General features: G+C 43.3%; 54 protein-coding genes, 1 other RNA gene and 1 riboswitch (2 of these 56 running past the window's edge). Of the genes, 46 read left to right on the forward strand and 9 right to left on the reverse strand.

What is annotated here, in order from left to right; all coding sequences use genetic code 11:
• The 14 genes from ACNA6I_RS17530 to ACNA6I_RS17595 all read left to right on the forward strand — a co-directional run.
• Positions 1–234, forward strand: the 3' end of a protein-coding gene (locus ACNA6I_RS17530) for a hypothetical protein (RefSeq protein WP_416313869.1). 750 nt of this gene lie to the left of the window's left edge; only the last 234 of its 984 coding nucleotides appear in the window; its start codon lies beyond the left edge, outside the window; the stop codon is at positions 232–234.
• A gap of 306 nt (positions 235–540) precedes the next feature.
• Positions 541–2,292, forward strand: a complete 1,752-nt coding sequence (locus ACNA6I_RS17535) for a hypothetical protein (RefSeq protein ID WP_416313870.1) — start codon at positions 541–543, stop codon at positions 2,290–2,292.
• Between the two features lie 726 nt (positions 2,293–3,018).
• On the forward strand, positions 3,019–3,966 hold the full coding sequence (locus tag ACNA6I_RS17540; protein ID WP_416313871.1) for an HNH endonuclease: 948 nt from the start codon (positions 3,019–3,021) through the stop codon (positions 3,964–3,966).
• A gap of 129 nt (positions 3,967–4,095) precedes the next feature.
• Positions 4,096–4,521, forward strand: coding sequence for a hypothetical protein (locus ACNA6I_RS17545; protein ID WP_416313872.1), 426 nt, complete (start codon positions 4,096–4,098; stop codon positions 4,519–4,521).
• 212 nt (positions 4,522–4,733) lie between these two features.
• Positions 4,734–5,822, forward strand: coding sequence for a hypothetical protein (locus ACNA6I_RS17550; protein WP_416313873.1), 1,089 nt, complete (start codon positions 4,734–4,736; stop codon positions 5,820–5,822).
• Positions 5,823–5,980: 158 nt separating this feature from the next.
• Positions 5,981–6,220: a hypothetical protein gene (locus ACNA6I_RS17555; RefSeq protein WP_416313874.1), complete on the forward strand. Its 240-nt coding sequence runs from the start codon at positions 5,981–5,983 to the stop codon at positions 6,218–6,220.
• Entirely contained in the window at positions 6,186–7,121 is a 936-nt protein-coding gene (locus tag ACNA6I_RS17560) for a hypothetical protein (RefSeq protein WP_416313875.1), read from the forward strand. Before ACNA6I_RS17555 ends, ACNA6I_RS17560 begins: the two co-directional genes overlap by 35 nt.
• A gap of 1,358 nt (positions 7,122–8,479) precedes the next feature.
• Positions 8,480–9,583: a putative phage abortive infection protein gene (locus ACNA6I_RS17565; protein ID WP_416313876.1), complete on the forward strand. Its 1,104-nt coding sequence runs from the start codon at positions 8,480–8,482 to the stop codon at positions 9,581–9,583.
• Between the two features lie 609 nt (positions 9,584–10,192).
• Positions 10,193–10,873, forward strand: coding sequence for a hypothetical protein (locus tag ACNA6I_RS17570; RefSeq protein ID WP_416313877.1), 681 nt, complete (start codon positions 10,193–10,195; stop codon positions 10,871–10,873).
• A gap of 199 nt (positions 10,874–11,072) precedes the next feature.
• A complete protein-coding gene (locus tag ACNA6I_RS17575; RefSeq protein WP_416313878.1) occupies positions 11,073–11,675 on the forward strand; it encodes a recombinase family protein in 603 nt (200 codons plus the stop codon).
• A 319-nt stretch (positions 11,676–11,994) separates the two neighbouring features.
• Positions 11,995–13,437 (forward strand): competence protein CoiA, encoded by a 1,443-nt coding sequence (locus ACNA6I_RS17580; RefSeq protein ID WP_416313879.1) that lies wholly within the window; start codon positions 11,995–11,997, stop codon positions 13,435–13,437.
• Positions 13,438–13,691: 254 nt separating this feature from the next.
• Positions 13,692–13,796, forward strand: coding sequence for a hypothetical protein (locus tag ACNA6I_RS17585; RefSeq protein WP_416313973.1), 105 nt, complete (start codon positions 13,692–13,694; stop codon positions 13,794–13,796).
• 441 nt (positions 13,797–14,237) lie between these two features.
• On the forward strand, positions 14,238–15,041 hold the full coding sequence (locus ACNA6I_RS17590) for a sce7726 family protein (protein ID WP_416313880.1): 804 nt from the start codon (positions 14,238–14,240) through the stop codon (positions 15,039–15,041).
• Positions 15,042–15,986, forward strand: a complete 945-nt coding sequence (locus tag ACNA6I_RS17595) for a sce7725 family protein (RefSeq protein ID WP_416313881.1) — start codon at positions 15,042–15,044, stop codon at positions 15,984–15,986.
• 696 nt (positions 15,987–16,682) lie between these two features.
• Here ACNA6I_RS17595 and ACNA6I_RS17600 read toward each other — a convergent pair.
• Positions 16,683–17,567 (reverse strand): LysR family transcriptional regulator, encoded by an 885-nt coding sequence (locus ACNA6I_RS17600; protein ID WP_367080491.1) that lies wholly within the window; start codon positions 17,565–17,567, stop codon positions 16,683–16,685.
• Positions 17,568–17,688: 121 nt separating this feature from the next.
• Here ACNA6I_RS17600 and ACNA6I_RS17605 point away from each other — a divergent pair, with 121 nt between their 5' ends.
• A complete protein-coding gene (locus tag ACNA6I_RS17605; RefSeq protein WP_053429153.1) occupies positions 17,689–18,312 on the forward strand; it encodes a class I SAM-dependent methyltransferase in 624 nt (207 codons plus the stop codon).
• A 169-nt stretch (positions 18,313–18,481) separates the two neighbouring features.
• Positions 18,482–19,255 carry a PAS domain-containing protein gene (locus tag ACNA6I_RS17610; RefSeq protein ID WP_053429154.1) on the forward strand — a complete coding sequence of 258 codons (774 nt, stop codon included), beginning with the start codon at positions 18,482–18,484 and terminating at the stop codon, positions 19,253–19,255.
• A 51-nt stretch (positions 19,256–19,306) separates the two neighbouring features.
• On the opposite strand, the gene ACNA6I_RS17615 is transcribed toward ACNA6I_RS17610, so the two are convergent.
• The 3 genes from ACNA6I_RS17615 to ACNA6I_RS17625 all read right to left on the reverse strand — a co-directional run bounded on the left by ACNA6I_RS17615 (position 19,307) and on the right by ACNA6I_RS17625 (position 22,517).
• Positions 19,307–20,512, reverse strand: a complete 1,206-nt coding sequence (locus ACNA6I_RS17615) for an AGE family epimerase/isomerase (protein WP_416313882.1) — start codon at positions 20,510–20,512, stop codon at positions 19,307–19,309.
• 85 nt (positions 20,513–20,597) lie between these two features.
• On the reverse strand, positions 20,598–21,476 hold the full coding sequence (locus ACNA6I_RS17620; protein ID WP_053429156.1) for an SDR family oxidoreductase: 879 nt from the start codon (positions 21,474–21,476) through the stop codon (positions 20,598–20,600).
• Positions 21,477–21,911: 435 nt separating this feature from the next.
• Positions 21,912–22,517, reverse strand: coding sequence for a TetR/AcrR family transcriptional regulator (locus ACNA6I_RS17625; protein WP_053429157.1), 606 nt, complete (start codon positions 22,515–22,517; stop codon positions 21,912–21,914).
• 154 nt (positions 22,518–22,671) lie between these two features.
• Here ACNA6I_RS17625 and ACNA6I_RS17630 point away from each other — a divergent pair, with 154 nt between their 5' ends.
• From ACNA6I_RS17630 to ACNA6I_RS17650, 5 genes are all read left to right on the forward strand, one after another.
• Positions 22,672–23,868, forward strand: a complete 1,197-nt coding sequence (locus ACNA6I_RS17630; RefSeq protein ID WP_416313883.1) for a YhgE/Pip domain-containing protein — start codon at positions 22,672–22,674, stop codon at positions 23,866–23,868.
• A gap of 181 nt (positions 23,869–24,049) precedes the next feature.
• A complete protein-coding gene (locus ACNA6I_RS17635) occupies positions 24,050–24,661 on the forward strand; it encodes a DedA family protein (RefSeq protein WP_416313884.1) in 612 nt (203 codons plus the stop codon).
• 135 nt (positions 24,662–24,796) lie between these two features.
• Positions 24,797–25,969 carry an MGDG synthase family glycosyltransferase gene (locus ACNA6I_RS17640; protein WP_048006732.1) on the forward strand — a complete coding sequence of 391 codons (1,173 nt, stop codon included), beginning with the start codon at positions 24,797–24,799 and terminating at the stop codon, positions 25,967–25,969.
• 39 nt (positions 25,970–26,008) lie between these two features.
• Positions 26,009–26,698 (forward strand): polysaccharide deacetylase family protein, encoded by a 690-nt coding sequence (locus tag ACNA6I_RS17645; protein ID WP_048006733.1) that lies wholly within the window; start codon positions 26,009–26,011, stop codon positions 26,696–26,698.
• A gap of 84 nt (positions 26,699–26,782) precedes the next feature.
• Positions 26,783–27,421, forward strand: a complete 639-nt coding sequence (locus ACNA6I_RS17650; RefSeq protein ID WP_416313885.1) for a DedA family protein — start codon at positions 26,783–26,785, stop codon at positions 27,419–27,421.
• Between the two features lie 55 nt (positions 27,422–27,476).
• Here ACNA6I_RS17650 and ACNA6I_RS17655 read toward each other — a convergent pair whose 3' ends face one another.
• A complete protein-coding gene (locus tag ACNA6I_RS17655) occupies positions 27,477–28,067 on the reverse strand; it encodes an undecaprenyl-diphosphatase (RefSeq protein ID WP_416313886.1) in 591 nt (196 codons plus the stop codon).
• A 327-nt stretch (positions 28,068–28,394) separates the two neighbouring features.
• On the opposite strand from ACNA6I_RS17655, the gene ACNA6I_RS17660 reads away from it, so the two are divergent.
• Positions 28,395–29,105 carry a response regulator transcription factor gene (locus ACNA6I_RS17660; RefSeq protein ID WP_082139372.1) on the forward strand — a complete coding sequence of 237 codons (711 nt, stop codon included), beginning with the start codon at positions 28,395–28,397 and terminating at the stop codon, positions 29,103–29,105.
• The gene (locus ACNA6I_RS17665) at positions 29,083–30,432 is read left to right on the forward strand and encodes a sensor histidine kinase (protein ID WP_048006736.1); all 1,350 of its coding nucleotides are present in this window, start codon (positions 29,083–29,085) and stop codon (positions 30,430–30,432) included. The genes ACNA6I_RS17660 and ACNA6I_RS17665 overlap by 23 nt, the downstream gene beginning before the upstream one ends.
• A 293-nt stretch (positions 30,433–30,725) precedes the next feature.
• Here the strand turns inward: ACNA6I_RS17665 and ACNA6I_RS17670 are convergent, their stop codons facing one another.
• The 3 genes from ACNA6I_RS17670 to ACNA6I_RS17680 all read right to left on the reverse strand — a co-directional run bounded on the left by ACNA6I_RS17670 (position 30,726) and on the right by ACNA6I_RS17680 (position 32,595).
• Positions 30,726–31,319, reverse strand: a complete 594-nt coding sequence (locus tag ACNA6I_RS17670) for an NDxxF motif lipoprotein (protein ID WP_252265100.1) — start codon at positions 31,317–31,319, stop codon at positions 30,726–30,728.
• Between the two features lie 234 nt (positions 31,320–31,553).
• Positions 31,554–32,006: a hypothetical protein gene (locus tag ACNA6I_RS17675; protein ID WP_063190487.1), complete on the reverse strand. Its 453-nt coding sequence runs from the start codon at positions 32,004–32,006 to the stop codon at positions 31,554–31,556.
• Between the two features lie 52 nt (positions 32,007–32,058).
• Positions 32,059–32,595 (reverse strand): GNAT family protein, encoded by a 537-nt coding sequence (locus tag ACNA6I_RS17680; protein ID WP_331458305.1) that lies wholly within the window; start codon positions 32,593–32,595, stop codon positions 32,059–32,061.
• 238 nt (positions 32,596–32,833) lie between these two features.
• On the opposite strand from ACNA6I_RS17680, the gene rpoN reads away from it, so the two are divergent.
• From rpoN to ssrA, 13 genes are all read left to right on the forward strand, one after another.
• Complete coding sequence (rpoN, locus tag ACNA6I_RS17685; RefSeq protein WP_048006742.1) at positions 32,834–34,111, forward strand: RNA polymerase factor sigma-54; 1,278 nt, start codon at positions 32,834–32,836, stop codon at positions 34,109–34,111.
• Positions 34,112–34,121: 10 nt separating this feature from the next.
• Positions 34,122–34,367, forward strand: a complete 246-nt coding sequence (locus ACNA6I_RS17690) for a glutaredoxin family protein (RefSeq protein WP_416313887.1) — start codon at positions 34,122–34,124, stop codon at positions 34,365–34,367.
• Positions 34,368–34,526: 159 nt separating this feature from the next.
• Entirely contained in the window at positions 34,527–35,549 is a 1,023-nt protein-coding gene (locus ACNA6I_RS17695) for a sugar-binding transcriptional regulator (protein WP_251529141.1), read from the forward strand.
• Positions 35,550–35,602: 53 nt separating this feature from the next.
• Complete coding sequence (gap, locus tag ACNA6I_RS17700) at positions 35,603–36,610, forward strand: type I glyceraldehyde-3-phosphate dehydrogenase (protein ID WP_048006745.1); 1,008 nt, start codon at positions 35,603–35,605, stop codon at positions 36,608–36,610.
• A 176-nt stretch (positions 36,611–36,786) separates the two neighbouring features.
• On the forward strand, positions 36,787–37,971 hold the full coding sequence (locus tag ACNA6I_RS17705) for a phosphoglycerate kinase (protein WP_048015739.1): 1,185 nt from the start codon (positions 36,787–36,789) through the stop codon (positions 37,969–37,971).
• A gap of 47 nt (positions 37,972–38,018) precedes the next feature.
• Positions 38,019–38,783 (forward strand): triose-phosphate isomerase, encoded by a 765-nt coding sequence (tpiA, locus tag ACNA6I_RS17710; protein ID WP_048006747.1) that lies wholly within the window; start codon positions 38,019–38,021, stop codon positions 38,781–38,783.
• On the forward strand, positions 38,776–40,311 hold the full coding sequence (gene gpmI, locus ACNA6I_RS17715) for a 2,3-bisphosphoglycerate-independent phosphoglycerate mutase (RefSeq protein ID WP_416313888.1): 1,536 nt from the start codon (positions 38,776–38,778) through the stop codon (positions 40,309–40,311). The genes tpiA and gpmI overlap by 8 nt, the downstream gene beginning before the upstream one ends.
• A gap of 84 nt (positions 40,312–40,395) precedes the next feature.
• Positions 40,396–41,688: a phosphopyruvate hydratase gene (gene eno / locus ACNA6I_RS17720; RefSeq protein ID WP_048006749.1), complete on the forward strand. Its 1,293-nt coding sequence runs from the start codon at positions 40,396–40,398 to the stop codon at positions 41,686–41,688.
• A gap of 145 nt (positions 41,689–41,833) precedes the next feature.
• Entirely contained in the window at positions 41,834–42,061 is a 228-nt protein-coding gene (secG, locus tag ACNA6I_RS17725) for a preprotein translocase subunit SecG (protein ID WP_048006750.1), read from the forward strand.
• Between the two features lie 875 nt (positions 42,062–42,936).
• Positions 42,937–43,683 (forward strand): alpha/beta hydrolase, encoded by a 747-nt coding sequence (locus ACNA6I_RS17730; RefSeq protein ID WP_048006751.1) that lies wholly within the window; start codon positions 42,937–42,939, stop codon positions 43,681–43,683.
• Positions 43,684–43,704: 21 nt separating this feature from the next.
• A complete protein-coding gene (gene rnr, locus ACNA6I_RS17735; RefSeq protein WP_416313889.1) occupies positions 43,705–46,053 on the forward strand; it encodes a ribonuclease R in 2,349 nt (782 codons plus the stop codon).
• Between the two features lie 101 nt (positions 46,054–46,154).
• Complete coding sequence (smpB, locus tag ACNA6I_RS17740; RefSeq protein ID WP_048006753.1) at positions 46,155–46,628, forward strand: SsrA-binding protein SmpB; 474 nt, start codon at positions 46,155–46,157, stop codon at positions 46,626–46,628.
• 125 nt (positions 46,629–46,753) lie between these two features.
• Positions 46,754–47,117, forward strand: a transfer-messenger RNA (tmRNA) gene (gene ssrA, locus ACNA6I_RS17745).
• A gap of 84 nt (positions 47,118–47,201) precedes the next feature.
• On the opposite strand, the gene ACNA6I_RS17750 is transcribed toward ssrA, so the two are convergent.
• The gene (locus ACNA6I_RS17750) at positions 47,202–47,345 is read right to left on the reverse strand and encodes a hypothetical protein (RefSeq protein ID WP_159130029.1); all 144 of its coding nucleotides are present in this window, start codon (positions 47,343–47,345) and stop codon (positions 47,202–47,204) included.
• A gap of 226 nt (positions 47,346–47,571) precedes the next feature.
• On the opposite strand from ACNA6I_RS17750, the gene ACNA6I_RS17755 reads away from it, so the two are divergent.
• From ACNA6I_RS17755 to ACNA6I_RS17800, 10 genes are all read left to right on the forward strand, one after another.
• A complete protein-coding gene (locus ACNA6I_RS17755; protein WP_416313890.1) occupies positions 47,572–48,102 on the forward strand; it encodes a nucleoside-triphosphatase in 531 nt (176 codons plus the stop codon).
• Positions 48,103–48,197: 95 nt separating this feature from the next.
• A complete protein-coding gene (locus tag ACNA6I_RS17760) occupies positions 48,198–49,445 on the forward strand; it encodes an aminopeptidase (RefSeq protein ID WP_416313891.1) in 1,248 nt (415 codons plus the stop codon).
• A 224-nt stretch (positions 49,446–49,669) separates the two neighbouring features.
• On the forward strand, positions 49,670–49,936 hold the full coding sequence (locus ACNA6I_RS17765; RefSeq protein ID WP_416313892.1) for a CD3324 family protein: 267 nt from the start codon (positions 49,670–49,672) through the stop codon (positions 49,934–49,936).
• A 134-nt stretch (positions 49,937–50,070) separates the two neighbouring features.
• Positions 50,071–50,541, forward strand: a complete 471-nt coding sequence (locus ACNA6I_RS17770; protein WP_048014535.1) for a GNAT family N-acetyltransferase — start codon at positions 50,071–50,073, stop codon at positions 50,539–50,541.
• A gap of 131 nt (positions 50,542–50,672) precedes the next feature.
• Positions 50,673–50,867, forward strand: a riboswitch (cobalamin riboswitch).
• A gap of 160 nt (positions 50,868–51,027) precedes the next feature.
• Positions 51,028–53,121, forward strand: a complete 2,094-nt coding sequence (locus tag ACNA6I_RS17775; RefSeq protein ID WP_416313893.1) for an LPXTG cell wall anchor domain-containing protein — start codon at positions 51,028–51,030, stop codon at positions 53,119–53,121.
• A gap of 10 nt (positions 53,122–53,131) precedes the next feature.
• On the forward strand, positions 53,132–54,058 hold the full coding sequence (locus ACNA6I_RS17780) for a DUF4430 domain-containing protein (protein WP_416313894.1): 927 nt from the start codon (positions 53,132–53,134) through the stop codon (positions 54,056–54,058).
• Between the two features lie 18 nt (positions 54,059–54,076).
• A complete protein-coding gene (locus tag ACNA6I_RS17785) occupies positions 54,077–54,964 on the forward strand; it encodes an energy-coupling factor transporter transmembrane component T (protein WP_416313895.1) in 888 nt (295 codons plus the stop codon).
• Positions 54,937–56,559 carry an ABC transporter ATP-binding protein gene (locus ACNA6I_RS17790; RefSeq protein ID WP_416313896.1) on the forward strand — a complete coding sequence of 541 codons (1,623 nt, stop codon included), beginning with the start codon at positions 54,937–54,939 and terminating at the stop codon, positions 56,557–56,559. Before ACNA6I_RS17785 ends, ACNA6I_RS17790 begins: the two co-directional genes overlap by 28 nt.
• Before the next feature lie 68 nt (positions 56,560–56,627).
• Positions 56,628–57,251 (forward strand): ECF transporter S component, encoded by a 624-nt coding sequence (locus ACNA6I_RS17795; protein WP_416313974.1) that lies wholly within the window; start codon positions 56,628–56,630, stop codon positions 57,249–57,251.
• Positions 57,248–57,671: the 5' portion of a class D sortase gene (locus tag ACNA6I_RS17800; RefSeq protein WP_048007188.1), read on the forward strand. The gene runs 170 nt beyond the window's last position; 424 of the gene's 594 nt are visible here — the first part of the coding sequence; the start codon lies at positions 57,248–57,250; the stop codon falls past the right edge of the window. Before ACNA6I_RS17795 ends, ACNA6I_RS17800 begins: the two co-directional genes overlap by 4 nt.

Consider the following 57,671-nt stretch of genomic DNA (forward strand, 5'->3'; position numbering starts at 1 on the left):
AATAAAAATCCATTTCATTGGTTCAGGGAAATGCAAATAAAAGACCCCAGTTTGTCCCTTAAACGTTGGAACAACCTTATAGAATATTTAGCAGCAAAAAACGATTTAAGTGTAGAAGAATACTTTGAATTTGTAAACTGGTGTTTTACTAATCCAAGAACTGCAGCGCAATTAGAATTAATAAATTCCCCGTCAATTGAACTTTGGAGAGATTCTAAGACTATAATTAAATAGTAGTGAAAATAAGACACTGTTTTGCTCCCCATATAATTAAAGGTTGCCGTCTTGTTATAAATGTTTTCAGGAGGAGAGTTGAATGTTAAAGTTCGACTTTCCCATTCTTAAGATTAAGAGCCAACACTAATTATCTAAATTGTTGGCTGTAAAACGTGAAATGAATAAGCGTTTAGCTGACATTTAACGTTTGATAACTTAATTAAGGTAAGTCTTGTTATACAGTTCAGGTAACAGAGCTTCATTATTTAGAATTGTGGTTTAAACTTAATTATTATGGGACTAAATAGAAAAGGATGTACACACTTGGATATAACATTATTAGATGAAATGAAAGAACGACTTGGGAATGCGGTGAAAAATGGAACAAATGATGCTGATAGATTTCATGTCTTTGCATGGGAAGCGGGTCTAGGCAAGAGTACACATGTAAATGATTCCGTTGTTGCGTACTTTAATGAATTAGCATTTAAAGGTAATCCCAAGAAGTTTCTTATTGTTAAGAAATTTAAAACTGATGTTTACGAGACGGTTGAGCAACTGAATCAAGGTGGAGTTTTGGAGATGTATGGGGATTACTCTGTCATAGGCTTAACTTCGGAAAATGTAGCGAAATACAGTGTTGATAAAATTAAAAACTGTATGGTCTTGGTGATAACACATCAAAGATACATAGAAGCCTGTGATAGAGAATTATTTCATGCATTTGGTGATAGAGACACATTAATAATTGATGAACAAGTACAGTTTCCTATAACGAAGTTTGGGCGTTCAGAATACAATGGTATGAGAAAAGATATTCATTTATATGAAGGGCAAGTATTATTTGATAAGTGTTTCTTACCGTTGTTAAAGAGATTAGATGAAATTTATAAAGAAAGAGGCTACAACAATATAGTTACATTTCAAGATGCCTTTGATAAGGATGCATTAAAGGAGTTCAAGAATTGGGTGAAAGATAATTGCAAGGGCGAGAAAAGGCAGCGGAGATATAAGGAAATAATACAGTCGTTGGAATTGTTACAAGCAGATTTTAGCGAAGGACTAATCCATAATGATGCTTTGTATTTAATCGATAAATCTATACAATTCCGCAAATTGAAAGACAATATTATTCTGGACGCAAGTGCCGATATTACCCCCTTATATCAAATAGAAGAGCAGTTTATAGTTGTTGAAAATAGGCTTTGTATCAATCATTCTAAATCAAACGTAGGTTATCTTAAGGTTAATACGAGTAAGAGCAGTTTAAAGAAGAATCTCGAAGGTATTATTAGGGACGTACAGCATAGATTGAAAAATATTAAAGACAAGAAGAAAGTATTACTTGTATGTCATAAAGAAAATTCTACAGAATTACTTGTGGGCATTAAAAAAGTTTTTGGAGATAATGTTTATATCCCTAAAGGAGAAGAGGATATTGAAGCTACACAATCATATGCAGCAGTAGATTGGTATGGCAATATTGTCGGTAAAAATACTTACAAAGATTATGATATATGTTTGATAATAGGCACTCATAATATGCCATTACCTGTCTATTTACTACAGTTTGTACAATACAGTCCGAATTTAAATGTAAGTAGATTTCCTCAAAAGATGGAATTGAAATCTGGGAAATTTGAAAATGAAACGTTGGAGGCGTTTAGAAAGGCTTTTTTAGCTGCTGATTTCTATCAAGCTGCTAGGAGGGTACAACGTAACCAAGAACCTAAGGCATCATATCTATTGTATACATTTGATGAAGATGTTGTTCAGACATTTGTTAAAAAGTTTAACCAATTGACTGATGTATTTGCTCTAAACAACGATAATCTAGTGAATGCCCCATTATCTACAAAGGATGAAAAAGTCATACGAATTTTGGAATATATTCGGGATAAGTGTGGAGTAGGTGAGGTGGTATCAAAAAAGAATATTTCGGAAGCGTTGGATATAGAGAGTAGTAACATCTCAAGATATTTAAAACATAAGCTAATATCTAACTGTGTTGAACAGGGACATATTGAAATAAGAAATAAAGTTGTTGTGAAAAATACTGTTTTCACACTAGAATAACATCTCGTCAATCGCCCTATATAAAGAATAAGTTGACGAGAAGAGATTGGGCTTGAAAAAAGAATGATTTAAGAGTGTTGACTTTGGCACTAGACTAATCGTAGCGTAGCGGAGATTAGGGTATGCAAAGTTAACACATCGGGGAGGAATGAGTGAGGAACGAACGAATGACGGGCTGATAAGCCTGTCATTGTTTGCATCATATGAATATTGGGCAGCCTGCCCATCACTAGGCTATCGCTTCGTTCCTCCTCGGCAGTTGCTCGTTCTTCACTATGTTCAGAACTGCAACTGTCATAATCACTCTTAACTTCTTTGCAATGCTGTACAAAGACAAATTTAATCAAAGGAGAAATACATGACAGTTGAAGGATTGGAGTAGATAACAACAATGTGAGGAGGGTCTTTATTGAGGCGCTCCTTTTTTGTGTTTAGGGAGAGGATGATTGAAACTTGAGTAGGAATTCACCACATCAGTTACATATCATCTTAATAAAACTTTGATTTTATTTCTTCTTTCATAGGATATAGAACGGATTAGAAAGAAAGGCTTTAACGCCCTGTCCTCTTTTAAAATATATATAAATATGTGGTATAATCTTCCTGTATAGCTAAAAAAGTACATACTAAGTCTAAAATTTATTGTAGTAAAAGTTATTCTTTTAGTTAATCAATCAAGGCAATTTTTTGTTTTAAAAAACTGTAAATGTGATGGGGGAACGTCTTTTGAACAGTTATATTATTCCATATTTAGACCCGAATAAACATATAAGGGAAGAAGACCCGTTATTCTCAGAATACACATATGGGGATGATGGGGATAAAGGGATAATTTTAAAAACTAAAGTATCAAAGGGGGACTTTCTGTTTTTTTACAAAAGTATTGAAAATAATCCTTATATTACTGCATATTACGAAGTGGAAAGGGTTTTGGATGTCCAAAAAGCAAAAATGGATAATACAATCATGATGAATTACCAAAATCCTCACTTATTTAGAAATAAAGTTCAAGAAAATGAAGTAATTGTTTTTGGAAATCCAGAAAAATCAATGATTTTAGAACACCCTTTGGTTGTTAACAGGGCATTACTAGAGGAATTATCGATTCACTATAATCCATCTCAGAATCATACAGAACTGCAAGCTCTTACGTTAAAGCTGAGATGGAAGCGATTAAATAATTCTCAAGTAATACTATTACTTGAGAAGATGAATCCACTGAATAATAAATGTTTTCTGGAAATACATAAAGTTTTAGAATCACCTATAATTTTGGATGAAACGGAAAAAGAATCGATTGTTAAGGCACGTTTAGGACAGTCAATTTTTAAAAAGACTCTTTTAGCTGTGGAAAAGAAATGTAGACTGTGTGGTGTCTCAGATGAACGATTGTTAGTTGCAAGCCATATTAAGCCATGGAGTCAATCTAATCATAATGAACGCCTAGATGTGAATAATGGATTGCTACTTTGTCCGAATCATGATGCTTTATTTGATAGGGGATATATTAGTTTTTGTGCTGATGGGGCAATATTGATATCAGATAGTTTGGAAGATGAAACGAGGGTTTTTCTAAATATCAATGAAACTATGAAGATTGTATTGAATGTGAAACAACAGGAATATATGGAGTGGCATCGGGTGAATTCATTCGAGAAATTGTATTTAAGATAGTGGGGCTGGAAATTGGAAAATAATATTAAGTCCGATATAGAATTATTTATACTAGAAGCAAAAAGGTTAACAAGCAAATCGTTATATAAATTCTTCCAAGAAAATGAAGTTGTGTTTTCAGATGGGTCGGTGGAAGAGAACGTTCCTGACATTGAACAATTAGAGGCGTATGTATTACACTTGCGAAAATTCCTGCAAGCAAATGAGAGGGTATTTGTGCCAAGGATAAGGAAGATTTGTAACAAAATTCTATATGATAATGAGATTGATTCAACTAAATTGAACCAATTCTATGATGTGTATCAACAAATGTTTAAATCCAAATCAATTCTTAAAATTAACAATCTAACATTAGAAGATATTCTTAATGCAAGGTTATATGGTGACTTGAGTCATTTAAATGAAGAAAACAGAATATTGTATTCCAGTTTAATTGAAGATTCTAATAAGAAAGCGATATACAATTTGGAATTTACCACTCTCTTAGTGGAAGCAGGGGAAATAATATTAGAAATGGCAATTGTCTGCGGAGAAGATATAATACCTTGTTTATAAAAACGGGATATCAAAAATCTGTAAGTGTAGGATGTTTAATGTTTTTGTGTAGGGAGTTTTAATAAAATTTAGATTTAATAAATATCGTGCAACATAAAACAAGGCCTACCTCTCAAATGATATAAAATTAGTTGAGGTACGAATTGAACCTTCCAATATTATGGAAACATGGATAAAATAGAATTAGTTTTTAATTATGGGGGTGGGGATTTTTGGAGGAGTTTTTCAGTTTTGTATCTACATCCGAATTTAATGCAACAATTGCAATTCTTTCAGTATTATTAACTATAGCCTTTTTTTCTGTACAAGAAGTAAGGCAAAGAAAGCATAGCACAAAAGAAACAATTCGCTTAACAGAAGAACTAGTTAATCTTATCATTCGTAATTCAGTAAATAAAAATTTAAATATATCAAATATTAATTTTGCATATATGCTTGAAGGAATGATGATTTCAAAGAATTTTAACTTAAGGCATAATACAGAACAAATTCTTAAAATGGTTTATGCTAAGGTTTATGAAAACGAACATATTAGTATTGATGTACGGCCAAGTTTATTGTCCGAAATCGAAGATAGAATTAATAGCTTAATGTATGAAGAGGTTGATTTGCCTTATAATAGTGATAAAAGAAGTGTCTGGTCATTATCTATTTCGATTGTAGCAGCTGCAGTGATATCATTAATACCTTCTTGGATTATCGGATATGTAGAACCAAGTAAGGGAATAATAAGTAATTCCTTATTATTAATATTAGTATTAGCATTTATTGTGGCTTTTCCTTTGGTAATTATAAAAGTAATACAGCCAATAGTTAGAAATTATAAAATCACTAAACAGAATGCTAATCTTGCTAATAGTAGCCAGATTAGCATAAATACTGTTCCTACAATCCCAACGGTAATTAATGATACTCATGGCTCTTCTGTTACCGACAAAGAAGTAGAGTTTAATAGTTTAGTAGAGGATGGACCAACTGTAATTGAAGTTTTTAAACAACGGTATATCCTAGAGAATTTAATAAATGAATTAATAAGAAAAACTCATAAAGACCATCAAAGGTCCTTCCCTCCGGGTAAGTCATTAATGCTTTTACGTGATAATAATATAATTGATATCGAATTCTATCACAACTTAAGAGAATTATTAAGGTTTGCAAATTCTGTTGTACATGAAGGTACAAGTCAACATATCAAATCAAACTATATGGAAGAAATTATAAATAGAATGAAATTAGAAGCAATTGAACTTAAGCGATTAATCGAAAGTGCGCCTGGAACTGACCATACTAAACCAGCTTAGATTTTTATTAGTAGAAAACTTGCTTTTAAAGGCAAGTTTTTTTATTACTATTTGAGTGTTCATATAAGGTGACATTTACAGATATATATTAATTACATCACTATGAGAATTTTGACTGATGATTTCGTTCCAATTTGGGTGTCATTAGAGTCACTGATATGATTGAGCTAAAAATAGGTTTTGGGGGACTGGTATTAATGATGGGGTTATACGGACATAGGAATTTAAATGATAATTTATTGCAAGGATGGATTTTAAATTGGAATGAACAAAGATATGTGGATTATGTAAATTCCAACATACCAACTAAATTAGATGAATTGGATAAGCGTTTAGTACAACAAATTCAGTTTAATACAATATATGAATCAATATATCTTCAATTGTTATTTTCGTAATGGCTTAACAATAGCTTCAGTTGCGAATTTTCATGAAGTATTAATTGAACCAGCTGATTCCCATACTAAGAAGGCATTACTAGAAGGATATGAATATGTGGAAAAAGGTAATGTTCATATTCATTTAAATGGAGAAATAATAGGAAATATTGGTCATATGAGCGATTTATTTTGGCACGCTTTTTATGATGAATATATCGTCCATGATAAATTTGGTGGAATTAGTCACGTGCGAGACAATCAGCAAGAATTTACATTACAAATATGGAAGCCAAATATTAATAATAATCAATTTGAATTGGAGGAACTAATTGAAAAGATAATATATGGTTGTTCAATTAAACTGGGATTGCATTTTAAAATTGCAAAATTTGATAGTTTTCAAAAAGATAAAGGAAATGCAAATTATTATTCACTTGAATTAAATGATATAAGCCAAGAACGAACGCTAATGCAATACTTTAACTTTGCAAACTATACACAAATAGGAAGACATAAATACTTGGCATATTACCAAGTAATAGAGTTTTTTTATATAAGAGCTACGAAGACATTTAAAGGACATAAGATTAAAGAAATTGATATAGTAAAACACATTTTAACTGCTACAAACAAAGATGATGAAATTAAACAATGGCTTTCCTCTCAAAAACAATTATTGGAATATTATACAATCGAACACCTAAGGTATCCTTCTATTATTCCTATTAATTTACAAGAAGATATAATAAACATTATTACAAAAAGAATATATTCAATTAGATGTTCACTAGTTCACTCTAAAGAAACACCAGAAAACACAAATTTTATTCCAAATTTAAATGATGAAATATTAGATAAGGAAGTACCCTTAATTCAATTTATTGCACTCAAAGTAATTGAAAACAGCAATTTGATTTGATATAAATTTAGGCAAAACACTCTGTAATTCCTTCTATTTGCATCTCTGAATTCAAGTCATGTCTATCATATAAATTTAAGCAAAAGTATCTCTGACACTTCGCTTTTTTGTGAATTAGAACAGATTTCCTCAGTATCAAAAGTTACAAGAATAGAGGTAGTTTATTGAGAGTTGAAGAGCCTCTTTTAATTATTCTTTTAACTCTTCATTTATTTTTGTGGTTTTCTGTTTTAAACATTTTAATCAGTTGAGTTAATTTTATAAGAAAGTAGTCTCTAAATAACACAGACATAAAGACATTCTCAAATTGACTGTTGATGGCGTTTTGAGAGTCCCTTCTTAGACTCATCTCTCTCCATAGAATTCAATCTGATGGCATTATATAAGAGTGCTGTGAGTTTTGTTTTAGACAGAAACCACTCTGATTCACACACGCCATTCGATAAATTTCCGACACGAGTCAAATAATCGGTATATTTTAGCCCGGTAAATTGATGAAACAGACAGTAATAAACTGATATAGCTCGAGAATGATTAACGATTAGAGTTGTTTAACCTATTGGACTGATATTATGAGAATAAAAATCTATGCTTCATATTTTTTGTTAGTTGTGTAAACTTAGGGCGTGCTTTAGATTCGCAACTGATAAAGATTACTACATTGTAAATTTGATATTAATACTCCATTTAATTAACAAAATGCAAATAGAGTCCTAGAGTCTAATTTTGAAGTATGCAATCTTTGATTCGTCATAAAAGTACGGAAGGGATAATGAACATGGACAAAGCATATATCAGAGTATCAACAGTTGAACAGAACGCAGCAATTGCAAAGGGAAGGGACGCTAAGAAGGCATTATCAACCATTGACTGACAAATGACATTGAATGGTATCAAGAGCGAACCTTGAAGGATTTTGAGATAGGATTTTCAATCATTTCCTAAAAACAACGAGTATTAAATATCTCGAGGTAATTAGTGTCCATACTATTTATCAATGGTTGGACGGCATCCACGTCTCCACATCAACCAAAAGCATTCGTTTAAAATGTCTGAAAGCGGTATTGAGCAAATGTTATAGCAACTGTTGGTTGCCGACTAAATTCTGGTTGACAATACAAATCAAGGTCGATAAAAAAATCAAAACTGGTGCAAAGCAATAAAACGACTTAAACGTAATCTTTACTAGACACCTCAACATTTATCAGTCTGCGAGATGCAGTAGCACAGCATTTGCGAGATTTCTTATAAGAGCAAAGAAAAGCTACATATGTAGCTCTTTTTTATTTGCACTTTATCAAATTATTATTTGGTATAATATTACTAAGTTTCTTTTTTACAAGGGGGAAGAGTTTTGAATGATGGAAAAAGTATATAAAGTATTACCAGAAATTCTTATATGGATTTTTACGATTCTAGGAATACTATTGATACCTACTGCAATATTAATGCCTTTTAAAATAAGGGAATATTATAAAACAAGGATAGAAGACTATAAGACTATTGCTGATTTAGGAACAATTGGGGATTTTATTGGAGGAACAACTGTTGCATTACTAACAGCTGCTAGTGTTTTCTTATTATTGTCCACAATTATTATGCAACGGAAAGAAATAAAAATAAGTCAGCGAAGTATTGATGAATTAGTAAAACAAACCAATGCTTCGGTAAAACAAGCTGAAGAGGCAAGAAAAGAAGCACAGATAACAAACGAAACGATGAAAAGACAACAGTTTGAAACCACATTTTTTAATATGGTTACACTACACCACAATAACACTGACAAATTAAGCAATAAGGAATTAAAAGGCAACGATGTTATTAAAGATGCCCTAAAGACTTTTTCTGATTATTATTACGACTTTGCTAGTTCAATATTTAAAAAATCTTATTTAGCTGATGATTATAATGAAGTTGTTGATTTTATTCAAGCCCTACCAATGCATGGAATTAATGAAGTAGCTTCGGTTCAGACGAGTATTAAGGCAGAAGTTGTGGAAGCTTATGAGAAATTAGATTTTAGAAAACTAATAAAAAATAAAGTGGAATCGAGAATGGTTAAAGAGTTTCAAAGCTTTGCTTACATAAGAGCAAAAGAGGATTTAATTGACGAAGCCTACTATAAGTTCGAACTTGATTTTGATGGGGTATTGAGCAGCTATTTTAATAGCATAACTACAATTATTAAATTTTTATCTGAAAGTGAATTTGAAAAAGAAGACCAGCAAAATGGTACTCAAAACAATAAAATTTATAGAGAGATACTTTTTTCGCAATTTTCTCCTCACGAAATGATGTTAGTATACTACTTTGCTAAATACTCACCTTCTAATAAATGGTTACTGGAAAAACTAAAAACATATAATTTATTTTACCCACGCTTGGGTGAAACTTTATATGAATTTTGGTCTGTTGATAAAAAAAATATTGAAGAATTAATAGGTGTCACCGACACCGAGTAAATAAGGGGGGGAGGTAGTTGACTTCTCTTTCATTTGGAAAATTAGAAGAAGCATATATATTTGTCTATAAAAAAAACGCCAAAGAACTTTTGGAAGAATCGAGATTACATTTGAGAATAACTTAATGCTCGTGCATACGCTTTGGCATAAATCGCACATGAAGAACTAACCAAACTTCCGATTATATATCAAGAAGCTATTCGCTCATTCTTTAATTAAGGTAATGATTGGAAATCTTTTTATGAATGCCTAAGAATTCACGAGTCTAAGAACAAGCAAAATAACGTTTTTTATCAGACCATGTTAAATATTATAGGTGACGATAGCATGAATCTGGAGTATGACAAAATGCAAGACAATCTTGCTTTCGTAAACCACCTTAAAAATGTAAGTCTTTAAGCTGATATTAAAATAACAAGTTTATAAAACCTGCCATTGAGATTAAGAACACATTTGGAATTAGTCGAGGAAATGTTCAAGACATATTCCCTTGCTGGTTTTCATATTAAAAGTGGAATAAAAAATCGTGGGATTCCGATAATGCAAAATTAAAGAGAGAACTATTTAAAAAAGCTGGGTTAATAAAATGAAAAAGGAGTAGTGCTAGAATTGGAATTTACATTGCTGGATAATGGCATAGACTCATTAAAAAAGACACAAAACTCACTCAAAAGATTTAACGAACTACATCGACCAAATTCATATCACCGTCTTAAGGATGCTATTATATATCTTAATCATGGGATTGAAATATTATTAAAATACATTTTATCGAGTAGGAATGAATCTTTAATATTTAAGGATATAAAAGTGTACATGAAGGCAAAAGAACAATTAAAACATATGCCTCCAAAAGAAAAAGGATTTGGTACATACTTAGAAAAGAATATGCCAACTGTATTTGATGTTTCAAAAGATAAATTACAAAATAAGATATTAGAAACTATTACCTTGAGAGAAGCAGTAGACAGAATAGAACTATTATGTGATATTGAAATTACGAAAGAATTTGGGGATTCTATTTACTTAATTAATAAGTATCGGAATGATATAACACACCACTCAATCAAATTAACTTCAGAAGAAGAACAAGAATTAGTAAAAGAATTAAAAATTCTATACGTTAATATATTAGGTTTTTTTGAAGCACAAATTCCTGGGATATATGAAAAAGTAGATTTAGAAAGATTTGAAGTAACGCAAGCAGAGATGAAACAATGGCAACAAGATATGGAAGATTTTTATCACGAAAGAGCCATAAGCGATTTGAGTGAAGATGATTTAAGGTAGAGGTGTAACTTTGTTACACCTTTTTCTTGTGTTTCAAAAGGTACACTTTTTGCGACGTATTTTTCGGAGCGGTTCAATAATGGTTTGGATAGTCTCATATGGTATCTAATTAACTTTTGGAACGTATCATAATGAATATTTACCTTTTGATACGTATCCGATAATATAAGATTAACAAATTACAAAGGCGGAAATAACCATGGACAACAAAGAATTCGGATATGTAAGAGTAAGCAGTAAAGACCAAAATGAAGCACGACAGCTAGATAGCTTGTATTCTCTGGGAATTGATGAGCGTGATATTCATATCGATAAACAAAGCGGTAAGGACTTCAATAGACCTCAATATCAAGCTTTGAAAATGCGATTGCGTAAAGGAGATTCACTGTATATTCATTCTTTAGATAGGCTTGGTCGTAACAAAGAGATGATTCTCACGGAGTGGAAAGATATTACACAGAACATCAAAGCACATATAGTTGTAATTGATATGCCATTATTAGATACACGGAAATACAATGATTCAATCGATTCTTTTGTAGCAGACTTGGTATTACAAGTATTATCGTGGGTCGCAGAGGAAGAGAGAACTAAGATTAAGACTCGTCAAGCTGAGGGGATAGCTTCGGCAAAGGCACAGGGTAAACACTTAGGAAGACCTAAAACATCCATTACATCTGAATTTGAGCAAGCATATAGGGAATGGAAAACTGGTGATATCACTGCAGTGGAAGCAATGAAGAAATCAAATATGACAAAGGCTACATTCTATCGGAAGGTTAAAGAATATGAAACAAGCTAAAGAGACTCCCTATTCAAGGAGTCTCTTTTCTTTTGTATAAAGATATGGGGGATATTTCGACATATTCACTAGGGTATTAAGTTGGAAACGGGATAGGCAGGATTATCCACACGTTATGATTTTTACAAACTCATTCGATTAACGAATTAACTTGCAATATAAATTAGAAATATATTGATGTATAATCTCCCAACAAGTACCATAAATATATGATGCAAATATAAAGTTTTTTCTATTAATCAAGTAATATCGTTGATTTTCTTTATTAAAATAATAGAAGAATTAATTCAATTTGAAATACTATTGGAGTGAATGCCAAATGATACGATGTATTACCAGTGAGCAAGTTGTACTATTTGCATCAGAATGCGAAGATGAAACTACAAGAAAATTATCGAGGAAAGGGTCTTTATTATGTCCTAACTGTTTAAAAGGGGTAAGGTTTAATAATGGTCCAATAAAAGGAGCGTATTTTTCACACCTACCAGATGCTGAATGTGTTGTTACAAATTATGAAAAGGAGACAAAGCAGCATTTGCAAGGCAAAGAAATACTGTTTAAGTGGCTTAGCTCCCGTTTTAAAGATGCAATAGTAGAATTAGAAGTGTATATTCCAGAAACACACCAAATTGCTGATATTTTAGTTACTCATATGAATGGAAAAGCAAAAGGTATGAGGTGGGCTTTTGAATTTCAACATAGCTCATTGTCTTCTAAAGATTGGGAACAAAGACATAATCTTTATAGAGCGGCAAATATACATGATTTTTGGATTCTAGACGCTGATAAATTTTTATTATTTTCCAATTCAAAAGACCCATACATACAAAAAGCAAGACGTCGTAAAGACCCTTCGGAAACAATTTTTAGTACAACAGGATTTTGTTATTTTCTAAAACTCGATACTTCTGAAATTACTATAGATTTTTCATTTCGATACGAAGATATTAGAGGAGAAGATAAGCATGGGAGGAAATTCCCTCCGCAAGAGTATAAGTTCCATTCTCCGCATGACCATTCTAGTAAATTAAGCGATATTAAATTTTTATATAGCAATGAATTTAACTTTGCTGCATTAACTTTTAAAAATGTTGCTGATGGGGTATCCACAAAGTTTAAAGCAAAACTAAGACAATTTGAGAAAGAAAAAGAACAAAAATGGAACGATGAACTTCAAGTTAGAGCAAGGCGTAAAAAAGAATTTGCTGTTAAAAACTATGGAGAAGATTTTTCAAGTTATATGTGGTCCTTTATGAAGGCTAATAAGGAAGACATTAAAGATGATGTGTTTAACTTATCTGAAGAGGAGTTTTTCTCTAAATATAAAAAATATGCAAATAAACTCCAAAGTTTCGGTGAAGAAATTATACGCATGGAAGGTAGCACTATCCTCAATCATAGAATAATTCTAAAATTGTATGATAAAGAAGAAATACAGAAATTGAGTTTTCTGGAAGAACAACAGCAAACACTAGAGGTTTATTTGACAAATAAATATTCTCAACAAATAAAAATGATTAACTATGTCCTTAGTAATTACGATGCACTACTTGAAGACTTAACTTCGCGTAATCCTAAAATAATTAGTAAAAAACTATCAGAGGTTAACTATAGGATTAACCCATATAAGACTGAGCCTACGAAATTTGACTATGCATTTGAGTATCATCAATTTGAAATAAAAGAGCAAATTGATGAATTACTGAAAAGAATTCAGGAGAGTTTAACTTTTCCTGCTATTGATATCTCTAAGTTGCATTGAAAAGACAGTTAAGAGCATTAGCATTTATTATTAGCTTATGATTCATGGTAAGTGGGTGAATTAGCTATAACACTATAAATATTGCAATCATTTCCTAATGTACTTACTAACTATGTTGCAGACTTTCTCAAGATTAGCACGCTCTAAAAGACATGTTAGAACTAGTCGAACTATTAGAGTCAGAAGGAGTTTAACTATTATCAATAAAAGAGAATATCGTCACTTCAACAGGAACAGGCAGACTAATGTTAAAGATGATTAGTGCTTTTAACAATTTTGAGCGTGAAAATAAGCTTGACAATGTGAATGCAATGCGATATTTAAAGCTAAAGGGAAGTTCAAAGGACGAAGAGAAGTAGATATACCAGACTCAATAGGCGCTATAATAAATACATGAATCGAGAGGTTTCAAAGTCTCAATTGGCAAATGCACTAGTTATTTCTAGACCAACATTAGACAAGCTAATTAAAGGCTATCAAAAATTATGCTAAAGAGACTTCTCAAGGGGTCTCTTTCCTTATGATGACGATAGGGGGTACAATAACACGTTATTAAGGTACTTTTTAAGTGATTCCAACTTAGGTTGCCACTTGTCCACACCATGATTTTCTACGATTTTCTCCATACGAGACTTCTCCAATGGATTCAATTTGTGGTATATACGTTAATTCTATTAAAGCTCATCACAATTCATAAAGTTTTGAGAGTGGTGTTTAGGCGCTGTTCTTTTTGTATTGATGTGGTACTATTTACCTGAGAAAAAATACCTATTAATTACATGAAAGAAAAGAGTGGTTAAATGGAAAGTGCAAAGTTTAATGATTGGTTTAATAAAAAAACTATTACAAAGCTAATTGAAAAAGATATCGATGAGAAAATATCCAATCAATTAGTTAACTCCAAAAGCTTATATAAAGAAATGGAATCTTCTTATAGGAATGAGTTTTTCTACAAAAATACCCTTTTCAATAAGTATGTTTTAGGGACGTATAGTTTAAATACAACAGTGGCTTTAAGTGAATTTGAGATTGATAATTCAAAGGCAGATTTTGCAATAATTAATAAGAAAAAATCTTTTGTTGTAGAGATTAAAACCGACTTAGACACATTAGACAAATTGATATATCAAATTGAAGATTATTATAAAGTCTTTTCTTTAGTGTATGTGCTAACTTCGGAGAACTACTATTATCAAGTTTACCGCTTAGTTAAAAATACAAATGTAGGAATTATGGTATTAACCAAAAGAAACACTATTAGTATTAGAAAATTTGCAAAAGATGACTTCAGTAAATTAAAACATGAAAATCTTTTCAGGTTATTAAGGAAGGAAGAGTATGAGGACTTAATTGAAAATCAATTTAAGGAAGTTCCAGATGTAAAACCTATCTTTAGATATTCGACTTACTTAGACATGTATAAACAATTAGGGTTAGAAAAATCCCAAAAATTAGTATTTAATGAGGTTTTAAGGAGGATAAATGGAAATGATGTAGAATATTTGAAGAGAGTGCCTTTGGAATTAAGGTGGCTAGTTTATCAATCACATTTAAATCGTGAAAAATTTGAAAGGCTCTTAAACAATCTACAAGGGGGCATTTAAATGTATTTTCCGTTTTTACGAGGTAAACAGCACGAGTTATTTGCATTAAGGGATTTGAAAGATTCAAATGTTTTGTCAGGTGAAATATTACCAGTTATCGAACCAGTTAAATATTCCACACAGTTGGTAAGTACATTAAAAGGTTTACTTGATGATAATCGTAAATTGATTATGATAATGAACCCTAGTGTGGGGACATTTGTGGACGATTTAAATGACAATGAAGAACTAATGGAAGAAATTCTAGAACTTATGGGACACAGGAATGCAACTATTGGTTATTATTTGAACTCGAATGCGGCTTTAGAGGAATTGCCACAACTTGTTAACAGATGTAATAGAACTCTGGAGGAGACAGCTGTTTTTCACAGTGATTTAAGATATTTAGATGCCTATGAAGTAATGTTTGCTGAACATGAAGCAAAGTATAATTTTATAGCTGACATCAAACCCCTCAAGAGACGATTTGCAAATAATAACGGAGTCCTTCTAAGAGATTCTTTTATTAAACGTTCACCTAACGCTGAATATTTGAATCATCAGGTTGAATGGTTTTCTTCAGACCATCTAGACTTTGAACAAGAAGGATTTTTGGGTTTTTCTGATTATTCTATCGTAGGGGAAGAATATACTGAAAGCGGATTTGGTGCTAAAGCTGTTGCTTTTCATATTCTCTATCCAGATGATGCAAAAAATTTATGGGTGAGGCATTTTGTCTCAGATTCAAATGAAAATCGGGCAGACCAAGCGGGGAAGTTCGGTGAAGCCCTTTATAAATTCGTAAATTGGTATAACCAAAATGAAACAGCATTAATTAATACCAAAGGAATAAATGAATTATTAGACTGTTATAAAAATGGGAACTATCCTGGTCTAGGTATGCTGAAACGTTATTCAATTAAACATCATTTAGAACTTGTTGGTAACATGTTGGTGAAAGTCTAAAATTTATAAAATAAGACCTATTCTTAAAATGAGTTAGGTCTTATTTTGTTGGTATCATTTATTACCATCATAAATAGAGGGTTTCACTTTATTGAATTTATGACTTTAGTACTTTAGCACAATGGTGTATCTAAATTGCTTTTATCACTAAAATAAATGAAAGAACCAAAAGAAATATTCAAGAAGAACAAAATCTATTCACACATCTTTAATACCTATGATATATATACTTGTTAATACCAGGTAGGTTTAGTATCGTTAGTTGTAGGTATAACACGCACTGAAAATGCTCAAACAAACTAAAACATCTGAAATCCCTCGGTATAATAACTTTGTCAAAGACCGAAGTCCGAAATTGGTGCAACGGATAGCACGTAAGATTCCGGTTCTTAAAATGGGGGTTCGATTCCCTCCGAGGGCGTACCAGAGACCTTGTGTTTGTTGAGATTATCAGCAGGCACAGGGTCTTTTTTATTTTTCCTGTTTTGGGTGCTTTTCAAATGTTTATACCACGCAATGGGAGGTAAGCATGCTAGAAGAAAAGCAGCGACTACAGAAGTATTAAATACGTAAAGCCACTCACCGTTATCCGGTAGCTTTACCTGAGCAGAATTTCTATAAGAATAGTTGTTTGGATTCAACCCATGAGTCGAAATAGGATGGATTTATGAGAAAGCTGGTATTTACACCTCTCCCTCAACCATCCGACCGTACTCTAAAAAGATCAATAAAAGTCCTCACAGCAGGAGACAACAAATCTTCGCTATCCAAACTCACCAAGGCTATCTGACGATACATCTGTGGGAAATCAACAGGGTTAAGTTTTACTAGTGTATTATTATCTAATAAATCTTGAACCATTGATTCTGTAACCAATGTGATCCCGTTGTTGGATAATACAAAATCAAGTGCCGTGCTGGGTGGAAGTTCGAGATAATCAAGTCCGGGGGTAATCATCGATTTTTGCCAATGTTTACTTTCCTCGCTCCAGTCAACAATTATATAAGGGGAGCATACCTTTACTAATTCAGATACAGTACGATCATGAGTAACAGCGATGGGGTGATCACGATGAGCTACCAGAATGAGTGGTTCTTTCAGTACTGCATGGTGCCTTATCTCCGAATTAAAGTATGGATATGTAATTAAACCAATCTTAATGAATCCATCAAAAAGCATTTCAATGAGTTGTTCATTATGTCCTGTGTGGATTTCTACTTGAATATCGGCAGAACTTCGATGTAATTGTGAAATGATCGAACTAAAAGCGCCTGAAGTGAAGGTGGGTAATGTACCTATCGTCACATGTCCAACCTTGCCTTCTTGAATTGATTTGACTCTGTCCACCCCTCGGGAGAGAACGTCAATCATCTGCAATGCATATGGAAGGAATCCTTTCCCGATGTCAGTAAGTGCCACCCCTTTGCCTGCCCGCTGAAAGAGACTGCCCCCTATCATTTTTTCAATTCCTTGTACTCTTATACTGATCGTAGGTTGGGATAGGTTGAGATGCCTGGCCGCCTTACTATAACTTCCGAGCCTTACTACATGAACAAATGCCTCTAATTGATTGATATCCACAAACGTAACCTCCAATTACTATAAAAAAAATCAATAGCATCTATAGCTTCTATTATATTGTTTAATAAATCTGCTGGCTTATAATTTTTTTGGAAGACAAAATGTCTGCAGAGGTGAAGGAATGAAATTCTTAAATCGGTTAAAAACAATCCTAGAGGGACAATACCAACGGCCATCGGGTCTTCTGGGGAAGTATATTGGTGAAAAAATGGTCGTGCAACATGAACCTGAAACACGATGGACACTTGATTTATTGAACCTGAATGAGGAAGAGTCCGTTCTGGAATTAGGATGTGGAGCTGGATACGCATTGAAGCTTTTAGCCAAGAAATCTGCTGTTGAAGAAGTAGTGGGAATGGATTTATCCAAGTCGATAATCGGTTCAGCTAAAAGGAGAAATAAGGATGCGATAAAAAGGGGAAAGGTTAAACTGGTGCACGGAGATGTAAGGGATCTTCCTTTCGAAGACCAACTTTTCACAAAGGTCATGAGTATACATTCAGTATATTTTTGGGGGGAGTTGCCTCGAACAATTCGGGAAATGTATAGAGTTCTAAAACCAGGAGGTACAATCGTTATTACTTTATGTAATGGAGCAAGTGAAGTATCATGGGGTGGAGTCAATAAGATGATAGACGAACAGCTCCTTCCTCTTATAAAGGAAAGTGGGTTAAAAAATGTACTGTTGAAAACAGGACCGAGATCAAGGGGATATCAGACGGTAGCCATATGTGCAGAAAAATAAGCGGTCCTGTTGCTGTACTGAAAGGAAGGCACTCACCAAGTAGACTAGATTGATACATTTACTGTAAAACATTACAATTTGTAGACACCTTTCCAACTATATTATACTAATTGGTAGATATAATTGGATCAATAAGTTACCCATGTCAAACCAATCATTAGGGGGAAAAGTGTCTATTAACCTGAGTGAACATATATTATTAAAAGCCTTGAACTATACAGGGGCGGGTGTGTTGATCACCGATCCCGTTCTACCTGATAACCCCATCGTTTTTGCGAACAAAAGCTTTGCCGCGATGACGGGGTATTCCATGGAGGAAGTGATGGGGCGGAATTGTCGCTTCCTTCAAGGAAATGAGACCGATCAGAATGAGATTGATAAGCTTCGTGTGGCCATCAAGGATAAAGAATCCGTCTTCATTGAAGTCCTGAACTACAAGAAAGATGGCACGCCGTTTTGGAATAGCCTGTCGGTGGATCCCTTATATATTGAAGAGGAAGATAAATACTATTTTGTAGGAGTGCAGCGGGATGTGACCGCGAGAAAGAGGGCGGAGGAAAACTATAAAAAGGCCCTGTCAGAAATTGAGCAACTTTCTTGTCCCATTGTCCCTTTAATCGGTGATATTGCAGCTCTTCCTCTTGTCGGGACGATGAATGAACATCGATTTGAGGTCGTATACGAGGGGGCCTCTCAACATGTATCGGACCATCATATCGAGAAATTGATTATTGATGTGTCGGGTTTGACCTACCCTTCGTCTGATGACCTTGAAGGAATCTTCAGATTGGAAAGCCTTATGAACGTAATGGGGACCGAACTGCTTGTGACCGGTATCACTGCAGAAATGGCCATGCTCGCCAATTCTCTGAACATCGACTTTCCTTCTTCGCTTAAAACAGCTCCCACGATTAAACGTATGCTTGAGGATATTTACTATTAAAAATAGTCCCCCTTGTTTTCAAGGGGGCATTGTTGTTTCTTTACGTATTCATTAACTTGGGTCATCCAGCGCAATGATCGCCTGATAACAAGCCGCCACGGGATGATAATCCGTCTTGGGAGGCGAACTTTTCTCTTGGCTGTATTTCTCATTCTCCCGGTCAAGGAGCTTATACCAGCCTCCGTGCTCATGATCCATGAGATTGTCAGCAGAATACGAGAATAGCTGTTGATACTTCTCCAAGTATGTCTGACTTTCCGTCTTGGCAGCAAGAAGGGAAGAGGCGGCAATGGCTTCTGACATCACCCAGTAGTTTTTGTCGTGGTCGATTACGTCAAGCTCCGGAGAAACGGCAAAGAAGAGACCGCCGTATTCATTGTCCCATGCAAGCTCCCAGGCTCTTTCATAGAGATCCTCTGCCTTCTCGAGCATCCACGGTTCAGAGCGGTGACGGTCGAGCCACATGAGAAGCTTTGCCCACTCGAACTGGTGGCCGGGGATGAAGCCGTACGGGCGGAATTCATCTTTGGTATCGCCTTTATTGTACATGTAATCCGGCTCCCATTCAGGAGTGTAGTTTTCCCACACAAGTCCTCCTGAGCGCTCGGCAAGATCGATGGTGACCATTTTCGCGAGAGTATAGGCCGTTCTAAGATACACCTCATTTCCCGTTGCCTCGTAGGATGATAGCATCGCTTCGCACAGATGCATATTGGGGTTTTGCCCTCTGTAGGGGGAAAGACTCGTCCAATCCGCATTCCACTCATCCCGATACAGTCCGTGATCCTCATCCCAGAAGTGGGTTTCGAGCACATCATATACATTTTCCATCACGTCTTTTGCTTCCTCGATACCGGCTTTGTAAGCGATGGACGATGCGAGCAGCACGAAGGCGTGGCCATAGGCCATCTTGGCAGGGTTCTCGACCTCGGTGCCATTCATTTCAAAGAAATAGCCGTTGTGCTGATGATCCCGGTGGTGCTCATTCAAGAACCGGATACCGTGACGGGCTGCTTCAAGATAGTCGTCTTCTCCTCCAAGGATGGCACCGATGCTGAAAGTATAGATATACCGGCTGGTGGCAACGAGGTGCTTGGTGGTGGTGTCGGTGATGAGGCCGTCGTCCAGGAAGCCGTTGATATAGCCGCCTTTTTCGTGATCGATGCAGGCGGGGTAATAAAAATCAAGCGTCTTGAATACATGCTTCTTCAGCTCTTCTTTATTCTGAAAATCGGTGGAAGGACCGGGTGTCTTCATCGTGTTGCTCCTCCTTCGTCTTAATTTTCTTCTATACTAAAAAACTGCAGAAAAGCGACCTTTTCTGCAGTTTTTTCATTCATCCTTAAGAAGACATGTAGCCTCCGCCGTTCACGTGGATGAACTGGCCGGTCATATAGGCGGATCCTTCTGAAGCGAGCAGGATGTATGGCTCTACAAGGTCTGCGGGCTGTCCAGGACGGCCGAGTGGAGTCGATACACCGAAGGATTCCTGTAGTTCGGTGGTCATGGTTGCTGGGATAAGCGGCGTCCAGATCGGACCTGGTGCCACACCGTTCACGCGGATGGCTTTTTCGGCGAGTTCCTGTGCAACGGAACGGGCGAATGCCACGATGGCGCCTTTGGTGGATGTGTAATCGATCAGTGCTTTGTTTCCTGTGTATGGGTTGATGGAAGCAGTGTAGATCAGGCTGTCACCGCCAGTCAGATGAGGGATGGCTGCTTTCGTGAAGTACACCATGGAGAAGAAGTTCACGTCAAACGTGTGCTTCAACTGCTCTGCGCTGATTTCCGTGACGCTGTTCTTCACTTCCTGACGTGCTGCGTTGTTCACGAGGATATTTAATTTCCCGTGCTCTTTGATGACGTCTTCAACAACACTGAAGCAGAAATCTTCATCCACTACATCCCCAGGGTGAAGGGTGCATTTGACGCCTTCTTCCTCGATGCGTTTCTTCGTCTGTTCGGCATCCTCATGTTCATCTAAGTATGAAATGGCAATATCGGCGCCTTCTTTTGCATAGCCGATCGCCACGGCTTTCCCGATTCCGCTGTCTCCCCCTGTGATGAGGGCCACCTTGCCTTTCAGCTTTCCTGAGCCCACATGGCTTTCCAGTTCATAGATCGGTGTCGGATCCATTTCTTTTTCGACTCCAGGCTGTTTGGATTGTGTCTGTGGAGTGATTCCGTTTGATAAAAAGGTTTGTTTGTCCAGTTCGCTCATTGCTGATTCCTCCTTGTTTTTCTTCACGTTGAATAAGTACAGTATTTACCATTCCACGTTCATATTGGGTTAAAACCCTTTTTGTGAATGTAATCGTTTTAATAGATAAAAGTTTTTCTGGGATAATGTTTGGGTCGAGTACGGTTTTGAAGATAAAGGAGATGGACTAACATTCTTCAGTCTCAGATCCGTTTGAATTACTCAGGATGGGTAAGGGGATACATGCCATCCAGATCTCACTGAATACTTGAGCGATGGTTATAAAATGTTGTTCATGCGATGGATAGAAAGGGCGGACAACCTATGGTATTGGGGAGCGGTAAGGTGGATCTTTATCGGGAGGAAAGATGCTGATGAGGGTATCTGTATAAACACATTTATCATTTTATTGAAAAAGCATTCAGCCACCATGGCTGAATGCTTTTTCTGTGAGGATCATTGCCCTCCACCCATCATCGCCTCCAACGGCCCCTGACTCATGATCTTCGTCATCATCAGGGCTATATCTTCGACGGGAAGATTATTTCCACTTGTCATCCAGTGCGTCAGGAGACCGATGTTGGCCGAAGTGATGTACGCCATGAAATAATCGGCGGGCACGGTGGGTGAGTCGGTTTCGGGTCCGAGGTACTGCTCAAACTTTTTCAGCATGTTTTCTTTCATGAAGTCCTTGAGCTGCATGGCAAGATGAAGGTCTCCTTCAGGCAGCAACATGACCCGGAGGAAGTCGCTATGGGATAGGAGGTATTCCAATAACGCTTGGATCGGCTCGTAAGGTTCATTTTGTTTGGCTGCGATCCGGATGTCTGTTGGATCAATCCTCGATGTGAGGAGGGGGAGCTCTGCAAAGATTTCTTCTTTCAACTGATCGGTGAGGTCTGCGACGTCCTTGTAGTGAAGATAGAACGTTCCCCGGTTGATGTCGGCCCGTTCGGTCAGGTCTTTGACAGTGATCTTGGAGAGTCTTTTTTCCGGGATGAGGGTGAGAAGGGCGTCCCGGATCAACTGCTTGGTGCGGATCTGCCTGCGATCATTTTTCATTTTTTTTCGCTCCTTACTGGACAGTATGTGAGGATGTGTTGAGTATGGGACACATCGTTGGACATTGAGTATTGTACGGAAGTCATATTCCATTATAATCAACAATGTGATTACTAATCAACAGCATGTTCATTATAATAAGGAGTTGATCAATATGAAATTTTTCAAAAATAAAATCGTATGGGCATCGCCCGTGATAGCATTCGTGATTATCTTCATCTTTTCCCTTACAGCAGTACCGACCGTGCAACCTACACCGAAGGATCTGCCCATTGCCGTAGTCAATGCAGATGAAGGGTTTAAGGCCCCGGATCAGGAAAAGATGAATGCTGGAGAGAAAGTCTTGGAAAACATCCGTGAAAAGTCCGGAACATCGGTGAAATGGGTGCAGGTGGCTAGCGTGGAAGAAATGAAAAAGGGGATGGATCGACAGGACTACTACGCCGGACTGGTCATCCCGAAGGATTTCAGCGCCAAGCAGGCATCGCTCCAGACCGCAGAGCCTGAAGCGGCACAGATGGAAGTGGTCGTGAATCAGGGAATGAACACGGCCGCTTCCACTATGGCCGGTCAGATGCTCAATGGGGTGGTCGACCAGCTCAATCAATTGATCCGCACCCAGGTCATGGACGGTATGGTGAATCAGGGTGCCACCTCCCTGTCGATGGAGCAGGCAGAGGTCCTTGCCGATCCGATCGAGAAGAAGGTGACCAATGTCCATATTCCCGGTGAGAACAGTGCCAATGGGAACTCACCTGTTTCCCTGTTCCAACCGCTGTGGATGGCAAGTCTTGGGAGCGCCGCCCTGATCTTATTCCTTGTCAGGAAGGGAACGGTATCCTCCCGGAAACAGAGCCTGTTGGTCAAAGCCGGCCAGGCAGCGGTCGGGATGGTGATCGCCCTGGTCGTCGGGTTCGGATTAAGCTGGGTCGCTTCCGATATCGTGGGCATCCATATCCCGGACTACATGGATACGGCGATCTTCCTGGCCATCACATCGTACAGCTTTTACCTCATGATCTCGGCGGTCCTTGCCATCTTGGGGTCGAAAGGACTGCCGGTGTTCGGGCTGATGCTGTTCTTCGGTCTTCCGCTTCTGACGCTTGCTCCGGAGATGCTCCCGACTTTCTATCAGGATTGGATCTATCCTTGGCTGCCGATGCGTTTCATGGTGGAGGGCTTGAGGGAGATGTTCTTCTTCGATCACGGTCTTGTATGGAATGGTCCGCTTAAGTCGTTGACGGCGATCGGAGTGGTCAGTTTGATCGTGCTGTTGCTCTCCGCCTTCAAGCCGTTGGGTGTCGAGATGGACGCCTCTGAAAAGGAGATTGCGCCTGAACTGAACCATTGATTTCATGCTCGATTTCCTTATGAGAAATCGGGCTTCTTTGTTGAAGGGGTGCGGGATTTGATGAGGGTGCTCCCATGAAGGAATCCCATTTCCCCTTGCAAAACTCCTCCCGACGAGGCAAACTAATGGAAGTATTATGACATCCAACAGACACTTCATGAAGTCTCGGAAAAGAGGAATTATGAATATCGATACGCTTTTACACTACTTGGATCTATACGGATATGCCATCATCTTTCTTTTCTTATTCCTGGGGATCGTCGGGATCCCTGCTCCGGAAGAATCGCTGCTTTTCTTGATCGGCGTACTGATCTTCCAGCACAGTCTTTCTTTCGTTCCCGCCACGCTATCAGCCTTCTTCGGTGCCTTCTTCGGGATGCTCTCCGCGTATGTGGTGGGAAGATACATCGGAAGCCCGTTCATACGGAAGTACGGGAAGTATGTGGGCATCACTGAGGAACGATGGGACAAGGTGCAGGAGAAATATATGAAGAATGTGCGGCGGACGATCCTCCTCGGCTATTACATGCCGGGCATCCGGCAGATCAGCCCGTATTTTGCCGGGATCAACCGCATCGGATTCGGAAGCTTCTTCTTCTTGTCCCTGGTGGGGGCGTTGATCTGGACGCTCCCGTTCATCCTCGCCGGTCTTTTTGTCGGCAGCAAGGTGGATATCAATCCTGCGTATGTTCCGTATCTCGGTCTTGTGTTTTTGGCCATCTTCTTCCTGTTCGTCCTGATCAATTATGTGAAAAAGAAAAAAGCCGAACGAATGAACAGCCCTCAGGAATGACGGGCTGTTTTCCTTTTCCTGAAAATCTCCTTTTCTTTACATTAAAAATTGATGAAGAAGGGCGCATTTCGGATTTTTGATGGTAGATTAAAGATTGAAATCACATGTTGAGAGCTGACAGGAGATGAAATCGACATGAAGAAAATTCTATTCTTACCGTTCTTGCAAATGCGCTCGGGGCATCATCAAGTGGCCGAGGCACTCATGGATTGCATCAAGGAAACACGGGCAGATATAGAAATGAAAAAGGTGGATCTGCTGAGCTATAGCAATCCACATATCGAAAAGCTGGTGACGAAAAGCTATCTGAATTGGATCCGTTATGCGCCAGCCACCTATAATCTTGCGTATAAAACCCTTTTTAATAAAGAAACAGAAAAGAGCCGATCATTCAAGGTCCGTCACTACTTCTTTCTGAAGAAGATGGAGCAGCTTCTAGTGGAAGAAGAGCCGGACTTGATCGTCTGCACCCACGGATTCCCTTCCTACCTTCTCAGCGAGCTGAAGAGGCAGGGGAAATGTGAAGCGCCGGTGATGAATGCCTACACGGACTTCTTCGTCAACAGCGTGTGGGGTCGGGAGGAAATCGAGTATCACCTTCTTCCGACTCCGGAATTGAAGCGCGAATACGGTGAACGCTATCGTATCGCAGAGCAGCGGATGATGGTGACAGGGATTCCTGTGCACCATCAGATCACAGGCACCACCGGCTCCAAGTCAGCGGGCGCACGCCCAAAAGTCTTAATGGCCGGAGGGAACAGCGGGCTGGGTTGTATGATGAAACAGCTTGAGGCCTTCAAAAAGAGTTCGCCGTTCGATCTCTACGTTCTCTGTGGGAACAACCATGCCCTATATGAAGAGCTGCAATCATGGAACGCGGATCACATCAACCCTCTTCCGTATCTTTCCTCCAGGGAGGAGATGAACGAGCTCTACGATGAGGTGGATGCGATCGTCACGAAGCCGGGGGGTGTCACGATCAGTGAAGCCCTGCATAAAAAGCTGCCGATCTTTGTTCAATCGGTTTTGCCCGGACAAGAGGAGATCAATATGCGGTACCTGACGGAAAAAGGCTTGGTGTTCAAACTCAATCAGGATCACTCCCTTGAACAAGAACTCCTTGGCATCTTGATGAACCGCGAGACCATGGATCAATGGAAGACATCCATTCAGCTTTACCAAAACGGCATTGAAACCGAAGGGCCGAAAAAGGTTGCTGAATTCATGAACAGCATCATCGAAGGGACTGTCCACATGCCTCCAAGCTATGAAGAACAGGCTGGCGTGTACGGACTTGCAAGAGCCTGATCAACAGAATAAAAATCAACATGAAATTGAGGGAACACAATGGTGTATATCATAGCAAGTATCTTCTTCCTCCTGGTCCTGTACACCGTCATTCCATACGGATTGTCACGTGGACTGGGGTGGAAGGTGATGAAAAGGGCGGAGAGTCCGACGGACATTGCCTTCACCTTCGATGATGGACCTGATCCCACCTATACGCCGGTACTGCTGGATGTTCTGAAAGAGAACGGGGTGAAAGCCACATTCTTCGTGGTCGGAAACAAAGCTGAGAAGAATCCTGACATCATCAGGCGTATGCACCGGGAAGGCCATCTCCTCGGCATCCACAATTATGAGCACAAGTCCAATTGGCTCATGAGTCCTTGGAAGGTGAAGGAAGGAATCGAGAAAACGGCGGCGATCATCGAAGAGATTACGGGTGAACGAACCGTCTATTACCGGCCGCCCTGGGGAATCTTGAACCTGATCGATTTTATCAAGGATAGCCGTTACCGCATCATCCTCTGGTCGATTTCGGCAGAAGACTGGAAAACGACTGGCGGTAGTGACAAGATCCGAAGTGCCTTGTCCGGAATCAAAGGGGGAGACGTTGTCCTGCTCCATGATTGTGGAGATACACCGGGAGCGGATATAGAGGCGCCGGCCATCACGATCGATGCGCTGAAGGATGTGCTTCCTGCAGTCAAGGCGAAAGGATACACATGCGTGCGCGTGGATGAGATGCAGTAGACTTGAATCAGATGGATTGGTGAAATGCCGGTCCTTCGTTTATCATGAATAGAGTAATAGGCCATCAGGATAGGAGCTAATAGAGTGAGTACTATCATCGATGTTTTTCTGCATCTTGATCAGCATATAGCAGGGTATATGAATGAATACGGCGTATGGATCTACGTCATCTTGTTTGCCATCATTTTTTGTGAGACGGGGCTTGTGGTATTGCCGTTCCTTCCGGGGGACTCCCTGCTTTTCGCGACCGGGGCCCTTGCAGCATCCGGGTCGATTCACCTGCTGCCGATCTTACTGATCTTCTGTGTGGCGGCCATTGCCGGAGATACGCTGAACTACACCATTGGTCATTACTCCGGGAACAAGGTGGAGGCGCGGGAAAAATTGTTTTTCGTGAAAAGGGAGTCGTTGGACAAGACCAATCGCTTCTTCGACAAGCACGGTTCGGCCACCATCATCCTGTCGCGATTCATTCCCATCATCCGGACGTTCGCACCCTTCACGGCAGGGGTGGGGAAGATGCCCTACGCGAAATTCCTTTCTTATAATGTGATAGGGGGAATCCTTTGGGTGAGCATCGCATTGATTGCCGGCTATTTCTTCGGGAACATCCCGGTGATCAAAGATAACTTCAGTGTCCTCGTACTTGGCATTGTCGCTGTTTCCCTCTTACCCGTCGCATTTGCTTTCGTGAAGAACAAGTGGACGGCACTGAAGGGCTGATACGATGAAAAAAGGAAAACACCGGTCGTATAAACGGACCGATGTTTTCCTTTTGTTATTTGAAGTCGATGGTGCGCGCCGATTCCTTTGATTTAGGAACAAAGGGAATGCGGTTATAGATCCGGATGATCCCGTTTACGAGTGGATCAAGGATCGGATACAGCTTGTAGATCACCAGGCTGACAATACCTGCGACAACGATGCTTCCTGCCACATCAAAGGGATAATGATTCCCTACATAGATGCGGGAGAATCCGGTCAAAAGGGCGAATGCAACCATCACGGAGCCGAGCTTCCGATGCACGTAAAGCACGGCAAAGGCCAGAGCGATCGCACCTGTCGTATGGTCACTCGGGAACGATGCGTCTGCATCATGAGGAACAAGCAGATTCACATCATGGGAGACGAACGGCCTTGGTTCGAAATAAATGTTGGCAATGACGGCATTGAGGATCAAGGCGACAATACCCGTGATCCCTGCATAGAGCACCGTTCGCTTCATGTCGTTCTTTCCGAAGAGCCACATCAGTACAAGGACGATGGCAAAAATGAACAGGGCATTGTTCGTAACCCCTGCCATCAAACCATCCCAAAACGGATGATGCCCGGCATGTTGATTGATGGATTTAAAGAGTGAGTAATTCAAAATGATCTCCTTTATAGATGATGATGTGTCGGAGCGCGTGTACATGCTCCAGACTTCTGAGGGGTACAGCCACTATATAAAAGAAACCTGAACGCCCGATGAAGAAAACATTAATAAACAATTAAAATAGAGAGTATCATATTTTTCGATATGGTGAAAGGTATGGGTGATGGGAGGACGGGGCGATGCTGGGTTTACATGAAGGGTTCATTAAAAATCCATGAAAATGACTGCGTTCATCCTTTATCATGCTACAGTATAGGGTAGAAGGACCTGTTGATAACGAAACACGATATAGATTGTAAGAAAAGAAGGGATGAAGCCAGGGTGAAAACGCATGTACTTGTCGTCGAAGATGAAACGCAAATAGCCCGTGTCTTAAAAATGGAGCTTGAATATGAAGGCTACGAGGTGACCGTGGAGCATGAAGGGAAGAAAGGACTGGAGCGGGCTCTGCAATCCGGGGTCCATCTGATCCTCTTGGACGTGATGCTCCCGGGCCTCAGCGGATTCGAAGTGCTGAGACGCATCCGCAAAGAGGACCGTGATACGCCGGTGATCCTGCTGACGGCACGGAACACCACGTTTGACAAGGTGTCGGGACTTGATCAGGGAGCGAACGATTATGTGACCAAGCCATTTGAAATCGAAGAGTTGCTCGCGCGGATCAGGGCGTGCCTGCGGAACCATTCCCCGGGTGAGGTGAAAGATGAGCTGCTCGTATCGGTGGAGGATCTGGTGGTCAATACGGAAACGAGGGAAGTGTGCAGGGGTGGGTCATCCATTACGTTAACTCCGAAAGAGTATGATTTCCTCGTCTACTTGATGGTCAATAAAAATAAAGTCGTGACCAGGGAAAACATCATCCTGAACGTATGGGGATATGAGTATGAAGGGGAAACGAACGTAATCGATGTGTTCATCAGGCATCTTAGGGTCAAGGTCGACGAAGGATTCCCGAAGCAGCTGATCACCACCGTCAGAGGGGTCGGCTTCACCATGAAGGAGAATTCGGATGAAGATCACAACCAAGATTAACCTGCTCACCACTGCCTGGATGCTGTGCATCCTGGTGGTCATCAACTTTGTCGTGTACTTCCTGTTCGTTCAGAATACCGTAACTATGGAAGAAGATGTTCAATTCCATAAAGCGAAGGAGATCATGAAGGAAGTCGGAGGAGCACCGACCACGAACGACCTTGATATGGCTCTGAAGAAGCATCTTACCGAGCACTCCTTCATCCGGATCATGGGTCCGGGCGATGAACTGATCCATCAGGTGACGAATGACAGCATGCTTTCCTCCAAGATCGAAGGGAAGTTTGCCGAGAACAAAGAAGCGAAAAATCATGTGATCAAGAACCAGCGTCATGAGGAGCAGGTCCTGGTCGTCCGTGTGCCCTTCGGAAATGGGGAGCGGAGCCTGGAAATCGTCGAGCGCTTGGAAGGGTTGGAGGCCCGTAAGGAAACCTTGAAAGGCATCCTCATTGCCTGTACGGTCCTCGCCGCCGTCTTCTCCCTTCTGGGGGGCAGGTGGCTTGCCAACACGATCATGCGGCCGATTTCCAATATGATCAAGACAATGGAAGAAATCGAAACGAGTGGGGTGCCGAAGACCATTTCCATTGAAAAACGGGAAAACGATGAGCTGCAAACGATGGCTCAAACGTTCAACCGGATGATCAGCAGGATCCAAGGGAACATGGCGAAGCAAGCCCAGTTCGTATCTGACGCTTCCCATGAGCTGAAGACGCCGCTGACTGTCATCAAGAGCTATGCCAATCTGCTTCGGAGGCATGGGGTCGAAAACAAGGAAATTGCAGACGAAGCCATCCAGGCCATCCATTCGGAAGCAACGAGGATCCAGAAGATGACCGATACGTTCCTCGATCTGGCGGATCTTGAGAAGGAAAACGTCCTTGAAATCAGCCAGATCGACCTCGTGGCCCTCTCAAGGAGCAGCATCAAGCAGCTTCAGGAGGTCTACCATCGCGAGATAAGCCTGCATACGGACGCTTCACGAGTGATCATTCCGGCGGATGAACTGAAGATCAAGCAGGTCATCATCATCCTCCTCGATAACGCCATGAAATACAGCAGTGATAAAATCGATGTCTATATCGAGAAGGTAGGTGACCTCGCCGTCCTCCGCGTCAAAGACTACGGGATCGGAATCCCCAAGGAAGAGATCACCAACATCTTCGAACGATTCTACAGGGTCGACAAAGCAAGAAGCAGGGAAACCGGCGGTACCGGACTCGGACTCCACATTGCCCGGAGCATCATGAAGCTCCACCTCGGAGAGATCAACATCCGGAGTGAGGAAGGGAAAGGGACCGAAGTGGAACTTGTGTTTGTAGGATGACAAAACCAAAAAGGGACCATTCCATGAAGAATGCGATTCATATAGCTTCTTTATGCCGCTTATGATTCCCGTGCAAGACTTCGCTTTTCGCGGGTAGCCCGTGAGCCTCCTCGGCGGGCCTGCGGTGTCTCACATCAGCTACTCTTCCCGCAGAAGTCTACGTCTTGCACTCGAATCAACCGCTGGAAACAATGTTCATTAAACAAATTCAAACCCGAATTCATTTGCCTTATGGCAAGCAAATGAATTCGGGTTTTATTATGACTAGAACACTTCTGTCCCAGCCTCTCTCTTTATTGTTGGAATGCACGCGTCTTAATGTCCTTATCACGCAGGAAGTCTTCGATTTTCTTCTGTTCCCGGCCGTTCACGGTACCAGTTGATCCCAGGATGGTTTCCAGGTCGCTGACCTTCATCTCTCCCTTATCAAAGCGATCAAATGCTTTGTCTAAGGAACGTATATAGTCATTGTAGTCGGTGATATATTGGCTTATGCGGTCTGCACCTTTGTCATAATCGGCTGGGAGGGAGTTGGATGTGATAAAGTCGCTGAAATTATGATCATTCTCTTCAATCAAGGAAATGGTCTTATTTACTTTATCCTTCTCCACGCGAGTCAGCTCCTCCTCGGAATAGATGGTTTCCTGGAATGCTTCCATGACCGCATCCAGATCCTCACTGCTATTCAGGTACAGGATGATGGCGCTCCTTATTTCTTCTTCTGTAATGGACGCGCCCTTACGATCAGACGTAAAGATGGCGTCCGGGACGTCCACCTCCGATAAGGTTGCAACCGGTTCATCCTCCAGGTCTTGATAGGGTTCAGCTTGCTGGCAACCACAGAGAACCAGTAGTGCTGCGATGACACCGACCACTCTCTTTTTCATTTTATGTACATCCTCCTTTCACCATAGATCAGTTAGGCTCTAACCTATACGACCCATCAAAGTCCGGTGATCTGCGGTTCTATACAATTGATTATAACAATAAAAACCATAAAAAGGAATTAATTTGTTATATATTGTAAAATTTGAGGTAATCCCGATTTTTTAGCTTCTTCTCCCTATCACGCTCTACTTGTACCACTTCATAAAAAAAGTAGGACTTCCTACAAGGAAGTCCTACTTCGCCATCACGCCATCCTGCCATTTCATATACAGATAAATCAACACGCTCAAAATGGTCGTGATGCAATACACCCCAAGCGGATGGATCCGGTGCAGTTCATAAATCCCAAGGTACTCAAACCACGGACTCACCAAAAACGCGAGAAACGCATCCACCACCAGGTTCGTGATGAAATACCGCCAAAAATGTCCGTACGTAAAGTATAAAATCACAATCGTTCCGACAAGGAACAGTCCGTACACAAATGAGGTGATGTTCGTGAACAGTGGAATCGTCCTGGTTACTTTCCACCAGTCGAAGGCATCAGCCATCTGGAAGACCACCGTCAGGAGCAGCGCCCCGAATAGTCCGGCGGGGAAGAATCGTTTCACTTGATAGGATTTCAAAGGGATAAGGACAAACCAGGGCAGGATGAGCATGGACCATAATAAGAGTAGTGTAAACATAAACTCTCCTTCGTTCTGTCATTTGCCCTTAGTATGTCCCTCCTATTCAGTATTAATCAGGTATCCAATCAGAGCGCAGGATCGCGTACAGTTTCATGTCCACGTACCGTCCCTTTGATTTCTCTCCTTCGCGGAGTGTCCCTTCAAAGTGATACCCGACTTTTTCAAGAAGGGCAGAGGATGCGTCGTTACCGGCTTCCACCTTTGCTTCAATCCGATTCATTCCCAATACTTCGAAGGCATGCTTCGTCAAGATGCCGACGGCTTCGGTCCCAAGTCCTTTTCCCCAGTGGGTTGGAAGCAGATCATAGCCGATTTCCGTAATCAGATTGTCCCGGTCAAAGTGATTGTATCCGCATGACCCGATGAGTTCGCCGGAGTCACGATCAAAAATGGAAAAGCGCAAGGCCTTGTTTTCGGCGGCAAGCTCTGTCAACAGGGTGATCATATCCCTTGCCTGCTGTTCGTCTGTGAACCGGTCGATGTTCATGAATCGCGTCACATCGGGATGTGACCATAACGTAAAGAGTGCAGGCGCATCGTCCAGTGTCATTTCATGTAATTCCAGTCGTTTGGTTTGTAATGTCATTATCAATAGATCCCTCCGTTTTTATAAAATGATTGCATCATGGAGTCTTCCTATTGATCTCTGCGCATCATTCAGTCCCTTCGATAAGTAGATATTTCCATTTTAGATCCATACTTGATTCAACACAAGGAATAATGAGTAAAATGCCTTCATAGCAATAGGTAAATCGCTTCCAGGAGATTCCCGTTAACGAATCAGACGTTTTCATGTAAAATGGAGAAGTGGGAGGGTACATATCATGAATTTGAGTGCAGGACTTTTTCAGCAGCAACAACAAAAGCTCCAGATGACCCAGCAGCTTTCACAGGCAATCACGATCCTTCAGTACTCCACGATGGAGCTGAATGACTTCCTGGAATCGAAAGCGATGGAGAACCCCCTGATCCAATTGAAACCGCCCAAGCGGAAGCTTGCAGAGTGGCAGGACTTTGTATCGGATACAACGAAAAGCCTGTCGGAAGCTCTATTGATACAACTGAATTTGAAATCGCTTACGAGCGTTGAACGTGATTGTTTGGAAGAATTGATCTTCAGCCTTGATGACAATGGGTATCTCCATATTGAACCCGGGTATTTTTTGAAAAAATATGAAATCGGGGAAGAAGAGCTTGAAAGCACCATCAGTATGATCCAATCGTTAGAGCCTGCCGGCATTGGGGCCCGCTCCCTTCAGGAGTGCATCCATTTACAGTTGGACCGTCGGTGGGAGGTGCCTGATTTCGTCCTCACCATCGTGAGCGATCATTTCCAGGCCTTTGCGGACCGGAAGTGGAGGGAAATCGCAAAAGCCATGGGCATCGAGCTGAAGGAAGTGCAGGCGGCGGCCGATTTCGTCACGCAGTGCAATCCACGGCCGGGTGCGGTCTTTGCGAAGGATTTCTCTCATTATATTGTTCCTGAACTCAATGTAAGAGTCTGGGGAGACGACGTGACGGTCGCCCTGTACGATGGGACTTCAATCACGGTCACTTTTAATAAGGAATATACGGATTTTCTCGGTCATCATCCCGACCGCGATGTAGCATCTTATATAAAAGAAAAGAACCAGGAATTTGAATGGCTCGTCCTGAGCCTGCGTCAGCGGAAGCAGACGATGCTGAAGGTGGGAAAGGCGATCGTGGAGAAGCAGAGGGGATTCTTCCTCCATGGGCCGGGCCATCTCCAGCCTTTGACGCTGAGGCAGATCGCTGAGGAGGTCGGAGCCCATGAATCGACCATCAGCAGGGCCGTCAGGGGGAAGTATGTGCAGACGCCTTATGGGGTGTTTGAACTGAAGAGCTTTTTTACGGCTGCTGTTCGTGCCGTGGACACAGCTGAAGAAACGGTGTCTGCCGGTACAGTGAAGAGGGAGCTGCAGGAACTTGTCAACCAAGAGGACAAGCGAAAGCCCCTTTCTGACCAGAAGCTTGTGGCCCTGCTGACAGAAAAGGGCTGTGACGTCTCGAGGCGGACGGTGGCGAAGTACCGCGACCAGCTCGGCATCCCGTCTTCTTCGAAGCGCAAACGATATGAGTAAGGGTGATTGGATGAAAGAATTGATTTTTTACACCCGCCGTCGGTGTGGTTTATGTGAAGAGGCCAAGCGTACCATCAACTTGCTGAGGGACGATTTTCCTTTCAAGCTGATCGAGCGGGATATCGAGGAGCGGGACGAGTGGACAGAGAGGTTCGGTCTCATGATTCCCGTAGTAGAAATGGACGGAGAAATCCTCCAATATGGACAAATTGATCTTTTTACGATGAGCAAGCGTTTACATAAAAAAACTCGATAGTTTCCAGTTGAATTCGCATTCACACCCTGCTAGAATTGAAGATGAAAGCAGGGTGTGAATTTTTTTTGGAGTAAGTGGGACACAATATGTCTAACCGGGACTTTTGCAGTCCAGCGGATTATTGGACCTTTTACTTCGGTTTTTGAAGGGGCTTTGTACATGGAATCAATCATTGATATACAAAAGCGATTATTACCTGACCTGCTTGAAGTTATGCAAAAAAGGCATCAGATTCTCCGTTCCATCCGCTTCATGCAGCCGGTCGGCCGCAGAAGCCTGGCACAGAACCTGGGGCTGACGGAGCGCGTACTCAGGAGCGAAGTTGAATTCCTGAAAAATCAGGATCTCATCGACATCAAGACGTCCGGAATGCTCATGACCGAAGACGGAATGGAGCTCTTGGAAAAAATTGAATGCATGATGAGGGAGATTTCGGGAATTAATGAAATGGAGCAACGGCTCAAATCGTTACTCAATCTTCATGAAATTGTAATCGTTCCGGGGAATAGCGACGAGTCACCGTGGGTAAAGGAAGAATTGGGGCGTGCGACAGCATCCAGTATGAAACGCCGCCTAAAGGGGAATACTACAATCGCTGTGACTGGCGGTTCAACCATGGCCTCTGTAGCTGAAATGCTGACACCGGACCTGACGTCATCAGAAACCTTATTCGTTCCAGCAAGAGGGGGGATCGGGGAAGACGTCAAAAATCAGGCAAACACCATCTGTTCCAAGATGGCCGAGCATACGAAATCGCGTCATCGCGTCCTCTATGTGCCTGACCAGGTAAGCAAAGAAGTCTACAAGTCCTTCCTGAAGGAACCGATGATCAAAGAAGTCCTCACCATGATCAAATCCGCCAACATGGTCCTCCATGGAATCGGAGATGCGATCACCATGGCCGAGAGACGGAAAACGTCGGAAGCCGATTATCAGAAGATCATCGACGGGCAGGCCGTCGGGGAATCATTCGGCTACTACTTCAATGAAGAAGGCGAAGTGGTACATAAGGTGCCGACCATCGGACTGCAGCTCGAGGACCTGAGCCATATCGAGCACGTCATCGCCGTAGCGGGCGGAAGCTCGAAGGCAAAAGCGATCCGGGCATATATGAAAAGTGCTCCATCTTCAACCGTCCTCATTACGGACGAAGGAGCAGCAAAAGCGCTTTTGAAAGGGTAAATCCCTTTTGAAATATAAAATCATCCTTAACGATCTAAAGGAGGAAATTAATCATGGCAACAAAAATTGGTATTAACGGATTTGGACGTATCGGACGTAACGTATTCCGTGCAGCACTTAAAAGCAACGATGTAGAGGTAGTGGCAGTCAACGACTTGACTGATGCAAACATGCTTGCACACCTTTTACAATATGACACAGTTCACGGGAAACTTGACCAAGAAGTTACTGTTGACGGTGACTACCTAGTAGTCGGCGGCAAAAAAGTAAAAGTATTGGCTGAGCGTGACCCAGCTCAACTTGGATGGGGAGACCTTGGCGTTGAAATCGTCGTAGAATCTACTGGTCGCTTCACAAAACGTGCAGATGCTGCGAAACATATCGAAGCTGGCGCTAAAAAAGTCATCATCTCTGCTCCTGCATCTGATGAAGACATCACAATCGTAATGGGCGTTAACCACGACAAATACGACGCAGCTAGCCATGATGTTATCTCTAACGCATCTTGTACTACTAACTGCCTTGCTCCATTCGCAAAAGTACTTAACGATAAATTCGGCGTAAAACGTGGAATGATGACTACAATCCACTCTTACACAAATGATCAGCAAATCCTTGATTTGCCACACAAAGACTACCGTCGTGCACGTGCAGCTGCTGAGAACATGATCCCAACTACAACTGGTGCAGCTAAAGCGGTATCTCTAGTTCTTCCAGAACTTAAAGGCAAATTGAACGGTGGAGCTGTCCGCGTTCCAACTCCAAACGTGTCACTAGTTGACCTTGTTGCAGAATTGGACAAAAACGTAACAGCTGAAGATGTAAACGCAGCTCTTAAAGAAGCAGCTGAAGGTGATCTTAAAGGAATCCTTGCTTACAGCGACGAGCCACTAGTATCTACTGACTACAATGGCAGCCCTGCTTCTTCAACAATCGATGCTCTATCTACTATGGTTCTTGAAGACAACATGGTAAAAGTAATCTCTTGGTACGATAACGAGAGCGGATACTCTAACCGTGTCGTTGACCTTGCAGGCTTCGTAGCTTCAAAAGGACTATAATTCAAACGCGTTTGGTTTTTGACATCTAGGTGATGGATGGATATATTTTGTCCCACCATCTATAATGAAGATGTGTCGAAGGGGAGCGGGGAACATTCCCCTCTCCCCTTTCCTATTCTGATTTCAAGTTTCTTGAAAAAAGAGTAGAATTTGATAACTGAAGGAGGCCTTTTTCCATGAACAAAAAATCGATCAAAGACGTCGATGTGAAAGGGAAACGCGTATTTTGCCGCGTAGACTTCAACGTGCCGATGGCAGACGGGAAGATCACCGATGAAACGCGTATCCAGGCAGCACTGCCTACCATCAAACATCTAGTAGAAGGCGGAGCGAAAGTCCTTCTTGCAAGCCATCTTGGACGTCCAAATGGTGAAGTGGTAGAAGAACTCCGTTTGACACCTGTTGCAAACCGTCTATCAGAGCTTCTTGGCAAAGACGTTGCCAAAGCAGACGAAGCATACGGTGAAGCCGTTCAGGCAAAAGTTTCAGAGATGAAAGACGGAGACGTCCTTGTCCTTGAAAACGTTCGTTTCTACCCAGGTGAAACGAAAAACGATCCTGAGCTTGCGAAAGAATTTGCAGCACTTGCAGATCTTTATGTGAACGATGCATTCGGTGCAGCTCACCGTGCCCACGCTTCAACAGCAGGGATCGCCGAGCACATCCCGGCAGTTGCAGGTCTTCTTATGGAGAAAGAGCTTGAAGTCCTTGGTAAGGCACTATCAAACCCAGAACGTCCTTTCACGGCCATCGTTGGTGGAGCGAAAGTAAAAGATAAGATCGGTGTCATCGACAACCTTCTCGATAAAGTGGACAACTTGATCATCGGAGGCGGACTTGCTTACACATTCGTAAAAGCAAACGGCTACGAAATCGGTCAATCCCTTCTTGAAGAAGACAAAATCGATCTAGCGAAACAATTCATGCAAAAAGCGAAAGACAAAGGCGTGAACTTCCTTATGCCGGTAGACGTGGTTGTTGGGGATGACTTCTCTAATGATGCGAATACACAGGAAGTGGGCATCGACTCCATCCCATCTGATTGGGAAGCAATGGATATCGGTCCTAAAACGCGTGAAATCTTCAGCGATGCAATCAAGAGCTCTAAACTTGTCATCTGGAACGGACCAATGGGCGTATTCGAAATGGATACATTCGCCAACGGTACGAAAGCCGTAGCAGAGGCATTGGCCGATTCAACAGATACATACTCTGTAATCGGTGGCGGAGACTCTGCAGCAGCAGTCGAGAAGTTCGGATATGCTGATAAAATGAGTCATATTTCTACAGGCGGAGGAGCATCTCTCGAGTTCATGGAAGGGAAAGAACTTCCTGGAGTCACAGCTCTGAACGATAAATAATCCCTGTTTCTAAATGCGTTTAGAAAACAATCGAAAGGATGAGTAGAATGCGTAAACCGATCATCGCAGGTAACTGGAAGATGAACAAAACACTCGGTGAAGCTAAATCTTTCACCGAAGAAGTACAAGGACTCGTTCCTGATACAGATGTAGTTGAATCCGTGATCTGTTCACCAGCGCTTTTCCTTGAAAGCCTTGTAAACAGCACGAAGAACTACAAAGTAGAAATCGGTGCCCAAAACATGCACTTCGAAGAAAACGGAGCGTTCACAGGCGAAGTCAGCCCTGTAGCCCTTCAAGATCTTGGAGTGAAATATGTCATCCTTGGACACTCAGAACGCCGTGAAATGTTCAACGAAACGGATGAGTCTGTGAACAAGAAGACGATCGCTGCCTTCAAACACAGCCTGACTCCGATCGTATGTGTCGGTGAAACACTTGAACAACGTGAGAACAACGAAACAAATGAGCTAGTCGGAGATCAAGTGAAGAAGGCCCTTGCCGGACTTTCTGCTGATCAAGTGAAGAATACCGTCATCGCCTATGAGCCAATCTGGGCAATCGGTACCGGTAAATCTTCAACGGCTGAAGATGCGAACGAAGTATGTGCCCACATCCGTCAAGTTGTGGCTTCTGAGTTCGGTCAAGAAGCTGCCGATGCAGTCCGCATCCAGTACGGCGGAAGCGTAAAACCTGCCAACATCAAAGAATACATGGCACAGCCTGATATCGATGGTGCATTGGTCGGTGGCGCAAGCCTTGAACCACAAAGCTTCCTTCAGCTTCTAGAAGGGGCGAGCTCTCATGAGTAAGTCTCCAGTAGCACTCATCATCCTGGACGGCTTCGCCTTCCGTGATGTGAAAGAAGGAAATGCGGTTGCTCAGGCCAACAAGCCGAACTTCGACCGCCTTTGGAACCAATACCCTCACAATCAGCTGACTGCAAGCGGTGAAGCAGTAGGTCTGCCTGACGGTCAGATGGGTAACTCTGAAGTGGGTCACTTGAACATCGGTGCCGGCCGCATCGTGTATCAAAGCCTCACGCGCGTGAACCTTGCCATCCGTGAAGGAGAGTTCGAGAAGAACGAAACCTTCAAAGATGCCATCGAGCACGCGAAAAAGCACGACAAGAAGCTTCACATCTTCGGTCTTCTATCCGATGGAGGGGTTCACAGTCATATCGAGCATATGTATGCCCTCCTTCGCCTCGCAGCCAAAGAAGGAATGGAAGAGGTTTATGTCCATGCGTTCCTTGATGGTCGTGATGTCGGTCCTAAGACCGCGAAGAAGTACATTGAAGATGCACAAGCAAAAATGAAAGAAATCGGTATCGGTCAATTCGCGACGATTTCTGGCCGCTATTACTCAATGGACCGCGATAAGCGCTGGGAGCGCGTGGAGAAATCCTATCGTGCCATGGTATACGGCGAAGGCCCTACGTACACGGATCCAATCGAATTGGTGAACGATTCCTACGAAAATGGAATCTATGACGAATTCGTCATCCCATCCGTGATCACAAAGGAAAGCGGCGAGCCGGTTGCAACGATCCAGGATGACGATTCTGTGATCTTCTACAACTTCCGTCCCGACCGTGCTATCCAGATCTCGAATACGTTTGCCAATCAGGACTTCCGTTCATTCGACCGCGGGGACAAGTTCCCTAAGAACCTGCACTTTGTCTGCCTGACGAAGTTCAGTGAAACGGTTGACGGATATGTGGCGTTCAAACCGACGAACCTTGATAATACACTAGGGGAAGTTCTTGCCCAAAACGGCTTGAAACAGCTCCGTATCGCTGAAACGGAAAAATACCCGCACGTGACATTCTTCATGAGCGGCGGCCGTGAAGCGGAATTCGAAGGGGAAAAGCGCATCCTCATCGACTCACCTAAAGTGGCAACATACGACTTGAAACCTGAAATGAGCGCATACGAAGTGACGGACGCCCTTCTTAAAGAGATCCGTGAAGATCGCCAGGATGCCATCATCCTGAACTTCGCCAACCCTGATATGGTTGGTCACTCCGGAATGCTTGAACCAACGATCAAAGCGATCGAAACCGTGGACGAATGTCTTGGCAAAATCATCGACTTGATCACTGAAAAAGGTGGCACGGCCATCATCACTGCGGACCATGGGAATGCAGATGAAGTAATCACAGAAGACGGCGACCCAATGACTGCCCACACGACCAACCCGGTACCGGTCATCGTGACAAAAGAAGGCCTTGAACTTCGTGACGGAGGGATCCTTGGTGATCTTGCCCCAACGATGCTTGACCTCTTGAACGTCGATCAACCGGAAGAAATGACGGGTAAATCCCTCATTAAGAAGTAAACCTGCCGGCGTGCCGACCTGCAGGGGTACCCGGACGGTAAGAGCTTTTAAACTAAAATCACCTATAAAAAGGAGAGTTTTTTCATGCCAATCATTACTGATGTATACGCACGCGAAGTCCTTGACTCCCGTGGTAACCCGACAATCGAAGTAGAAGTTTACACTCAATCCGGAGCTTTCGGACGCGCACTTGTTCCATCTGGTGCTTCAACTGGTGAATACGAAGCAGTTGAACTTCGTGACGGCGACAAAGGCCGCTACCTAGGTAAAGGTGTAGAAAAAGCAGTCGATAACGTGAACAACGAAATCGCTGAAGAAATCATCGGTTACGATGTAACAGAACAAGTTGCCATCGACCAAGCAATGATCGCTCTTGATGGAACTGAAAACAAAGGTAAACTAGGCGCCAACGCAATTCTTGGTGTATCTATGGCCGTTGCACGCGCAGCTGCTGACTTCTTCGGAGTAGAATTGTACCAATACCTTGGTGGATTCAACGCGAAGCAACTTCCAGTACCAATGATGAACATCGTCAATGGTGGAGAGCACGCTGACAACAACGTAGACATCCAGGAATTCATGGTTATGCCTGTAGGAGCTCCTACATTCAAAGAAGCTCTTCGCATGGGTGCTGAGATCTTCCACAGCCTGAAATCAGTTCTTAAAGACAAAGGTTACAACACAGCAGTTGGTGACGAAGGCGGATTCGCTCCTAACCTTAAATCCAACGAAGAAGCTCTTTCTACGATCATCGAAGCAATCGAAAAAGCCGGTTACAAACCAGGCGAAGAAGTACTTCTTGCAATGGACGTAGCTTCTTCTGAAATCTACAACAAAGAAGACGGTAAATATCATCTTTCTGGAGAAGGCGTTGTACGTACTTCTGAAGAAATGGTTGACTGGTACGAAGAAATGGTTAACAAATACCCAATCATCTCAATCGAAGATGGTCTTGACGAAAACGACTGGGAAGGACACAAACTTCTTACTGAGCGCATCGGTAACAAAGTCCAACTCGTTGGGGATGACCTATTCGTAACAAACACAACAAAACTTTCTCAAGGGATCGAGCAAGGAATCTCTAACTCAATCCTTATCAAAGTGAACCAAATCGGTACACTTACTGAAACATTCGACGCTATCGAAATGGCTAAACGCGCTGGTTACACAGCTGTTATCTCTCACCGTTCTGGTGAAACAGAAGACAGCACAATCGCTGACATCGCGGTTGCTACTAACGCTGGTCAAATCAAAACTGGTGCTCCTTCACGTACTGACCGTGTGGCGAAATACAACCAACTTCTTCGCATCGAAGATCAATTGGCTCACACTGCTCAATACCTTGGAGCAAAAACATTCTACAACGTTAACCGCTAATAGCCGGTTTGCCGAAATCCCCGTCCTCGGACGGGGATTTTTTTAATGGACGTCATCTAAGCGAATATTCATTATGTTCTTGTTGCCCCAGCCCCCGTATGGTAAAATGAAGACAATGTTATGTTCGGATCAGGAGGTGGGACTCATGCATACTATTTTAGTCACGTTACTTATCATCGTATCGATCGCCATGATCGTCATGGTATTGCTTCAATCAGGTAAGAGTGCTGGACTTTCAGGGGCCATCTCAGGTGGTGCGGAACAGCTATTCGGTAAACAGAAAGCGCGCGGACTCGACTTGATTTTGCACCGCATCACAATCGTATTGGCCGTACTATTCTTCATTCTTACGGTTGCCATCGTCCGTATCTAAATGAACGTTAAAAAACCTGATCTCGTTTGTGGGTCAGGTTTTTTGTTTTATCGGGGTTGTACTTGGCCGTTTTGTGCTGGGCGGAGCGATTCATCCTTATGGGGTGGTTTCGCAAATAACTGCGAGTTAATACTGGTTCAAGGGATGATGTGCAATTCTTGTTTGTGGGTTTACGATGTAAGTGGTGTTCAGGTGATGGTTAGGGTGGTTCATCCGTATGGGGTGGTTTTCGCAAATGACTGCGAGTGAACGCTGGTTCAAGGGATGATGTGCAAATCTCGTTTGTGGGTTTGCGATGTAAGTAGTCGTCAGTTGATGGTTAGGGTGATTCATCCGTATTTGGACGCATTTGCAAATAACTCCGAATGAACGCTGGTTCCGGGGATGATGTGCAAATTAGAACGAGGGTACCATGTCGGTTCGCAAATAGAATGCTTTTTTTCGCAAATTAAGTCGAAAATTCCGCAGGCATTTTTTTGATTATCGCAAATAAATTCGCCTTGATCAGAATCGTCGAGTCTCGGGATAGAGAAATGGGTCATAAATACAATGCGAAAAAAGTCGAAACATGTCGCAAGGGAAAAGTAGTGGAAAATGGCGATGGTAAATGCATGGTGAACCATTATGAATCGCTATGATTCCAAAAAATTTGCAAATACTCGATTAAAGTAGCAAATAGCCTCTACCTGCGTAGAGCCACCGATCAGGATGCCCCGGACTCACACTATGAACAACCCTCCGCCATCAAAACCGCCACAACAATGCGAAATGGTGGATTGTCCCACCGATATTTGCTAAAAATAGAAGTGAGAAGAATCTGAACGGCTGCATCAAGCCACTAGACATCAAAGAGATCGAAAAGGAGCTATCAAACCATGAAAACCAATTTGCCGAAACCATTTACATTTGAAGCGGGGAAACGTGCTGTCCTTCTGTTGCACGGATTCACTGGTAACTCATCGGATGTGCGTATGCTCGGACGATTCCTCGAGAAGAAGGGCTATACGTCTCATGCGCCTCACTATAAGGGACATGGTGTTCCGCCGGAGGAATTGGTGCATACAGGTCCTGAAGACTGGTGGAAGGATGTCATGGACGGGTATGAGCATCTGAAGAGCCTTGGGTATGAGGAAATCGCCGTTGCGGGCCTCTCGCTCGGAGGGGTATTTTCATTGAAATTAGGTTACACTGTACCTGTAAAGGGTATTGTCCCAATGTGTGCGCCAATGTATATAAAAAGCGAAGAAGTCATGTATGACGGGGTAGTGGAATACGCCCGTGAATTTAAAAAATATGAAGGAAAACCAGAAGACCAGATTGAAAAGGAAATGGAAGAGTTCAAGAAGACGCCGATGGATACGTTGAAGGCCCTTCAGGAGCTCATCGCCGATGTGCGTGGGAATGTGGATATGATCTACTCGCCGACGTTTGTCGTGCAGGCACGGAACGACCATATGATCAACACGGATTCTGCAAATATCATCTATGACAGCGTTGAGTCTGATGATAAAGAGATCAAGTGGTATGAAGAGTCTGGGCACGTCATTACGCTCGATAAAGAGAAAGAGCAGCTTCACGAGGATGTGTACAACTTCCTGGAGAAACTGGACTGGACGGTATAATCACGATCAGGAGGGAATGTCATGGACGAAAATATTAAAGGGCATGTGGATAAGCTCCTTTCTTACATGAAGGAAGAAGCCTACAAGCCATTGACGGTACAAGAGCTGGAGGAAGCATTCGGAATCGAGGGGTCAGGGAACTTCAAAGATTTCGTGAAGGCGCTTGTCGTCATGGAAGAGAAGGGGTTGGTGGTGCGTACGAGAAGCAACCGCTACGGTCTTCCTGAAAAAATGAATCTGGTAAGAGGGAAAGTATCGGCACATGCCAAGGGCTTCGCCTTTGTCATCCCGGAAGAGCAGGGGATGGATGATATCTTCATCCCTCCGAATGAAACAAGCAATGCGATGCACGGGGATATCGTCCTCGTACGGGTATCGGCTTCTTCGTCAGGCTCAAGACGCGAAGGGACCATTGTCCGCATCGTCGAGCGCGGTGTCGATCAGATTGTCGGAACATTCACCGAAAGCAAGCATTTCGGATTTGTCGTTCCTGATGATAAGAAGTTCGCAAGCGACATCTTCATCCCGAAATCCGCCCAGAAGGGTGCGACGGAAGGACATAAGGTCGTCGTGAAGCTGACGGCTTATCCTGAAGGACGCAAAAGCGCAGAAGGGGAAGTCATTGAAATCCTCGGACATAAAAATGATCCGGGCGTCGATATCCTTTCCATCATCCATAAGCATGGCATCACCGTCGAGTTCCCTGAAGAAGTCATGGAGCAGGCGAATCAAGTGCCTGATGAAATCAACCCATCCGAGCTTGAGAACCGCCGCGACCTGCGCGATCAAACGATCGTCACCATTGACGGGGCCGACGCAAAGGACCTTGATGATGCCGTCACGGTCACAAAGCTCGACAACGGAAACTACAAGCTCGGCGTACATATCGCCGATGTTACCTACTATGTGAAAGAAAGCTCACCGATCGATGAGGAAGCATTCGACCGCGGTACATCCGTCTACCTCGTGGACCGGGTTATCCCGATGATCCCTCACAGACTGTCGAACGGTATCTGTTCACTGAACCCGAAAGTCGACCGCCTGACGCTTTCATGTGATATGGAGATCACACCTAGCGGGGAAGTCGTGAAGCATGAGATCTTCCAGAGTGTGATCAAGACTGCTGAGCGGATGACCTACTCAGACGTCAACAAGATCCTTGTGGACAAAGATGAAGAGCTGAGAAGCAAGTACGAGCCACTCGTCCCGATGTTTGAGGACATGGAGAAACTTGCTCAGATCCTTCGCACGAAGCGTGAGAAGCGCGGTGCCATCGACTTCGATTTCAAAGAAGCGAAGGTGCTCGTGAACGAAGAAGGCGAGCCGACGGAAGTCGTCATGCGCGAGCGTTCCGTTGCCGAGAAGCTCATCGAGGAATTCATGCTGGCAGCGAATGAAACCGTAGCAGAACACTTCCACTGGATGGAAGTACCGTTCATCTATCGTATCCATGAAGATCCGAAGGAAGATAAGCTTATGCGCTTCTTCGAGTTCATCACGAACTTCGGTCTCATCGTGAAAGGATCGGCGAACTCGATTCATCCGCGTGCCCTCCAGGAAATCATTAATGACGTCCAGGGGAAAGCGGAGGAGATGGTCGTCTCCACGATGATGCTCCGCTCCATGCAGCAGGCGAAGTACGATCCGGAAAGCCTTGGTCACTTCGGCCTTGCCACGGAGTTCTACACCCACTTCACTTCACCGATCCGCCGTTATCCGGATCTGATCGTCCACCGATTGATCAGGACATACTTGATTGAAGGAAAGGTCGACCAAGCGACGCGCGACAAATGGGGAGCACAGATGGGGAATATCGCCCAGCATACCTCCAGCCGCGAACGCCGTGCCGTCGATGCTGAGCGTGAGACAGATGAGCTGAAGAAAGCAGAGTACATGGAAGACAAGGTCGGGGAAGAGTACGACGGGATCATCAGCTCCGTTACCAACTTCGGACTGTTCGTCGAGCTTCCGAATACAATCGAGGGTCTTGTTCACGTGAGCTACATGACCGACGACTATTACCGGTTCGACGAGCGTCAGCTGGCCATGATCGGAGAGCGCACGGCAAACGTCTACCGCATAGGTGACGAGATCACCGTCCGCGTCGTAAACGTCAACAAGGACGAACGCGCCATCGACTTCGAGATCGTCGGCATGAAAGGCACTCGTCGCCGCGACGACAAAGCCCGCTCATTCCGACCGGAACGTAAAGGCAAACCGACAAGCAAGCCAGGCAAAAAGCCTGCTGATAAAGATAAAAAAGAAGGCGGCGAATGGTCCACACGTCCGCCGAAGAACAATAAGAAGAAAAAGAAGAATAAAAAGTTCTTCGATAATGCTCCAAAAAGCAAACGCAAAAAGAAAAAGTAAGCATAAGGAGCATGGGGATCCTCCCGTGCTCCTGTTTCATCCTACCCATACAGGTGTATTTATGAGATAATGGCACCACAGAAAGAGAGAGAGGGATTCACATGCCAAAGGGAGAAGGCAAGCTCATTGCCCAGAATAAAAAAGCCCGCCATGACTTCGCCGTCGAAGAGACGTTCGAAGCAGGCATCGTCCTCCAGGGGACGGAAATCAAATCGATCCGCGGCGGTCGCGTTAACCTGAAAGATTCCTTTGCCCGTATCCGAAACGGAGAAGTATACGTCTACAACATGCACGTATCACCGTACGAGCAGGGGAACCGGTATAATCATGATCCGCTCCGCACGAGGAAGCTCCTCCTGCACCGCAGGCAGATCAATAAGCTCATCGGTGAAACAAAAGAAGCAGGATATTCACTCGTCCCGCTGAAGCTGTACATCAAAAACGGCGTCGCCAAGCTCCTCATTGGCCTTGCACGCGGTAAGAAGAAATATGACAAACGTGAAGATCTGAAGCGCAAGGAAGCTAACCGCTCGATCCAGCGCGAGCTCGCTCAAAGGCAAAAAGGGAATTACTGATCCTTCCAGTTGCATTTGGCGCTCAGTTTGTTATAATAAATAGTGTCGCAGGGCAAACTGACTGCGATAAGAACAATTGAATAAGTAACCAGTGAGAACTTATTCTTTCCCGTTCTTCCTCATATGGGGACGTTACGGATTCGACAGGGATAGTTCGAGCTTGGGTTGCGAGCCGTAGGGATCGTCTACGTTAAAACGTCAAAGCCAATAATAACTGGCAAAACTAACAATAACCTAGCTCTAGCTGCGTAATAGCGCTTTAGCTGTTCCTCCCTCCATCGCCTATGTGGTAGGGTAAGGGACTCACTCTTAGTAGGCTACGCCGGAGTCCACCGTCTGAGGACAAAGGAAGAGATTAACCAGACTAGCTGCACGGACGCCAGTCGGTAGGCATAAGCTGCAGCGAAACCGCGAATATATCGACTACGCTCGTAGACGCACAAGTGCCGTTATTTCTGGACGAGGGTTCGACTCCCTCCGTCTCCACCAAATACATATTTGGTGGTTTTTATTTTGTCTAAATAAATGATACAAGCCATCCCGGTTTCTTTCAGGGGTGGCTTTTTTTAGTATTTAGAGATTATCCGTATTGATGCGAGGGGTACGTGGTTCGAGTTCGGCTCTGGCCTTGGCATTTTCATTGTTCCGGTCGTGTTGGTCTTGTCTTGCCTTATCCACTGCAGACCGGTTTTCTGATTTGTTCTTTTCATCCTTCACTCTATCACCCCCTCTTGCTAATATGCACCAAGAATGAGGGCTTGAAACATACAAAAAAGGACTTGCCGAAACAAGTCCTCAATATACCTGAGTCGTATTAGAAATATTGAAAATGAGCTACTAGGGTATTGGTGAGCTCTTTTGTATGTAATAATATGTAAAAGCGGTGATGGGGGTTTATTACACAGAAATAATCAATCCATCCATATTGGGTGAAGGAGGACATATGAATTCAACATTTTTTTTACTCTCAGGAAAGCCGAGAATAGGCAAATCAACGTTGATCAAACAAATCATTCATGAAATCGGCGTCGATCGTTGTGGAGGCTTCTATACAGAAGAAGTGACCAACTTCGATGATCGGATAGGTTTCCGGTGTGTATCGATGGATGGAGAAAGTGTAGACATTGCCAACGTAGAAAGTCGCAGCGCAACCAGGGTTGGAAGGTATGGTGTTAACGTAAAGGAGTTTGATCTGTTTGCCAAAGATATTTTACAAGGGGCCCTTCGTACCAAGGACATCATCGTGATTGATGAGATCGGGTATATGCAGATGTTCTCTCATTCATTTAAGAAAATCGTTCAAGACATATTCTCAGCAAACAAGGTAGTACTTGGGACGATTCCTTTAAACCCCCATCCTGAAATGAATAACATGAACAATCTTAAAGAAGCAAACATCATAACGGTAGATGAACTCAATCGGGACAAGATCGCAGGATGGTTAGTAAGAGAAGTGTTGAACGTTATAGATTGAAATGATTACGAAGAGCTGACGCACGCCAAGATCGGTGCCATGCAGGTCAGGAGTCTTTAGCAAAACGATGCAGAACAGTATAGGGGAGATCGTAAATGGTTAAAGGGATTATAAGCGACCCACAATTGAAAAAGTACGCAGAACTTGCTGTAAGAGCCGGTGTGAATCTCCAAATGGATCAGTTATTGATTATTTATAGTGATATCCAACATGCTGGGTTTGCTCGTCTGATCCAAACGGCAGCCTACGAGGCAGGTGCCTCGAATGTAGTGATTGATTGGAAGGATGAACAGTCTACCAAAGAGTTTTACATACATGCAGCAGATCGTTTCATCGATCACATTCCCGATTGGCAGGCTGCCCGTTTTAAAGAATGGGATGATGAAGGGGCTGCTTACATTCATATTATTTCTGAAAATGTCTTTGAAGACGTTTCTGCTGAAAGGATTCATCGTTTCCAAAAAGCGTCACGTACAAAATTGAAGGATTATTACAGCAAAGTCAGATCCCACAAGGTCCGGTGGTGTCTTATAGCTGTCCCGTACGTTGCTTGGGCAGCCAAAGTATTCCCCAACCTGAGTAAAGAAGAAGCTTTACAATCATTATGGGAATTGATTGTAAGTGGAGCTAGGGCAGACGGGGAGAGTCCCATTGATGATTGGAGAGAACACCACAGAGCCTTCGAGTCTCGAAAAAAATTCCTGAACGAGAGCCGATTTGAAGCGCTGCATTTTACAAATAAACGTGGAACTGATTTAGTAGTGGGTCTAGCCAAAAATCATGTTTTTATCGGTGGGGCTGTCACAGATGAACAAGGGATCCCTTTCTTTCCGAACATCCCTACAGAAGAAATATTTACTGCTCCACACAAAAATAGGGTGAATGGCAAACTGGTAGGGACTAAACCTCTTATCTATGGTGGGAATATCATAGAAGACTTTCATCTGATTTTTACAGAAGGCCGAATTACCGACTATTATGCCGCGAATGGACAAGAAGCGTTGCAACATCTCATCGAAACGGATGAAGGCTCACATTATCTAGGGGAAATTGCGTTGGTTTCGACTAAAGCACCTCTTGCTCAGGCTAATACGCTCTTTTACAAGACCCTGTTTGATGAAAATACGGCCTGTCATATCGGAATCGGGGATGCATCTCCCTCCACTTTCCGAGATGGCCATGACAAATCTGAGAAAGAATTTCAAGAAGCGGGTCTGAATACATCCCTTTTGTCAGTCAATGTGACCTTTGGTACAGAAGATATGAACGTAGTGGGCATGAAAGAAGGAGAAATGGAAGTCCTGCTCATGGAGGACGGGGAATTTAAGTTTTTGATCGTCTAAAACTTAAATAGTATACCAATTGCCTTTAAAGTGTATGTGGTAGGGAAATTCACCAAGAGATATGGTAGTATATAGAAAAAATACGCGAGGAGGCCAAACATGGGCAAATACCCCAACCTGAAAGTATTCTCCCGTTAGCAGCAAAGGCTGCAGGGAGATGGAAATGATTAATGAGCAGTCTTTGCCTTTCTTATTCCAATTCTAATAAGGAAGCAGGGGCGAAAATGAGCCATAAGCGGGCAAAAGATGTTTTACCGGATGAATTGATTACCATCATTCAGGGCTATGTGGATGGGGAGTATGTATACATCCCGAGAAAAAGCGGCAGTGAGCGATCCTGGGGAGAGCAGAGCGGAGCCAGGAAGACTCTGGATGAGCGAAATAAGGAAATCCGTGAGAGGTTCAAGAGTGGGTGGAGGAAGGAGCAACTTGCAGCTGCCTACCATCTTTCCGTGAAGAGCATTGAACGGATTGTTTATAAACGAGAATAGTCTTTATGATGCGTCTGATGGTTTTTCCCGGAGGGCGCTTTTTATTTTTCCTCGAATATATTATGTAGTCGTTTACGAGGTAGAATGAGCGTTTGCTTGCCTTTACACTGTAGGTATAAGAAAGGGTGATACGCATGAGCTATACGTTAAGAAAAAGGACAGACCAAGACATCCAAGAGTTCATCACGTGGAGGTATGAAGGCAACTATTCGTTCTATGATAATCCGATTCAAGAGGAGAAGGTGAACGGATTTCTTGAGAGCGGGAATCGGGAAGGATTTTATTCGGTCATTGACCGGGAGGGGAGATTGGCAGGAAACTGTGAGTTCTTCCAGGTCGGAGATGAAACGGAGGATATCATGGGAGTTGGGATACAGATGAAGCCGGCATTGACAGGGAAGGGTGAGGGGAAGCTGTTTTTCCATTCCATCATTGAAGAGGGAAGAAGGAAACTCGGTTATGACCATTTGGAGTTGGCTGTGGTGGACTTCAATGTCCGTGCTATCAGCGTGTATGAACGTGCGGGGTTTGTACAAAAAGGTGAATTTCAGAACAATATTAGAGGGCAGGAGTATAGGTTCATTATCATGGAAAAAGATTGGTAAAATAATTTTCAATGGTACAAACCCCGACAAACCCCGCCACCCATCAACATCCTTCCCCATTTCCTGATATTCCTCCAATTAACAGTATATTGAATTGAGCTAAGGTTTCCATTAAGATGGAGAGGAGTATAACTTCATAGGTGCATATTGGTTCAGCCTCAGGTTTGGGGCTGATTAAAAGGGAATCAGGTGTGAATCCTGAGCGGTCCGGCCACTGTAAGTGATGAGCGATCTTTCGGAAATGCCACTGGATGTTAGAGTCCGGGAAGGCGGAAGGGAGCGATGAATCATGAGTCAGGAGACCTGCCTGTATGTGTAGTGGTGGAGCCTTCCGGTAAAAGGTGAAGCGAGGTGGATCAGTATGCATGGGGTTAGTATGTGCACGTGGATTTCAAAGCCTTGTTCTTCTTTCGGGAAGAGCAGGGCTTTTTTATATACATATTATTTATCTAGTACAGGGGATAAGGGACACGGGAGGATATGTGAGTGAGAATACTTCAAGCAATGTTGGCAAGTGTATTGAGCGTTGTGTTGTTTTTGGGTGTGCCGGTCGCGGGGATTCCGTCTGGACACGCAGAGGCAGCGACAAGTACGGATGTTTCGCTGGCTGAGATCAATAAAACCATTGAAGGTGCTGCGAATCACATTCTGGACAGCGGAGTAAGTAGTGAGTGGGAAGCCATAGGACTTGCGGCAGCGGGATATCCAGTGCCGGATGCCTATTATCAGAATCATTTCAGTCAATCGGTGGATAGCCAGGTCATCAACCCATCGAGATACGCTAAGATTACGGATATTGAACGCCACGTGATTGCGGCGGCGGCCATCGGTTTGGATCCATTGTCTGTCAACGGGACGGACTTGATTGAAAAGATCTACAACAGTCATGATGTGTCACCAGGGAATGACACGATGACCCTTCAAGGGAATAACGGACCGATCTTCGCCTTGATCGCGTTGGACAGCCAACAGTTCGAGGTGCCATCAGATGCCAAGTGGACACGTCAAAAGCTGATTGATGAGCTTTTGAAGCAGCAGAATGAGGATGGAAGCTGGTCCCTCAGTGCATACATGTCGGGCCCGAGCTATGATATCACGGCCATGGCCTTGATTGCCTTGGCACCCTATACATCCCAGGGGAATGTGAAGAAAGCGGTAGATGGTGCGCTCTCATTTCTATCTGCAGAACAGCAATCAAGCGGAGGATTCGACGATCCATTTGTCGGGGGGACTTCAAGTGAAGCCACTTCCCAGGTGATCATTGCCCTGACGTCGAACGGGATTGATCCGACGTCAAAGGCATTCACGAAAGGATCCAATAATCTCGTCACCCACCTTCTGAGCTTCAAGTCGGAGGATGGCGGATTTATGCATGTCAGTCCAGGCAATTCCAACGGGATGGCGACCGAGCAAGCCCTGCAGGCCCTCGTCGCGTATCAGAAATTCTTAAAGGGGGAGGGGAAGCTTTATTCATTCCCTAAACCATTGGAGCCGGAACCACCGACGGCCATGCCTGATCCGACCCTCACGATAAAAGGGGTAGAAGATGGCCAGATTGTCACAACGCCAGAAATGACGGTCACGGCTGAGGCAAAGGATGGAGAAGGAAGCGCCTTGGTAGTCGAAGCGAAGTTGAATGATCAAGCTCTTGAAGGCAACAAATCGGGCGAGTTCGTCCTTTCGTTAAAAGAGGGGAAGAATGTTCTCATTGTCAGTGCACAAGATCAGAATGAAAAAGTGGTGTCAAAGAAAGTGACAATCCAGTACAAAAAAGAAGCCAAAGATGAAGATCCGCCAAAGCTGCTAGACCAGATTACCTTAAAGCCTGAATGGAAAGATGGAAAAAACACGATCGAGATGGATAGTATCAGCAACCTGAAGGCAGGGGGAGATATCATCATCGAGATCCCGGACGATTCGGTTACCATCGTCTTCCCGGATGAAAGCATGAGTGTGATGGTCAATAAAGAGGCGACGCTTCACTTGGAATCATCTCAAGTGAAAATGAAGACTGAATTGAAAGGGTTCTCAAAAAAAGAAGCTGAATTCTCCATCCAGCGCATGGAAGGCATGAAGGAAGCTCTTAGTAACGTGTACGACTTTACCATCAAACAGGATGGGGAAAGCATTCATGATGTGAAAGATGCCGTAGAACTGTCCTTCGCCGTCAAGGAAGAAGAGGTGGACAGCACATCTACCGCCGTTTACTTCTATAATTCAGATACGGAAAAGTGGGACCATGTCGGAGGGGACTATGCCGATGGGTGGTTCAATGTACAACCTGATCACCTGAGCACATTTGCTGTGTTCAACTCCGCACCAACGGGAACGGAAGAGGAAGAGAAAACAAATGAACCAGAAAAAACACAGGGTAACGGAAAAACGGGCTCGTCTCCAAAGGAAAACAAGAAAGACGATACTGTTGTACCGGCAGCCAACCCTTCTTCGGGGAAAAAGCTCCCCAATACAGGAGTGAACGAATGGTATCTTCCAGTCGCGGGAGGGCTCCTTCTACTCACGGGTCTCTCGATCTATTTCTGGGGTGCACGGAAGAAGAGGAAGTTGGAGATAAAAGGTTAGGAGGAGTTCGATGAAGAAGCAACGTAAGCTCATACTTTCGATCCTGACGGTGTTCTTCCTTACTCTTGGAGTAATCGGGGTCACCTATGGTTTCTCCGGCGAAGAAGAAAAGGCACCAACAAGTAAGCAAGTGGGGGGGAGCGAAAACTCCGTCGCTTCCGTGACCGGGGATAAAGAAAAACAAAAAGATCCAAACGCTATCACCGATGAACATTCCAAGACTGAGGAACAGGAAGAAAAGAAAGAGGAAAAAGACAAAAACGAGAAATCGGACAGCACAACCACTAAAAGCCCAAAAGAGGACGGCAAGGCTGATCCTCAGCAACAAGAAGAAAGAAACGGAACAACGGAACGTCTTGAATCTGAAGGAAAGCCAGACAAACAAGGATCATCGGCATCAAGGAAAGAAGCAAAGACAGAGTCAAACCAAAAAACAGAGAGCCCAAAAGAATCCAAAGCTCCTTCCGTCTCTGAACGTGCCGGATCAACACAACCAGAAAGCAAGGCACCGGCGCCTCAGCCTTCCAAAAAGCCTGCACCCGCTCCAAAGCCTGAAAAGGAAGAAAAGCAGGCAGCAACGTCGACAGTCACCTATTCCATTGTGGCAGATAGTCAAATGGGTACGGTGCTCCCTCCGACTTCAGTCGAAATCGAGGATGGGGATACGGTCCTTGATGTGCTCATCGAGGTGACACGTTCTCAAGGAATTCCCATGTCGTTCCGCGGTGGTACAGGGGCGAATGCCTATGTAGAAGGAATCAACAACCTATTTGAGTTTGACCGGGGATCCGGCAGCGGTTGGATGTACCGGGTGAATGGGATCTTCCCTAACAGAGGGGCAGGAGTGGTTCCCCTCCAAGACGGAGATCGCATTGAGTGGCTTTACACCATCGACCTCGGGAAAGATCTCGGAGCGGAGCTCAAGCCGTTCCGCTAGAAGAAAGGGGTACGCAACGTGACAATCAGATTGAAAGAACTTCACCCCTTTGTAAGCCTTCTCTACTACGTTTGTGCGGGTGTGTGCATGATGATGTTCACCCATCCGTTGTTCCTGTCTGTATCCATCTTGATCCTGGTCAGGGTGAATATCCTTCAAGGAACCCGGGAGAAACTGATCCGTTCTATGCCTGCTATCACTTGCATGGGGCTCATCATCATCGTCATGAATCCCCTTTTCGTCCGAAGGGGAGCCACCGTGCTGTTCTATTTCCGTCATAATCCCGTGACCCTAGAAGGAGTGGCATACGGGATGATCATGGCCATGAGTCTATGGGGGATCTTCATCCTGTTCATTTCATTCAATGATGTGATCCACGGGCGGAAATTCTTATTTCTCTTTTCAAAAGTGTGGCCACAGCTCGCCCTCCTGCTGATGATTACGGTGCGTTTCGTACCGCTACTCATTACCCGGTGGAAGGAGCTGTATCACACGCAAAAGCTCAGGGGACATGATATGTTCAAAGGAAGCGTGAAGAAGCGGAGTAGGACGGGCATGCTCTATATGCAAAAGCTCCTCACGTGGTCGTTGGAGGAGGCGCTTCAAACGGCTGAGTCCATGAATGCAAGAGGGTTCGGGGAGCGGAAGAGGTCGCATTATCAGCTGTTCCCATTCCGCTATTCCGATTGGGGAGCGTCCATCGTCTTAGCAGGGATAGCCGGCGTGTGTGTGTATTCTGCACAGCACGGAATCGGGACACTCAATGTGTATCCCCAGCTTGAGACACTCTCATTTTCCCCTTCCGACTGGCTGATCTTGATCCTGTTCATTTGTCTGATGGCATTCCCCATTTTACTTGAAGGAGGCAGTCAACTTCGATGGCATGTATTGAACTCGACAAACTAAGCTTTCACTATCCAGAGGAAGAACAAGCAGCCATCCGCTCCCTTTCCCTTACCGTGGATAAAGGGGATTTCATTGTGATCGGAGGTCCTTCAGGCTGTGGGAAGACAACCCTTCTGAAGCTGTTGAAAAAGGAACTCACGCCGGTAGGGAGGATGACGGGACAGATCAGGATGTCAGATATGGGAGTGGGATTCGTGTTTCAGGACCCGGAAAATCAGATTGTCATGGATAACGTCCTTAGTGAACTTGTATTCGGCATGGAAAACGAGCAATTGGGGACGGGGGAGATGCGGCAGCGCGTGGCGGAAATGGTTCATTTCTTCGGTATGGAAGACCTCCTCGATCAGGATACAAGACATCTCTCAGGCGGGCAGAAACAGCTGATGAACGTGGCGAGCGTCCTCCTGCAAAAGCCGCACCTGTTGTTATTGGATGAACCGACGTCCCAACTAGACCCGGTCCAGGCAAAAGCACTGATTCAATTTGTCCACCGTCTGAACGAAGAATTCGGGATGACGATCATCATGGTCGAGCACCGATTGGAAGAGCTCTATCCCATCGCGGATCGGGTGATCCTCATGGAGAAAGGAAGCGTGGCCTATGAAGGGACGGCAAGGACAGTCGTTTCCACTGTGTGGAAGAACCAGGACAAGAAGTTTCTTCCATTCCTTCCAGCCATTGCGAAGCTATACTATACCTTTGCCGACCTGTCTTACGATACGAGGGTGCCCCTGTCTGTCAAAGAGGCTCAGCGCTGGCTATCGGATCTATCCATCGGGATGGTGGAGCACAAGCGAGAAGTCTCTTCTGAGCAGGCATCACTCCTTCTCGAGATGAACCATGTAAGCTTCAAGTATGAAAAGCGTGCACCCATGATCCTGAAGGATATCAGCTTAGAGGTGAGGAAAGGGGATTTTCTTACGGTTGTGGGAGGAAACGCCTCAGGAAAGACGACCCTCCTGAAAATCATTGCGTCGATTCTGAAGCCGTATAGCGGAAAGGTGAAGCTGAATGTGAAGCATGTTTCAAAAAAGTCATCCTGCAGAATGGGCTATCTTCCTCAAAACCCGTTGCTTTGCTTTATGTGTGAAACGCTACAGGAAGAAATCCTGGAGCTTGCCGTCCGTTACGACATCCCGCTTCCGGAAGAACGAATGAGGTCCATCGCGAACCGTCTCGGCATTGAGTCGATCCTGGAAAAGCATATCCATGATTGCAGTGGGGGAGAACAGCAGAAGGCGGCACTTGCCACCCTATTATTCATTGAACCAGATCTACTCTTGATCGATGAACCGACGAAGGGAATGGATGCGGTGTCCAAAGATCAGTTCTCGGTCATGTTGGATGATCTTCATCAAGATGGCATGACCATCCTGATGGTGACCCACGACATTGAATTTGCGGCCAGGCATGCTTCACGATGCGCGTGGTTGTTTGACGGTCGCATCACGGCAGACGGAACGGTGAGGGAGGTGTTGGACCATCACTACTTCTATACCACGACGATCAACCGCGTGAGTCAGAATGCCGATGTTCCAACGGTCCTGACGGTAGAGGAGGCATATGAGACATGGAATCTTCACGTGCCGTCCTGATTACCTCCTCTGTCATGACCTTGATTCTCTTATTTGTTTCAGCCATTCTGTTTGACGATAAGCCTTATATGATGATCTGCATCGCCATCATGATTGTAACGGTCATCCCGTTGTTTGCGAGATTCGAACTCCGTGCGATCGGGAGTAAGGAAATCGTCCTGCTGGCGGTACTTGCAGCCATTGCAGCCATGAGCAGGGTACCGTTTGCTCCGCTACCGAGTGTGCAGCCGACTACCTTCGTGATCATTGTGAGCGCCATCGTTCTGGGACCCGAAGCGGGTTTTCTGATAGGAGCGATGGCGGCCATCGTCTCCAACATCTTCTTGGGTCAAGGTCCATGGACCCCTTGGCAAATGTATGCCTGGGGGATGGCCGGCATGATGGCCGGATTCCTTCGCAACACAGTGATCCTCAATACCAAATGGGGGTTGATGGGATATGGATTTGTCGTAGGCTTTTTGTTCGGGTGGTTCATGAATTTGTGGTTCCTCCTTGGCTTCCTTGGTGATGCCTCTTGGGAAGTGTTCGTCTCGGCCTATATCGCTAGCTTTTACTTTGATCTTGCACATGCGTTATCAAACGTATTTTTCCTCGGGCTTTTCAGTGTGGGGTGGATTCGGATCCTGGAACGTTTCAAACGGAAATACGGCATCCTGACGCCAGACTTGCCAAAAGAGGAGGTCTATAAATGAAGAAAGTGATTGGCATCTTGATCATTCTGATGTCCCTTCCCCTTTTGTTTCATAGCCAAATCAAGGGTGGAGTCTATAAAGGGTTCAACGAAAAACTTCTCGTCGCAGCGAGTGAAGGGAAGGGGGAAGTGAAAAAAACCATGCTTGAGAAGCTATACTTGAGTGATTCCACGGATGTAGAGACCTCTGACATCAAGGCGGTCCTCCGGATTCCATCCATTGAATTAGAGGAGCCCATCTTCCAGGGGGCAAGTGAATCCCATCTCAAGAATGGAGTCGCGACCATCGAGGAGGACACTCCCTTTTCCGCAACGAATATTTCCATTGCGGGACATAAAATGAATGCATACGGTGTTCTCTTCAATCGGCTTCATGAGCTGACTGAAGGGGATGTGATGGCAATGGATGTCAGCGGGAAAA

The organism is Rossellomorea sp. FS2, from assembly GCF_047915635.1.
GTDB lineage: Bacteria > Bacillota > Bacilli > Bacillales > Bacillaceae_B > Rossellomorea > Rossellomorea marisflavi_A.

What these genes read in the sequence shown, in the direction of transcription:
- ACNA6I_RS17555 (WP_416313874.1), top strand. Translation starts at nt 5,981, where the DNA reads ATGATTGAGCTAAAAATAGGTTTTGGGGGACTGGTATTAATGATGGGG.
- ACNA6I_RS17560 (WP_416313875.1), top strand. Translation starts at nt 6,186, where the DNA reads ATGAATCAATATATCTTCAATTGTTATTTTCGTAATGGCTTAACAATA.
- ACNA6I_RS17565 (WP_416313876.1), top strand. Translation starts at nt 8,480, where the DNA reads ATGATGGAAAAAGTATATAAAGTATTACCAGAAATTCTTATATGGATT.
- ACNA6I_RS17575 (WP_416313878.1), top strand. Translation starts at nt 11,073, where the DNA reads ATGGACAACAAAGAATTCGGATATGTAAGAGTAAGCAGTAAAGACCAA.
- ACNA6I_RS17580 (WP_416313879.1), top strand. Translation starts at nt 11,995, where the DNA reads ATGATACGATGTATTACCAGTGAGCAAGTTGTACTATTTGCATCAGAA.
- ACNA6I_RS17585 (WP_416313973.1), top strand. Translation starts at nt 13,692, where the DNA reads ATGATTAGTGCTTTTAACAATTTTGAGCGTGAAAATAAGCTTGACAAT.
- ACNA6I_RS17590 (WP_416313880.1), top strand. Translation starts at nt 14,238, where the DNA reads ATGGAAAGTGCAAAGTTTAATGATTGGTTTAATAAAAAAACTATTACA.
- ACNA6I_RS17595 (WP_416313881.1), top strand. Translation starts at nt 15,042, where the DNA reads ATGTATTTTCCGTTTTTACGAGGTAAACAGCACGAGTTATTTGCATTA.
- ACNA6I_RS17605 (WP_053429153.1), top strand. Translation starts at nt 17,689, where the DNA reads ATGAAATTCTTAAATCGGTTAAAAACAATCCTAGAGGGACAATACCAA.
- ACNA6I_RS17615 (WP_416313882.1), bottom strand. Translation starts at nt 20,512, where the DNA reads ATGAAGACACCCGGTCCTTCCACCGATTTTCAGAATAAAGAAGAGCTG.
- ACNA6I_RS17620 (WP_053429156.1), bottom strand. Translation starts at nt 21,476, where the DNA reads ATGAGCGAACTGGACAAACAAACCTTTTTATCAAACGGAATCACTCCA.
- ACNA6I_RS17625 (WP_053429157.1), bottom strand. Translation starts at nt 22,517, where the DNA reads ATGAAAAATGATCGCAGGCAGATCCGCACCAAGCAGTTGATCCGGGAC.
- ACNA6I_RS17630 (WP_416313883.1), top strand. Translation starts at nt 22,672, where the DNA reads ATGAAATTTTTCAAAAATAAAATCGTATGGGCATCGCCCGTGATAGCA.
- ACNA6I_RS17635 (WP_416313884.1), top strand. Translation starts at nt 24,050, where the DNA reads ATGAATATCGATACGCTTTTACACTACTTGGATCTATACGGATATGCC.
- ACNA6I_RS17640 (WP_048006732.1), top strand. Translation starts at nt 24,797, where the DNA reads ATGAAGAAAATTCTATTCTTACCGTTCTTGCAAATGCGCTCGGGGCAT.
- ACNA6I_RS17645 (WP_048006733.1), top strand. Translation starts at nt 26,009, where the DNA reads ATGGTGTATATCATAGCAAGTATCTTCTTCCTCCTGGTCCTGTACACC.
- ACNA6I_RS17665 (WP_048006736.1), top strand. Translation starts at nt 29,083, where the DNA reads ATGAAGATCACAACCAAGATTAACCTGCTCACCACTGCCTGGATGCTG.
- ACNA6I_RS17670 (WP_252265100.1), bottom strand. Translation starts at nt 31,319, where the DNA reads ATGAAAAAGAGAGTGGTCGGTGTCATCGCAGCACTACTGGTTCTCTGT.
- ACNA6I_RS17675 (WP_063190487.1), bottom strand. Translation starts at nt 32,006, where the DNA reads ATGTTTACACTACTCTTATTATGGTCCATGCTCATCCTGCCCTGGTTT.
- ACNA6I_RS17680 (WP_331458305.1), bottom strand. Translation starts at nt 32,595, where the DNA reads ATGACATTACAAACCAAACGACTGGAATTACATGAAATGACACTGGAC.
- rpoN (WP_048006742.1), top strand. Translation starts at nt 32,834, where the DNA reads ATGAATTTGAGTGCAGGACTTTTTCAGCAGCAACAACAAAAGCTCCAG.
- ACNA6I_RS17690 (WP_416313887.1), top strand. Translation starts at nt 34,122, where the DNA reads ATGAAAGAATTGATTTTTTACACCCGCCGTCGGTGTGGTTTATGTGAA.
- ACNA6I_RS17695 (WP_251529141.1), top strand. Translation starts at nt 34,527, where the DNA reads ATGGAATCAATCATTGATATACAAAAGCGATTATTACCTGACCTGCTT.
- gap (WP_048006745.1), top strand. Translation starts at nt 35,603, where the DNA reads ATGGCAACAAAAATTGGTATTAACGGATTTGGACGTATCGGACGTAAC.
- ACNA6I_RS17705 (WP_048015739.1), top strand. Translation starts at nt 36,787, where the DNA reads ATGAACAAAAAATCGATCAAAGACGTCGATGTGAAAGGGAAACGCGTA.
- tpiA (WP_048006747.1), top strand. Translation starts at nt 38,019, where the DNA reads ATGCGTAAACCGATCATCGCAGGTAACTGGAAGATGAACAAAACACTC.
- gpmI (WP_416313888.1), top strand. Translation starts at nt 38,776, where the DNA reads ATGAGTAAGTCTCCAGTAGCACTCATCATCCTGGACGGCTTCGCCTTC.
- eno (WP_048006749.1), top strand. Translation starts at nt 40,396, where the DNA reads ATGCCAATCATTACTGATGTATACGCACGCGAAGTCCTTGACTCCCGT.
- secG (WP_048006750.1), top strand. Translation starts at nt 41,834, where the DNA reads ATGCATACTATTTTAGTCACGTTACTTATCATCGTATCGATCGCCATG.
- ACNA6I_RS17730 (WP_048006751.1), top strand. Translation starts at nt 42,937, where the DNA reads ATGAAAACCAATTTGCCGAAACCATTTACATTTGAAGCGGGGAAACGT.
- rnr (WP_416313889.1), top strand. Translation starts at nt 43,705, where the DNA reads ATGGACGAAAATATTAAAGGGCATGTGGATAAGCTCCTTTCTTACATG.
- smpB (WP_048006753.1), top strand. Translation starts at nt 46,155, where the DNA reads ATGCCAAAGGGAGAAGGCAAGCTCATTGCCCAGAATAAAAAAGCCCGC.
- ACNA6I_RS17755 (WP_416313890.1), top strand. Translation starts at nt 47,572, where the DNA reads ATGAATTCAACATTTTTTTTACTCTCAGGAAAGCCGAGAATAGGCAAA.
- ACNA6I_RS17760 (WP_416313891.1), top strand. Translation starts at nt 48,198, where the DNA reads ATGGTTAAAGGGATTATAAGCGACCCACAATTGAAAAAGTACGCAGAA.
- ACNA6I_RS17765 (WP_416313892.1), top strand. Translation starts at nt 49,670, where the DNA reads ATGAGCCATAAGCGGGCAAAAGATGTTTTACCGGATGAATTGATTACC.
- ACNA6I_RS17770 (WP_048014535.1), top strand. Translation starts at nt 50,071, where the DNA reads ATGAGCTATACGTTAAGAAAAAGGACAGACCAAGACATCCAAGAGTTC.
- ACNA6I_RS17780 (WP_416313894.1), top strand. Translation starts at nt 53,132, where the DNA reads ATGAAGAAGCAACGTAAGCTCATACTTTCGATCCTGACGGTGTTCTTC.
- ACNA6I_RS17790 (WP_416313896.1), top strand. Translation starts at nt 54,937, where the DNA reads ATGGCATGTATTGAACTCGACAAACTAAGCTTTCACTATCCAGAGGAA.
- ACNA6I_RS17795 (WP_416313974.1), top strand. Translation starts at nt 56,628, where the DNA reads ATGATGATCTGCATCGCCATCATGATTGTAACGGTCATCCCGTTGTTT.